Below are 55,345 nucleotides of genomic sequence, written 5' to 3' on the forward strand. Positions count from 1 at the left end.
GCCGGTGAACACAGCCCGGACGGCTGGGAGGCGAACCACGCGGTACTGGCCCACCTGGCCGAACACCGGGTGGAGTGGCGCCCATGACCGCACCCCGGCCCATCCGGCCGAACACCGGGGTGGAGTGGCGCCCCTGAGGATCGTTCCCGAGGGCCTCTTGCGGGGGCGCGGGACAATGGACGGTGGGCCGCGCGAAGGCGGTGCCCAGCGAACCGACCGTACGGAGGAGACGAGACATGGCGGAGCCCACGCCGCGCAGGAACGAACCGCGGCTACGCCCCGCGCCCCTGCTCTTCGAGCCCGCGGAAGCGGCCACCGATCCCGAGCACTTCTTCGACCTGGAGTCGATCGAGGACCCGCAGGAACTGCTGGCGCGGGCGACGGAGCTGACCCAGGCGTTCCGTGCGGCGGCCGACCGGGCCGTGGAGTTCCAGGCCGTCGCGGCGGCCCAGCTCGCCGATCCGCGCCGGTTCGACCGGCTCACGCCGGCGGACATCGCCGGACGCGCGGAGTGGACCGAGGACTACGCCAAGAAGATGGTCGAGTTCGGCCGGGACCTGATGCGCGGCGCTGACGCCGAGGGCCGGTCGCCCGTCGACCCGATCTGACCAATCCCGTCCGGCATATGCCAGGCGGGCAAGATACTCTCCTTCACCCACTCCCGTCCCGGATTTCCGCAACTCAGGAGAACCGCGCACTCACGGCGGGTAAATCTTGTTGGCATGAGCAGCACGCCGAACGTCACTTGTGCCACGGCCGACGGAGCCTCCTGGCTCGCCTCGGCGGGAACGTACCCGCGCAGCACGCTCGCCCTCTGGCGTGAGCGGCCGGACGCCCCACTGGTGCTGCCCTGCGGCACCGTGTTCGACGTGGTGAGCGCCCCGGCGATCTTCGGGCGCCGGATGCTGGACCGGCTGTGGGACGAGGGGCCGGGTTCCGGACCGGTGGCGGTGTTCCGGGGCCGCATGCTGCTCTTCACCGCACCCGGTTCGGCCCAGCGGCTGCCCTCACTGCTGACCTGGGAGGAGTGGGGATCCAACCGCACCGCGGCGGTGCCGCCGCTGCTCTGTCACGGCACCGGGGACGCGGTGACCGTCCCGGCCCTGACCGGCGGCGACCCGGCCTCCGGCGGCTCCCGTTGGCTGGTGGCGCCGGACACCCGTGCCCCCTGGCTGCCGGGCCCCGAGGTGGTCCTCTGGGCGGCGGTACGAGCGGCCCGCGCGGCGGTGCGGATATCGATTTTTCCTCCCGCCAACCATGATGCTAATGTCTACGACGTCAGCAGGCGCCGCTAGCTCAGTTGGTTAGAGCAGCTGACTCTTAATCAGCGGGTCCGGGGTTCGAGTCCCTGGCGGCGCACTATGACGATGGCGAGGAGTGTTCGCGTGAAGCGCGAACCCCCTCGCCATCTCTGTTTGCGCGGAGCAGTCAGCCGACCAGCCCCGGTGTGATCCTCACCGTCCAGGCCCCCGACGCGGTCCGCTCCTGCACCTCGACCTTCACCCCCTCGCCCGGCACCGTGAAGCTCTCGCCCAGGGCGACGGGGGCGTCGGCCAGGGGCGGGTAGACCGAGTTCTCCCAGCAGGCCTCGGTGCCGGGATGGGCGTCCACCACCTCGACCGGCCCGCCGCCGGACGCCTCACCGCTGCGCACGCGGTACACCAGAACCCCCTGCCGGCAGGCCGCGCGGTCGTTCCCGGCCGGGCCGCGCGCCTCGAACGCGAGCACGCTGTCCGGGCCGGTGCGCACCACCGCCAGCTTGGTGCCGTGGCCGAGACCGAACGCCGGGGCGCCCGCGGTGCCCGTGTCGCCAGTGGTACCCGTGGCACGCGTAGCGCCCGTGGCGTCGGTGACGTCGGTGACCTCCGTGACGTCCTCGGCGTCCTCGGCGTCCGGCGCGCCGGCCCCGGACTCACTCCCCCCGGACCCACTCGTCCCGGGCCCGGCGGCCAGCGGCTCCAGGGTCAGCCGGGTCGGGCCCGTGCCCCGTACGCACGCCACCTGGCGCGGGTCCAGCCAGCCCAGCTTCCACTTGTGCCAGGCGAACAGATCCGGGGCGAGACCGAACTGGCTGCCCATAAGGTCCCAGTCGCCGACATAGGTGTCCCAGTCGCCCTTGCCGTCGACCGGGCGGTGGTAGAGGTCGGGCAGGTCGAAGGCGTGCCCGGTCTCATGGGCCAGTACCAGGCGGTCCGGCGGATGCTTCTCGAACACGGTGACGACCCGGCGGACATCGGTGCCGTCGAGCCGCATCGGGGTCTGGAGGTTGACCACCTTCGTCGCGTCCGAGTCGACACCGGGCGCGTCCGGATCGGCGACGAGATAGATCACGTCGTAACGGGAGAAGTCCACCTCCCCGTCGGCCGCGGCGAAGGCGTCGCGCAGGTAGGCGGCCCGGTCGGCGGCACTCCAGTCACGCCTTATGGCGTACGCGGTCGACGGCCGCGGCATGCGCAGCCAGTGCTTCAGCGGGTGCGGGCGCAGGGTGAACCTGCCGTAGGAGGCCTGTTCGTAGAAGCGGCTGGTGGCGGGGAAGTGGTCGGCGGCCAGTTCCTCGGGCGTGGTGTCCGGGTGGGCGTCCGGGAAGGACAGGAAGATCATGACGGCGTCGAGCGTCCCGGCCGGCCGGGGGTAGGCGCTGTTCCAGGTGTCCAGGCCCTCCGAGTGGTGGGCCTCGGTCCGGTGCAGTGCGCAGGGGGCCGTCGAGAAGGGCTCGGCGACCGACGGGCCGGTGAGGATCGAGGTGGCGGCGAGCGCCGACATCGTGGTGGCCACGGCGGCGGTGCTGCGCAGCTTGGGCACGGAAATGACCTCCGGAGGCGGTTCGCGGGACACCGCATCCAGAGTGTGGGAGTTTCTGGCGATTCGTCCTGTTTGCCTGAACCAGAAGGGTGAGTGCGCCCGTTTGCGCGGCGCGCGCACCGGCGGCCGACACCCCGAAACACTCACGGAACGTCACAACTGGTCGGGGACCCAAAGAACCCGTCCAGGTGCGGGCAGAAACGATCTGTCGGAACCTGTGGTCTGTCCGGGACACTGACAAGTGGCTGGAAGCCCCAGGGGTCAGCCTCTATGATCGGCACACTTTCCGGCACGGACCGAGATCGAGTGCACTGCGGGAGCGAGCGGTGAGCGGAACGTCCGAAGGGCCGACGCCCGCGGCAGACCTCGACCGGTCAGCCGTCACAGACAGTGATCACACCATCTACCACCGTGTCTTCGCGGCCGCCCCGCTGTCCATGGCCGTCGTCGACCCCGAGGGCCTGGTCGTCGGCGCCAACGCCGCCTTCGGCGAACTCCTCGGCGCCGACCCGGGGACGCTGACCGGGCGGGCCGCCGCCGATCTGGTGGACCTGGCCTCGGACACCCGCACCTGGCACGCCTACCGCGAGGTTTTGCGCGGCCGGCAGGCGAAGCTGCGCTGCACCCGCCGGATCAAGCACCCCGAGGGGCACTCGGTGTGGGTGCAGGTCACCGTTACCCCGCTGGCGGACGGCGGACCGGGGGTACTGGTCTCGGCCACCGACATCAGCGCCCGCCGTGAACTCCAGTCCCGGCTGCGGCACTTGCAGATGCACGACCCGGTGACCCGGCTGCCCAACCGCACCCTGTTCTTCGAGCGCCTGACGGCCGCGCTGGAGGCGGAGGCCTACGAGCACAGCGGCACCGGCCGGATCGGCCTGTGCTACCTGGACATCGACGGCTTCAAGGCCGTCAACGACACCCTCGGCCACCGGGTCGGCGACCGGCTGCTCGCGGCGGTCGCCGAACGCCTGACCCGGGTCGCCGACGAGGCCGGCTACGCCCGCGCCGGCACCCCGCTGGTGGCGCGGCTCGGCGGGGACGAATTCGCCCTGCTGGTCGAGGACTCCACCGGCACCGAGCAGGTCGCCGACCTCGCCGAGTCCGCGCTGAAGGCCCTGGAGGAGCCGTTCGACCTGGCCGGACAGCGGCTGTCGCTGACCGCCTCCATCGGCGTCGTCGAGCGGCACGCGGCCGGCACGACCGCGACCGGTCTGATGCAGGCGGCCGACACGACGCTGTACTGGGCGAAGGCGGACGGCAAGGGCCGCTGGACCCTGTTCGACCCCGAGCGCAACGCACACCGCATGACCCGCCAGGCCCTCTCCTCCACCCTGCGCCCGGCCATCGAGCGCGGTGAATTCGCCCTGGAGTACCAGCCGTTGGTGGGCATGGAGGACGGACGGCTCAGCGGCGTCGAGGCGTTGGTCCGCTGGCACCACCCCCAGTTCGGCACGCTGACGCCGAATCGGTTCATCGCACTGGCCGAGGAGGACGGTTCGATCGTGCAGCTCGGCCGCTGGGCGCTGGCCACCGCCTGCCGGCAGGCCCGCCGCTGGCAGCTCGACCACCCCGACGAGCCGCCGATCTTCGTCAGCGTGAACGTGGCCGTGCGCCAGGTGTGGGACTCCGACCTGGTGGCGGACGTGGCACAGACCCTCGCCGAGACCGGGCTCGACCCGCATCTGCTCCAGCTCGAGCTGACCGAGTCGGCCGTGATGGGCTCGGCCGGCCGGCCGCTGCAGGCCCTGCAGGCGCTCAGCGACATGGGCGTACGCATCGCCATCGACGACTTCGGCACCGGCTACTCGAACCTGGCGTATCTGAGCCGGCTGCCGGTGAAGGTGCTGAAGCTGGACGGCTCCTTCGTGCGCGGCTTCCAGTACGAGGAGGCGGCGAAGGGGGGGTCGCAGGTGCCGCCCAACCCGGCCGACGAGGTGATCGTGGAGGCGATGATCCAGCTCGCCCACCGGCTCGGCCTGACCGTCACCGCCGAGTGCGTGGAGACCTCGGCGCAGGCCACCCGGCTGCGCCGGATCGGCTGCGACACCGGGCAGGGCTGGCTGTACTCCCGGCCGGTGCCGCCGGACCGTATCTCCGAGCTGCTGGGGACGCAGGACTACGCGGTGGGCAAACCGTAGGCGTCGGCGATCAGTTCGTAGGAGCGCAGCCGCAGTTCGCCGCGGTGGGCGTGGCTGGTGAGCATCAGTTCGTCGGCGCCGGTGCGCTTGTGCAGGTCGTCGAGGCCGGTGCGGACCTCGTCGGCCGTGCCGTGCACGATGTTGCCGCCCCAGGAAGCCACGAAGTCCTCCTCCATCGGGCTGAACTCGTACTTCTCGGCCTCGTCGGGGTCGGGGAAGAGACCGGGCCGGCCGGTGCGCAGCCGGATCATGTTCAGCGCGGTCGCGCGTACCTGCCGGCGGGCCTCCCGCTCGTCGTCGGCGGCCAGCGCGGAGACGCCGATGAGGGCGTACGGCCGGTCGAGGAGCTCCGAGGGCCGGAAGGTCTGCCGGTAGAGGTCGAGCGCCGGGATGGTGTTCTGCGCGGAGAAGTGGTGCGCGAAGGCGAAGGGCAGTCCGAGCATCCCGGCGAGGCGGGCGCTGAAGCCGGAGGAGCCGAGCAGCCAGACGGGCGGGCGGTGCGCGGACTGCACGCCGCCGGGGGTGCTGCCCTGGACGGGGCCGGGGATCGCGTGGATGCGCCGGTAGGGGTGCCCGTCGGGGAAGTCGTCGTCCAGGAAGCGGATGAGCTCGGCGAGCTGCTGCGGGAAGTCGTCGGCGCCCTCGTTCAGGCCGTCGGTGCGGCGCAGCGCGGCGGCGGTGGCGCCGTCCGTGCCGGGGGCGCGGCCGAGGCCCAGGTCGATCCGCCCGGGGGCCATCGCCTCCAGCGTGCCGAACTGCTCGGCGATCACCAGGGGCGCGTGGTTGGGCAGCATGACGCCGCCCGAGCCGAGCCGGATGCGGTCGGTGTGGGCGGCGAGGTGGGCGAGGATCACCGCGGGCGAGGAGGAGGCGACGCCGGGCATGGAGTGGTGCTCCGCCACCCAGTACCGGTGGAAGCCACGGGACTCCGCGAACCGGGACAGCTCCACGCTGGTGCGCAGCGCCTCGGTGGCGGTGCTGCCGGCGCCCACGGTCACCAGGTCCAGTACGGAGAGGGGGACGGGGGCGGTGCCGTGCGTCGTGCCCCGGATCTCGTCTGCCGACACGGTGTGTGCCTCCTGTTTCTGGCCGTGAGCTGTCCAGCGTGGGACAACAGGAGGCTGTCCCCGTTTATTCCGGATCCCGTTCCCCGCCCCCGTCCCTCCCCGCCCTCCCCGTCCCCGGTCAGGCCTGGACGATCGGCTCGCGAGTGAACAGGGAGCCCAGCTCGGGGGCGTTCACCCGCCGGTCGGCGAGCCGCAGCGCCTCCCACACGGTCACCTGGTTGGCGGTGAGCACCGGCTTCGACAGGGCCTTCTCCAGCAGGCCGAGGTGGGCGACCGTGCGCAGCGCGGTGTCCGGCAGCAGCACGGCCTGGGCGTCGGCGACGTCCGCGGCCCGGGCCAGCGTCAGCACCTCCTCCTCGCCCCAGGTGCCGACCTCGGCGGCCGTGATGATCCCGGACGACCTGGACGCGACCACCTCCAGTCCGCCGGCCCCCAGGAAGTCCGTGAACAGCGCGGCCACCTCCTCCGGGTAGGTGGCGCCCACGGCCACCCTCCGCACGCCGATCTCGCGGGCCGCGTGCACGAAGGCGAAGGATGTCGAGGAGGCGGGCATTCCGGCCATCAGCGCCAGCGACCGCACCTGGTCCTGGGCACCGTCCCAGCCGTGCACGAAGCTGCCGCTGGTGCACGCCCACACCACCGTCTCGACGCCGGTCAGCCGGAGCCGCTCCATGCCGTCGGCGAGCCGCTCGGGCGAACCCATCTCACGCAGCGCGTCGACGCGGTGGGCGTCCTCCCCGATGTCCGTGTGCACCAGGTCCACCCGGATGTCGCTGCCCAGGAGCTGCTCGGTGCGCGGGTAGTCGTCCTCCCCGGAGTGGCCCGGGTAGAGGAATCCGAGTGCTGTCATGTCAGCCCTTCTCCGTGTTCCTGTGTCTCTTCCGGCAGTGCGGGCCAGTCACGCGCCGCCTCGTCGAGCAGCGCCTGATAGGGCCCCACGGCTCGGGTACCCAATCGGCGCAGCGCCGCCCACATCGTGACCTGGTTGGCCGAGAGCACGGGGATGCGGAGTTCGGCCTCCAGCTGGGGGATGACGTCGTACGTCGGGAGGTTGGTGCAGGAGATGAACAGCGCGTCGGCCGAGCCGGGGCGGACCGCGCGTCGGGCCATCGCGACCACGTCCCGGTACGGCACCCGCCAGATGTGCCGGGTCAGCCCCATGAAGGCGCAGCCGGTGACCCGCACGCCGGCCTCGGCGACGAACGTCTCCAGGGCCCGGGTGACGGACACCGTGTACGGGGTGACCAGCGCGACCCGCCGTATCCCCAGCTCGCCGAGCGCCTCCAGGAGCGCCCCGGAGGTCGTCACCGAGGGCAGCTCGCCGGACCGGCTCATCGCCGCGCACATCGCCCGCTCCCCCGACCTGCCGCCGACGAAGCTGCCCGAGGTGCAGGCGTAGGCCACGACCTCGGGGGCGACGGCGTTCAGCGCGCGGACCGCCTCGCCGAGGGTCTGGTGCTCGCTGACCAGCCGGGCGAGGTCCAGGCTCACCTCGACCGGCACGAACGGGGTCCGGGTCAGGTGCAGCGACACCTCGTCCGGCACCCAGCGCCACAGCTCGCGGTCCAGCGCGAAGTCGAAGGGGGCCACTACCCCGACCCCGCGCTGTGGGCGGGGACCGCCGAGAAAGGAGACGTCCATGGCACATCTGCCTCACGCTGGGAGACGAGGGCAACCGTCGGTGCGTACGCCCGTGTTGACGAAGGTAGATTCGGGTGCGAGCGTGGTCAATCCGTGCATGTCAGACGCTCGGAGCCGCCCCGTATGACGTCGACTCTCCCCACCCTCCTCGTGCTGGACGCCGACCCGCCGCCCCGGCTCGGCCGGCTGACCGGCCGCGCCCGGATCGAGCACACGGACGCCGCCGGCCTGGCCGGCCGGCTGCCGGGCGCGGACGTGCTGCTGGTGTGGGACTTCACCTCGCACGCGGTGCGCGAGGCCTGGCCGGGCGAGGGGCCGCGGCCGGCTTGGGTGCACACGGCGAGCGCCGGGGTGGACCATCTGATGTGCCCGGAGCTGGCCGCGTCCGGCACCGTGGTGACCAACGCGCGCGGGATCTTCGACCAGCCCATCGCCGAGTACGTGGCCGCGCTGGTGCTGGCGGTCGCCAAGGACCTGCCGCGCACCCTGGAGCTGCAGCGGGAGCGGACCTGGCGGCACCGGGAGACCCGCCGGGTGGCGGGTACGCGCGCGTGCGTGGTCGGTTCGGGGCCGATCGGCCGGGCGATCGCGCGCACCCTGAAGGCTCTGGACGTGACCACGGCCCTGGTCGGCCGGGTGCCGCGCACCGGCGTCCACGGCCCCGGCGACCTCGACCGGCTGATCGCCCGCGCCGACTGGGTGATCGCCGCCGCACCGCTGACCGAGCAGACGTACGGCATGTTCGACGCGCGCCGGTTCGGCGTGATGCAGCCCTCGGCGGTCTTCGTGAACGTCGGCCGCGGGCAGCTCGTCGACGAGGACGCCCTCGCGGAGGCGCTGCGCAGGCGCTGGATCGCGGGCGCCGCGCTGGACGTGTTCTCCGCCGAGCCGCTGCCCGGGGACAGCCCGCTGTGGGGGCTTCCGGGGCTGGTCGTCTCCCCGCACATGAGCGGCGACACGGTCGGCTGGCGGGACGAACTGGGCTCTCAGTTCGTGGAGTTGTACGAGCGGTGGGCGGCGGGCAGGTCACTGCCGAACGTGGTCGACAAGAAGCGCGGATACGTGCCCGGTCACTGACCCACCAGGAGGGTCCATGCAGCTCACCGACCTGACCGCCGTACAGCTCCTCGACGGATACCGCAAGGGCGAGTTCGGGCCCGTGGAGGCGACCGGGCAGGCGCTGGAGCGGGCGCGGCGGATCCAGCCGGAGGTGAACGCGTTCGTCCGGCTCCTGGAGGAGGAGGCGTACGCGCGGGCCCGGGAGTCGGAGGAGCGCTGGCGGCGCGGTGAGCCGGCCGGGCTGCTGGACGGGGTGCCGGTGACGGTGAAGGACATCCTGCTGCTGCGCGGCCATCCGACCCTGCGCGGCTCGAAGGCCGTGTCCGAGCGGGGGCGCTGGGACGAGGACGCGCCCTCGGTGGCCCGGCTGCGCGAGCACGGGGCGGTGTTCATCGGCAAGACGACGACCCCCGAGTACGGCTGGAAGGGCGTCACGGACTCCCCGCTGTCCGGCGTGACCCGTAATCCGCACGCCCCCTCGCGCACCGCGGGCGGTTCCAGCGGCGGCAGCGCGGCGGCCGTCGCGCTGGGCGCGGGCCCGCTGTCGCTGGGCACCGACGGCGGCGGGAGCATCCGCATCCCGGCCGCGTTCTGCGGGATCTTCGGGCTGAAGCCGACGTACGGAAGGGTGCCGCTGTATCCGGCGAGCGCGTTCGGCACGCTCGCGCACGTCGGCCCGATGACCCGGGACGCGGCGGACGCGGCGCTGATGCTGGACGTCATCGGTGTGCCCGACCCGCGCGACTGGTCGGCGCTGCCCGCGCCGGCGTGTTCGTTCCGGGCGGCGCTGGACGGCGGGGTGCACGGGCTGCGGATGGCGTACTCGCCCACCCTCGGCGGGCAGGTGGCCGTCCAGCCGGCGGTCGCCGCGGCGGTACGGCAGGCGGTGGCCGGGCTCGCGGACCTCGGCGCGTACGTCGAGGAGGCCGACCCGGACTTCAGCGACCCGGTGGAGGCGTTCCACACCCTGTGGTTCGCCGGCGCGGCCCGGGTCACCGGGCACCTGGCGCCGCACCTGCGGGAGCTGCTCGATCCCGGCCTGCGGGAGATCTGTGTCCCGGGCGCGCGGGCGAGCGCGCAGGACTACCTGGCGGCGGTGGACGTCCGCATGGACCTTGGCCGGCGGATGGGCCTGTTCCACGAGCGGTACGACCTGCTGCTCACCCCGGCCATGCCGCTGACGGCGTTCGAGGCGGGCCGGGAGGTGCCGCCGGGCTCGGGGCTGCGGCGCTGGACCGGCTGGACGCCGTTCACCTACCCGTTCAACCTCACCCAGCAGCCCGCCGCCACCGTGCCGGTCGGCACGGACGACGACGGGCTGCCGGTGGGCCTGCAGATCGTGGCCGCGCGGCACCGCGACGATCTGGTGCTGCGCGCGGCCCACGCGCTGTACGGGGCGGGGCTCACGCTCGGCTGAAGCTGAGCGTCTCCCCCGCCGCCCCGGTCCGCCACAGGTCGTTGCAGGCCTCGGCCATCCGGTCGAGGCCGTCCACCACCTGGCCCCAGACGATCCCGGGCACCCAGCCCACGTCGCCGTTGAGCAGCAGGTTGTTGCGTTCGTAGAACAGGGCCAGGTCGACCAGGGTGGTGCCGGGGCGGACCTCGCGGTCGTAGCCGTAGGCCTGGGTGCCCAGTTCGGCACCGGCGAAGGAGAAGTAGCACAGGTCACCGGGGATCGGGGTGACCGTGGGGTTCTCCAGTGGGGGTTCGGTGGAGGCGAAGGGCGGGAAAAGGGCGTAGATCTCGTTGCGCGCGTACTTGGCGTGGTAGACGTCACCCGCCAACGGCAGTGCCTCCCACACCGCCGTGCAGGTCAGGGGCGCGCGGTCGTCCAGCAGGCGTGCGGTGCAGTGCACGTCCCGTCGTTCCAGTGAGACTCTGACGAATCGTTCGGCCATGAACCAAGGGTGCATAGGACGGATGCGTCTGGGTAGCTGCGCCGCCATGGCTCCACCACTTGGGAAAGACGCGCACATATTCCGGTCAAAGCACAGACACAGCAGGCGCTCGCTGCTCGCGGGCGTCGCGGCGATCGGCGCGGTGGGCGCGTTGGGCGCCACGGGCTGCACGCGAGTGGCCTCGGCGTCGGACGAGAAGGGCGGCGAACTGCTCGACCGGCTGCGGGCGCAGGGTGTCGTACGGCTCGGGATCGCCGGTGAGATCCCCTTCGGGTACATCGACCGGGACGGTCATCTCACCGGTGAGGCGCCCGAGTTGGCGAAGGCGGTCTTCAAGCGGCTCGGTGTGGACCGGGTGCAGCCGGTGCCGACGGAGTTCGGCTCGCTGATCCCCGGTCTCAACTCCCAGCAGTTCGACGTCGTCGCCGCCGGCATGTACGTCAATCCCGAGCGCTGCGAGCAGGTGATCTTCGCCGACCCCGACTACCAGATGCTGGATTCGTTCATCGTCCGTAAGGGGAACCCGAAGGGGTTGCACTCCTATCGGGACGTGGTGGAGAAGAAGGCCAGGTTCGCCACCGGCACCGGGTACGCCGAGATCGCGTACGCGGTGGAGGCGGGCTACAAGGAGAGCGACATCCTGATCGTCCCGGACCAGGTGGCCGGGCTGAACGCCGTGGAGGCCGGGCGGGTCGACGTCTTCGCCGGTACGGCGCTCACCGCCCGTGAGGTCGTGAAGAAGTCGAGCAAGGCGGAGGCGACCAAGCCGTTCGCCCCGCTGGTCAAGGGCAAGCCGCATGTCGACGGGGGCGCGTTCGCGTTCCGGCCGACCGAGACGAGACTGCGCGACGCCTTCAACGTCGAGCTGCGCAAGCTGAAGCGGAGCGGGGAGCTGTTCCGCATCCTGCGGCCCTTCGGCTTCACCGAGGCCGAGATGACGGACCTCACCGCGAAGGAGCTGTGCGGCGGATGACCTCGGGGCTCTGGGATCTGGTACTGAAAGGCATATGGACCACCGTCCAGCTACTGGTGTTCAGCGCGCTGCTGGCCACGGCGGTGTCCTTCGTCGTCGGCGTCGCGCGCACCCACCGGCTGTGGATCGTGCGCTTCCTCGCCGGCTTCTACACCGAGGTGTTCCGCGGTACGTCGGCCCTCGTGATGATCTTCTGGGTGTTCTTCGTGCTGCCTGTCGCCTTCGGCTGGCAGCTCGTACCCATGTGGGCGGGCACGCTGGCGCTCGGGCTGACGTACGGCGCGTACGGCTCGGAGATCGTGCGCGGCGCGCTGAACGCGGTCGACCCGGCGCAGAAGGAGGGCGGCATCGCGCTCAGCTTCACGCCCTGGCAGCGGCTGCGCCTGATCACCCTGCCGCAGGCGGTGCCGGAGATGATCCCGTCGTTCTGCAACCTGCTGATCGAGCTGCTCAAGGGCACCGCGCTGGTGTCGGTCATGGGCATGGGCGATCTGACGTTCAGCGCCAACCTGGTGCGGCTCGCGTTGCAGCAGAGCGCGGAGATCTACACGTACGTGCTGCTGATCTACTTCGCGATCGCCTTCGTGCTCACCCGGCTGATGCGCGGACTGGAGAAGCGGCTGAAGGCCGGGGTCGGCAAGGACCCGGGGACGGAGTCGTCGGCGCGTGAGCTGAAGCGGGCGCAGACGACCGGTGTCGGCGGGGGTGTCGCATGAAGTGGGACTGGAATGCCGTCGGCGACTTCATGCCGGACTTCTGGCACGGGCTGCTGGTCACCCTGCAGGCCCTGGCTCTCGGCTCGCTGCTGTCCTTCACCCTGGGCCTGGTGTGGACGCTACTGATGCGCTCGCCGTCCCGGTGGGTGCGCTGGCCGGTCGGGGTGGTCACGGAGTTCGTGCGCAACACCCCGCTGCTGGTCCAGCTGTTCTTCCTGTTCTACGTGCTGCCCGAGTGGGGCCTGACCTTCTCGGCGCTGGCCACCGGCGTCTTCGCGATCGGCCTGCACTACTCGACGTACACGATGCAGGTCTACCGGGCCGGTATCGAGGCGGTACCCGTCGGCCAGTGGGAGGCGGCGACGGCGCTGAACCTGCCGCGGCGGCGCACCTGGACCGCGGTGATCCTGCCGCAGGCGATCCGCCGGGTGGTCCCCGCGCTCGGCAACTACGCGATCTCCATGCTGAAGGACACGCCGATGCTCATGGTGATCACCGTGCTGGAGATGCTCGGCCGGGCCCGGCTCTTCTCCCAGCAGCACTTCCAGTTCACCGAGCCGCTCACCGTGATCGGTGTGGCCTTCATCCTCATTTCCTACCTGGCCTCCCTTCTTCTGCGAGCCCTGGAGCGACGTCTTGTCCGCTGACACTCCCCTGATGAAAGAACCCGACGCGAACGCCGGCCCTCTCACGGCCGGGGGTGAGCTGATCCGGCTGGAGGAGGTCACCAAGCGGTTCGGGACGAACACCGTGCTCGACCGGCTGAACTTCTCCGTCGACGCCGGCAAGCACGTGACGCTGATCGGCCCCTCCGGGTCCGGCAAGACCACGATCCTGCGGCTGCTGATGACCCTCACCAAGCCGGACGAGGGCACCATCACCGTGGACGGGGAGCGTCTGTTCCCGGCCCCGGAGAAGCAGGTCCGGGAGGCCCGCAAGAAGATCGGGATGGTGTTCCAGCAGTTCAACCTGTTCCCGAACATGACCGTGCTGCGCAACCTCACCGAGGCGCCGGTACAGGTGCTCGGCATGTCCAAGGACGAGGCCGAGGCACGCGCCCGGGACCTGCTGGAGCTGGTGGGGCTCGCCGACAAGTGCGACGCGCGGCCGACCATGCTCTCGGGCGGGCAGCAGCAGCGGGTGGCGATCGCCCGGGCGCTGGCGATGCGGCCGCGGGTGCTGCTGCTGGACGAGGTGACCTCCGCCCTCGACCCGGAGCTGGTCGCGGGCGTGCTCGACCTGCTCAGGGACATCGCCCGCAGCACCGACATCACGATGCTCTGTGTGACCCACGAGATGAACTTCGCCCGGGACATCTCCGACCAGGTGCTCATGTTCGACGCCGGCCGGGTGATCGAGGCGGGGCCGCCGGAGCAGATCTTCGGCGATCCGGAGCAGGAGCGCACGCGGGAATTCCTCAGCGCGGTGCTGTGACCACCCACCGTGAAAACGGCAACAGCCGAGGTCCTGGCGCTGGGCGATGACCCTGGCATATGCCAGAGGGCCTGAGCCCCAGTTGGGAGGGGCGTGCGGGCGGCACAATCTCGCCAACACCCCCTCCTGGACGGGCCATTGCCCGTTATCGTGGTATCGATCCGACCGACCGGAATCACGGCCACAGAGCGAGCCAGGGGGACACCGTGGCGCTGATGAACGAGCCGACCGCTCCGTACCACTCCGCCCACGACGCGCTGCGCGTACTGGAGACCGTGGCCCGTCACCCCGCCGGCGTCACCGAGGCCGAGCTGTCCCACCACACCGCCCTGGACCCGGAGCGGCTGACCGCCCTGCTGCGCATGCTGCGCCGCGAGGGCTACGTGGAGCAGGTCACGGACGGGGCGTACGTCACCGGCGAGACCCTGCGCCGCCTCACCTCGGCGCACGAGCGCGAGGGCGCCCTGCGCGACAAGCTCCAGCGCACCCTGGACCGGCTGCGGGACTCCGTGGGCGCGGCCGTCTACATCAGCCGGTACGTGGACGGCGAGGTCACGGTCACCCAGTACGCCGCCGGCCCCGGCACCCCCGCGGTCAACGAGTGGGTGGACTTCCGCTTCTCCGCCCACGCCACCGCCGTCGGCAAGAGCCTGCTGACCCAGCTGGACCACAACGCACGCCGCGACCATCTGTCCCGGCACAAGATGGCCCGGCTCACCTCGCGCACCATCACCAGCGACAGGCTGCTGCTCTCCCGTCTGGAGTCGCAGCCGCCGACGGTGCCGGTCCTGGACCTCCAGGAGTACGCGATCGGCACGGTCTGCGCCGCGGTCCCGATCACCGCGGGTTCGACGGTCGGCTGTCTGGCGCTCTCGCTCCCGGTGGAGCACTCGCACCGCCTGAAGCAGGCCGCGGACGCCCTCAACCGGAACGCGGCACCGGTGCTGCTGTCCCTCGCGATCTAGGGCCTGTCCGGGTGGTCACGAGCACCCTCGGGGACCAGGTAGTATTTTCTTCGTCGCCGGCCGCGGGAAGCGGAAGGCGAGAGTCATGCGCCGCTAGCTCAGTTGGTTAGAGCAGCTGACTCTTAATCAGCGGGTCCGGGGTTCGAGTCCCTGGCGGCGCACAGATGAAGGGCCCCTCGCCTCGGCGAGGGGCCCTTCGGCGTGCCCCGGTCCGGCGTGCGGTCCACCGCCGGACCGCACGGATCACGGCATCAGGCCGCCCGCCTCGGTGAACATCATGTGGGCCACGACGACGAAGACCGAGCAGAAGGCGATGCACACCCCGAGGAAGGTCAGCCCGAAGCCGGTGCCGACGGCGAGCCTGGCGCGGGCGGGCGGGAGCGCGGTGGCCCGGTGGGGCTGCTCCGCGAGGTACCGCACGGTGACGAAGTCGCCCTCGAGGACGGTCGCGGGCCCGTCCTCCTCCTCGAAGCGCTGGGTGCGGCCGTCGCGGGTGGTGAACTCGTAGACGTGGTGGACGGTCGTCCGCACGGACGTGTCCCCGCCGCCCCCGCTGGTCGTCGTGTACATCCGCAGACAGCGCGCCTCAGCGGTCAGTCCGTGCTTCCACGTCCTGCTGATCCGCCGGGCCCGGCGGATCAGCAGGTACGCGGCGAACCCGAAGCCCGCGATCATGAGACAGGGCACGACGTAGAAGAGCAGTTCCATCATGAGGTTCCCCCGAGGTCGGTACGCCGCCGCCGGTAGAACGGCGTGGCGGGAACCTACCCGGCGGTAGGACCGGCCGGCCTCAAGGGAACCTCAGTTTCCGTGCCGTACCGGAACGGTGCTCAGAACGTGACGTCGGAGCAGGCGTAGAACGCGTTGCCCGTGTCGGCGATGGTCCACACCGCGAGGATGACGTGGTGACCGCTCAGGCCGGACGGCAGGGTGCCGCTGTGACTGAGGGTGGCCGGCGGGCGCTGGCCGTTGTAGGGCACCGTCAGGAACGGGGTGAGGTTGAGGTCCGAGCGGGACAGGGCGTGGTTCTGGTTCCAGCCCGGCTTGGTGACGTAGTACTTGAAGTCCGTCGTGGCGTGCATGGCGGTGAACTGCCAGCGGAACGTGTACGACTGACCGCCGGTCACCCGGGTCGTGGGCCAGGCCGCGCCGGACGGTGTCTTCGGTGCGCTGAGCTGGGCGAACTGCCCGAGGCCGCCGTTGCAGAGCTGGCCGTCGGCGGGTCCGCCGGCCGGGAAGCCCTTGGGGCCCTCGACGCTCTGCGGCTCCCACTGGATCGAGCCGCAGTTCGTCACGGTGCCGTTCTGGCAGAGCTTCTGCCTGCTGACGGGGAGGTCGGTGTAGCCGTGCCCGCTGGCGCCGCCGGTGGAGAGCGCGAAGGCTCCGGCGGTCGCCACGCCCAGCACGACTGCGGTCAACTTGGTCTTGGTGCGCATGCTGCCGCTCCTGGAGAACGTGGGGGATGTTCACTGAGCTGAGCCGTGCAGTAGGTCTAGACCAAGTCACAGATTATTGCCGTACCTTGAACATGTCCAGACCAATCCCCAGGCCCGTCACACGCGCTCCCCGCGCCCCGAGCAGAACGCCACCGTCAGGTCCCGGACGAGCACCTTGCGCTCGTAGTCGTCGAGTTCGACCAGGCCGCGCATGGTCAGCCGGGTCACCGTGTCCTCCACCGAGTCCACGACCGAGTTGAGCATCCCGGCCCGCTCCCGGGCGTCCAGGGCCGCGATCCGGCGCCGGTCCATCGCGGCGGCCACCTCCGGGGCGTACTCCACCCGGACCGGCTGCGCCGAGAACACCTCAAGGCCGATCGGCGCCGCGTCCGCCACCACCAGCCGGGTCAGCGCCTCCCCGGCCGCCGCCGCACCGCCGCCCGCCCCGGCGGGCATCTCCACCGGCACCCGGGCCAGCGCCGCCTCCACGCACTCCCGCAGATAGGTCTCGTGGTCGTCGATGCCGAGCACGGCCCGCGCGGTGTCCCGCACCCGCCACACCACCAGCACCACCACCCGCAACGCCACCCCGTTGGCGTCCGCCGCCGGCATCACCTCGCTGCGCCAGTGCCGCAGCCGCACATCCACCCGGCGGCGGCGCAGCAGCGGGTTCACCCAGAGCAGGCCGGTGCGCCGGACCGTCCCCCGGTAGCAGCCGAACAGCCCGAGCAGCCGTGCCTGTCCGGTGCGGCCCCGGGCCAGCCCGCCGAAGCCGAGCGCACCGAGCGCCCCGGACCCGGCGAACGCCGCCCACTGCGCCGGACCGAGCCCGGCGCCGGTGTACGGCGGCAGGCGCAGCGCCCCCGCGGCGAGCGGCGGCAGGACGCCCGCCCACCACGAGGTGACCAGTCCGCCCACGAGCCCGCCCGCGCCGGCCAGCACCCCGGCCAGACCGGGCAGCACCCGCGCCGGACGCTCCGCCAGTTCCGGATCCAGGCGCGGCGCCGTCCGGCTGCGGGCCGGGATGGGGCGCCGGAACCGCGGCTGCTCGCCGGTGCCCTGCCGGCGGCCCACCACCGCGGGCCGCACCGGCACCGACACCGCCTCCGGTTCGTCGCGGAACAGCAGATGGACGGGGATCTCGGTGGTCGCCTCGTTCTGGATCAGCCGGGCCGGGCGGGTGGCCGTGCCACCTGCCGGGCGCCCCGCGCTCTCCGGCTGCTCCTCGGACTCCGACGTGTGTGACGTGGTCGTACTCATGCGTGCTCCAGCCTCCGCGCCAGATGCGTCATGACAGTGAGAAAGGGTGGGACGGGGAACGGTCGGGACGGACCGCGGGAACCGGACGGCCGGGACAGCGGGACTACGGGGTCTACGAGAACAGGCGGCGCCAGGTCTCCGGGCCCGGGTAGCCGTCCACGGCCCCGCCGCGCCAGCCCTGGCCGCGCTGGAAGGCCTCCACGGCCCGCCGGTCCGCGTCGCCCCAGCGCGGACCCGGACCGGTGGGGTAGAAGCGGCCGAACCCCTTCTTCACCAGCCGCTCCCCCAGTTCGGTCACGTACGCGTTGACCTCGCCCGGACGGAACCGGGCCCGGCCGGGGTAGCCGGGCACCCCGTGCGAGGCGGGCCGGGGCGGGCCCGTCCGTCCGGTGACCGGCCGCGGCGCCTTGCCGTCGCTCGCCGCCTGCGCACCCGCGGTGTCCGCGACGACGCCCTTGTAGCGGTAGGGAACGTACTTGGAGGCGTTGCTCCAGTAGGGGTACGGCGTGGCCTGGCTGCGGGCGTTCGGGGGTGTCTGCTCGTAGACCGTGTAGTAGGTGTGCGTGTAGTCCGTCCAGCCGCCGAAGAGCACGACGTGGGAGCCGCGCTCGGGGTCGTCCGGATTGTGGAAGAGCAGCATGTCGCCGGGCAGCAGCTCCTCCTTGGTGATCTTGACGCCGTACTGGTCGAGGCTGCCGGTCCACTCGTTGGAGCCCAGCCCCCACGCCATGGACACATAGCCCGAGCAGTCCTGCCGGTAACCGTCGCTCCAGTAGTCCTCCATGCTGTACGGCACCTTTGCGGCCACCCAGACCTTCGCCCGGTTGATGATCTGGGTCCGGGTGGCGGGGGGCGGCGTGGCCGGAGGCGTGGTGGCCGGATCGGGCAGGGGCCCGGCCGGCCCGTGCAGCGGTGACTTGGCACCCTGCGGGGTGGCGGGCTCGCCGTCCCCGGGGTCACCGGGGCGGTGCGGGGACTGGGGCGCGGTGAGAGCGGCGGCCGGGGTGAGCGCGCCGAGGGCGGCGGACGCGGCGGCGGCCACGATCACCACCCCCCGGGCCGCCAGGTGGCCGCCGAAACGTCCGTACAGCGGGCGGGAGCCGGCCCGCCGTACATGGACGCAGGCCGGGCAGTCGCAGTCGCGCCCGGGGTCGACCTCTTCGAACGCCGGAGCAGTCATGCGATCTGCCTCACATTCGGGGTGGAAATGTCCGCCACTGTGCACGTTGATCAGTTTCACAACTGTCGTCACGGTGCGCATGTTGACGGTCCGAACGATGTACATCCCGTATGACCGGCTCCCCCGTGCGCAGCACATGGTCGGGAGCACTCGGGCCGGTCGGGTAGAGTTCTCTCGTCAGCAGGCGCCGCTAGCTCAGTTGGTTAGAGCAGCTGACTCTTAATCAGCGGGTCCGGGGTTCGAGTCCCTGGCGGCGCACTATGACGATGGCGAGGAGTGTTCGCGTGAAGCGCGAACCACCTCGCCATCTCTGTTTCCGCGCGGCTTCGCCACGCGCCGCGGGGGCTCTCCCCCCAGCCGCGGTGACCGGCATCCCGAGCCGGAACCCGGCCGTCCCCCCGATTGGCCGGATACCCTCTCGCCATGGCAGCCCGGGACCTGCAGGAGCGGATCAAGAAGCTCATCGTCGACCGACGGCTGCCCCCGGGCGCCCCGCTGCCGACCGAGCCCGAGCTGATGGAGTTCCTCGGGGCGAGCCGGAACTCGGTGCGCGAGGCACTGAAGGCGCTGCAGGCGATGGGCATCGTGGAGATCAGGCACGGCTTCGGCACCTACGTGGGCCCCATGTCGCTCGCCCCCATGATCGAAGGGCTCGCCTTCCGCACGGTGGCCGGGCACTGCCGGGGCGAGGACTCCCTGCTGCAGCTGCTGGAGCTGCGCGAGGCCGTCGAGACCGGACTGGTGTCGCGGCTGGCCGGACGGCTGCCGGAGTCCGACCTCGTTGAACTGGACGCCCTCGTCACCCGTATGGAACAGGAGGCCGCCGAAGGGGCGGGCCTCGCCGAGACCGACCGCGCCTTTCACGCCACCCTCTACCGGGGGCTGGACAACGTACTGCTGAGCGAGGTGCTGGAGGCGTTCTGGGACGCCTTCCACCGCGTCCGGCGGGATCTGCTGGAGGTGCCGCAGGACCCGCGGGTCACCTGCCGGCAGCACCGGGAGATCCTGGACGCGGTCAGGTCCGGCGATTCCGTGCGCGCGGAGGAGGCCATAAGAGACCACTTCGGCCATATCCGCGCCCGGCTCTCCCCCATCGGCGCACCCGAGCCCCCCGAACACCACCCGCGCCACAATCAACGGGTTTGACCGGTAAACTCCATGTTTCCCGTCTTGCGATCACGCTGGACGCCGTAGAACCCTGGTTGTCACCAAGTCGCGTCTTCGCGGCAGTTGGGGGGAAGCAACCGGTTGCCTGCCGGCGGGGAGGGGGCCCCGCTCAGTGAGCTGATGCCGAGGGGGGCATCATGCAACCGGAAGGTCGTGATCCCGTGTCTATAAGGTGTGCAGGACATGGTGACTGCGACCCACCACTATGTCCGCCTGTGACGGCCGAGGGGACCCCGACCGGGCGGTAAGAACCGACGAAACACGCGGTGACTCGCGTGCAGGGGGATGACTCATGACGTCCACGCCGACGGGCGCCGGGCAGAGCCAGGAACAACACAACGACCCGTCACAGACCACACAGCTTCGTGCGGTGACGCATCGGACCGGCCAGTTCCGCCGAATAAAGAAGAGCCTGCCCAGATACGACTACGAGCACTACAGCCGCCTCTCGGGTCCCCTCACCCAGCCCGACCCGGCGAAGCCCTACCAGGTGCAGTACCGTTCGCTGCTCTCCCAGGAACCGCACCGCGTACGGGCCGCGCTCATGCTCGGCGCGGCCCCGGTGCTCTCGCTGGTGCTGCTGTTCTGGCTGCTCCAGCCGGAGCACTGGACCGAACGCGACTATCCCGCCTACGACTTCCTGCCCGCGCTGGACATCGTGATGCTGGTCGCGATCGGCCTGATCGAGTTCTTCCGCTGCATGAACGTGCTGTCCAACGCGCACGCCACCCTGGTCGCCCGCGACCCGGTCCCGGTGGTGCCGGAGACCGGCACGCGCGTCGCGTTCCTCACCTCCTTCGTGCCCGGCAAGGAGCCGCTGGAGATGGTGACCAAGACGCTCGAGGCGGCCGTGAAACTCCGTCACCGGGGCCTGATGCACGTCTGGCTGCTGGACGAGGGCGACGACCCGGCCGTCAAGGAGGTCTGCGCCAGGCTCGGCGTCCGCCACTTCTCCCGCAAGGGCGTCGCCCGGTGGAACCAGGCCAAGGGCCCGCACCGCGCCAAGACCAAGCACGGCAACTACAACGCCTGGCTGGAGGCGCACGGCGGCGACTACGACTTCTTCGCCTCCGTCGACACCGACCACGTGCCGCTGCCCAACTACCTGGAGCGGATGCTCGGTTACTTCCGTGACCCGGATGTCGGCTTCGTCATCGGCCCGCAGGTCTACGGCAACTACGACACGTTCGTCACCAAGGCGGCCGAGTCGCAGCAGTTCCTCTTCCACGCGCTCATCCAGCGGGCCGGCAACCGGTACGGCGCCCCGATGTTCGTGGGCACCTCGAACGCCGTGCGCATCAAGGCGATCAAGCAGATCGGCGGTCTGTACGACTCGATCACCGAGGACATGGCCACCGGGTTCGAGATGCACCGCGCCACGAACCCGGCCACGGGCCGCAAGTGGAAGTCCGTGTACACCCCGGACGTGCTCGCGGTCGGTGAGGGCCCCAACGCCTGGACGGACTTCTTCACCCAGCAGATGCGCTGGTCGCGGGGTACGTACGAGACGATCCTCAAGCAGTACTGGAAGGGCTTCTTCACCCTGCCGCCCGGCAAGCTCTTCAACTACACGATGATGATCATCTTCTACCCGATGTCCGCCCTCAACTGGATTTTGGCGGCGCTGAGTTGCGCCCTGTTCCTGGGAATGGGCGCCTCGGGTGTGAACATCGACCCGACCGTGTGGCTGATGCTCTACGGCAACGCCTCCGCGCTCCAGATCGGCCTGTACATCTGGAACCGCCGGCACAACGTCTCCCCGCACGAGCCGGAGGGCTCCGGCGGTGTGGCCGGCATGGTGATGTCGGCGCTGTCCGCGCCGCTGTACGCCAAGGCGCTGATCGACTCGGTGCTGCGCCGCAAGAGCAAGTTCGTGGTCACGCCCAAGGGCGACTCGGCGAGCCCGGACACCTGGTTCGGCACCTTTCGGTACCACTGGTACTTCATCGCGATCTTCGGCGCCTCGATCGTCGCCGGACTCGCCCTCGGGCACTCCCACCCGGCGATGATCACCTGGGCCTCGTTCGCCCTGCTCATCACCGCGGCACCGGTCTTCGTCTGGCGCCATGAGCTGCGGCAGCAGAAGAACGGGCCCCGGCACGCCGCCGGTGCGCCGGCGCCCGCCCCGGCGGCCGAGCCGCAGGACGCGGTGCCTCCGCGGTACGCGGCCCAGGTGCCGCCGGTCCCGCAGCAGCGGACCGGCCACTCGGGCCCGGCCGCGGGCAACGACCAGACCATGCAGATCGCCCTTGGTGGACTTGGGGGACGTAAGGAATGAAGGACCAGGCCGGCCGCCGCCGTGCTCGTCGACTCGCGATAGGCACGGCGGTGGTAGTCGCGCTGGCCGGGATGAACGGGCCGTGGCTCTACCGCTTCGGAACCGAGCAGTACCACCAGTACAAGATCAACAAGCCGGAGTACAAGGCCTCCAACGGCAAGTGGGACATCGTCGAGTTCCCACCGGAGTACCGGCAGGACACCATCCACGCGGCACTGCTGCACACCGGCAAGGTGCTGCTGGTCGCGGGTTCGGGCAACAACCAGGACAACTTCGACAAGAAGCAGTTCGACACCCGGATCTGGGACCCGGTCAAGGGCACGATCAAGAAGATTCCCACGCCCACCGACCTGTTCTGCACCGGGCACACCCAGCTCGCCAACGGCAACCTGCTGATCGCGGGCGGCACCAGGCGGTACGAGAAGCTCAAGGGCGACGTCACCAAGGCCGGCGGCCTGATGATCGTCCACAACGAGAACCCGGACAAGCCGATCACGCTGCCCGCGGGCACCCGGTTCAGCGGCAAGACCAACGGCAAGACCTTCGTCTCCAAGGACCCGGTGCTGGTACCCCGCGCGAAGAAGGTGTTCGACCCGCAGACCGGTGTCTTCCTGCGCAACGACCCGGGCCTGGGCCGCATCTACGTCGAGGCGCAGCGCAGCGGCACCAAGTACGAGACCGGCACCCAGGACAACTACCGGATCCAGGGCCTGAGCGGAGCCGACGCGCGCAACACGTACGGCATCGCGCAGAAGCTCGCCCTCGACAAGAAGGACTTCCAGGGCATCCGCGACGCCTACGAGTTCGACCCGGTCGCCGAGCGGTACATCAAGGTCGACCCGATGAACGAGGCCCGCTGGTATCCGACGCTCACCACCCTGTCCGACGGCAAGGTCCTCAGTGTCTCGGGACTGGACGACATCGGCCAGCTGGTGCCGGGCAAGAACGAGGTCTTCGACCCGAAGACCAAGAAGTGGTCGTACACCTCGAAGCTCCGGCAGTTCCCGACGTACCCGGCGCTGTTCCTGATGCAGAACGGGAAGGTCTTCTACTCGGGCTCCAACGCGGGCTACGGACCGGACAACGTGGGCCGCAAGCCCGGTGTCTGGGACGTGGACACCAACAAGTTCACCAAGCTGCCGGGGCTCGGCGACGCCGACCTGATGGAGACGTCCGGGACGGTGCTGCTGCCTCCGGCCCAGGACGAGAAGTTCATGGTGGTCGGCGGTGGCGGGGTCGGCGAGTCGAAGCGGTCCAGCAGGAAGACCCGGCTGATCGACCTCAAGGCGAAGAACCCCGAGTTCGTGGACGGGCCGGAACTGGCGAAGGGCACCCGGTATCCGCAGACCTCGATCCTGCCCGACGACACCGTGCTGGTGTCCGGCGGTTCGGAGGACTACCGGGGGCGCGGCGACTCCGACATCCTGCAGGCCCGGATGTACCACCCGGACAGCAACAGCTTCACCGAGGTCGCCGATCCGCTGGTGGGCCGCAACTACCACTCCGGGTCGATCCTGCTGCCGGACGGACGGGTGATGTTCTTCGGGTCCGACTCGCTGTACGCGGACGCGGCCAACACCAAGCCCGGCAAGTTCGAGCAGCGGATCGAGATCTACACCCCGCCGTACCTGTACCGGGGTTCGCGGCCGTCGCTCAGTGGCGGGCCGCAGACCATCGCGCGGGGCGCCTCGGGGACGTTCACCTCGGCGCACACCTCCAGCATCAAGAAGGTGCGGCTGATCCGGCCGAGCGCCTCGACCCATGTGACGGACGTGGACCAGCGGTCCGTCGCGCTGGACTTCACCACGTCGGGCGACAAGATCACCGTGACGGTGCCGAAGAACCGGAACCTGGTGCAGTCCGGCTGGTACATGCTGTTCGTGGACGACGACCAGGGGACGCCCAGCAAGGCCCAGTGGGTCAAGGTTCCCTGACCGGGGTTCCGCGGGCCCGAAGGTACGCAGCCGCGTTCCTCGGCTTCGAAGGGGCGCCCTCCGCACGGGAGGGCGCCCCTTCCGCTCGCTACCGCTTGCCCGCCTCGGCCAGCCCGAGGGCGTAACCGGCCCACCACTGGCCCGCCTTCGGGCCGCCCTTGCAGGTGCCGTCCGACTCCCCCGGGCGCTTGACCCACAGATAGGCGTCGATCAGCGGGTCGTCCGTCCTGGTCGTCGGGGTCCGGCCCAGCCCCCGGCCGGGCGGGTTGCACCACCGCTGGGCCGGATCGCCGCCCGTGTAGGGGCCGTTGCCGTTGCGGCTGGTGTCGACGACGAAGTGCTTGCCGCCCACCTTCGCCGAGAGCTGCTTGCCGTAGGCGATGGAGTCCTCGGTGGAGTAGAAGTTGGAGACGTTGACGGCGAACCCGTCGGCCTGGTCGACGCCGGCCCGGCGCAGGGGCTCGAAGATCTGGTCGGGGTGGCCCCAGCCGGCGTTGCCCGCGTCCAGGTAGACCTTGGTGTTCTTCAGCGACTTCAGCTTGGCGACGGCGCCCTTGAGCAGGTCGTAGCGCTCCTCGTGGACCTCGTCCGGGGTGCAGCCGTCGACGAGGTGCAGGACGGCGTCGGGTTCGAGGACGACGGTGGCGGTGCGGTCGCCGATGCCCCGGGCCACGCCGTCGATCCAGGCGCGGTAGCCGTCGCCGTCGGTGGCGCCGCCCTGGGAGTACTGGCCGCAGTCGCGGTGCGGGATGTTGTAGAGGACGAGCAGGGCCGTACGGTCGGCCTTCTCGGCGGCCTCGGTGAAGCCGCGGGCCTCCTGCTCGGGGTTCTCGGGGCCGATCCACTCCCCGGTCGGCTGCTCGGCGATCCGCCGGATCCGCTCGGCCTCGGTCTTCTTGCCGGCCTTCTCGTAGGCGGCGAGCTGGCGGGCCGCGTTGCCGTCCGGGTTCACCCAGAACGGGTCGGCGGACTTGGGCTGCTGGCCGATGTCCGCCTTCGCGTCGTCCGCGCCGTCCCCGCCGGACGAGCAGCCGGCGAGCAGCAGTGCCGCCCCCAGCACCGCCGCGGACGCCCGTACCCGAGCTCGTGCCGCGATGCGGGCCCCCCTGCTGTCGTGCATGCGATTCCCCCCTGGGCGCATCGTTCCGAGTGCCAATCGTGGCACACCGCCGCGGCCGGTCACGAGGTCGCTCTGGGGCTGTGGGGCGGGGGGTTCAGGGGAGCCCTCGGGTGGGGGATCCGGCGGTCAAGGGCCGGTGCCGGTCAGGTACGCGGACACGATCACGTTGGCCGTGTAGCTGCGGCTCGCCCGGTCGAAGGTGCCGCCGCAGGTGATCAGCCGGAGTTCGGCGCGGCCCTGCTTCCGGGGCCCGTAGGCCGTCCTGGCGTCGAAGTCGTCGCGGGGCAGGACACGTACGTCGTCGATGGTGAAGCGGGCGACCCGGCCGTCCGCGCGGACCACCCGGACCGTCTCACCCGGCTTGAGCGTGCTGATCTTGTAGAAGACGGCGGGCCGGGTCTCCGTGTCGACGTGTCCGACCAGCAGCGCGGTCCCCACCGCGCCGGGCTTGGTCCCGGAGCCGTACCAGCCGACCACTCCCGGCTGGTCGAACGGAGGCGGCTCGATGGCGCCCCGCGCGTCCAGCCCCCGGGCCACGACCGGTGCGGTGACGGCCAGTTGGGGGATGTCGAGGCGCTGCGGAACCGCGGCCGTGAGCGGCGTGGCCGCGGGCGGCAACCGGACCGCCTCGGCGCGGCCGATCCCGGCCACGTCGCCCGTGGCGGGCCCCTCCGGGCTCCGCGGTACGCCGGTGACGCCCCGCCCCCACAGCCACAGCCCGCACAGCAGCAGCGTCCAGGCCAGGACGGTGACCAGGCGTCCGGTGGCGGAGCTGCGCCCGTACTCGTCGGACATGGCCGCTGCCCGCGCTCAGTCCGTGCCCGGGCTCCGGCGGCCCCTGCGCAGCCCGACCGCGGCCGCGGCGACCCCGGCGAGGGCCAGGCCGGTCACCGTCTGCCCGGCACCCGGGCCGGACCCGTCGGTGGCCACCGTGGCGAAGTGCGCGGTGCCGCCACCGCCCGCGGCGACCGGCGCGACGGGCGAGGCGGCCGTGGTGAGCGCCCCGGACGGGCCGGTGGGCTGCCCGGTGTCGCCAGTGGCGTCCCCCTGCTGCTGCGCCAGGCCCGCGCCCGTGCGCCCGACGGTGATCCTGCTGTTGAGCGCCACGTCGGCGCAGGTGACCCGCACGTCGTAGACGCCCGGCGCGACCGAGGCCCGCACGCGGGTGTCGCCGTTCAGGATGCCCATGTTCGACGTCAGCCGTGCGTCGGCGACGAAGGCCTTCGAGGTGGCGACGGCCCGCGCCGCACTGCAGCCGCGCACTCGCAGCGACACATCGGTGCCGGGGGCCGGGGAGACCGGGGTCACGGAGACTTCCTTGCCGCCGTCGGCCGTCAGGGAGTTCCCCTGGCCGCCGACGGCGGCGCAGGCGGCCGTGGTGAAGGCGGTGACGGCGAGCAGTCCGGCGCAGAGAGTCCCGGTACCGAGAGTGAGGCGTTGTGAGCCCATCGTGAACCTCCAGATACTGGGAGGCTCCCCCGTACCGGGTGCCTCCGCATCCTCGGGAGGCACGCGATTACTCCGAACAGGTGATCGGGCGGGGCCTCAGACGAGGTCGACCACGTCCGCGATGGAGTCGACGACCTCCGAGGGCCGGAAGGGGTAGCGGTCCACGTCCTTCGGCTGGGTGACGCCGGTCAGCACCAGGAAGGTGCGCATCCCGGCCTCCAGGCCCGCCAGGACGTCGGTGTCCATGCGGTCGCCGATCATCGCGGAGGTCTCCGAGTGCGCGCCGATCGCGTTGAGCCCGGCGCGCATCATCAGCGGGTTGGGCTTGCCGACGAAGTACGGCTTCTTGCCGGTGGCGGCGGTGATCAGGGCGGCGACCGAGCCGGTGGCCGGCAGGTCGCCGTCGGTCGAGGGGCCGACGTTGTCGGGGTTGGTGGCGATGAACCGGGCACCGTTGTTGATCAGCCGCACGGCCTTGGTCAGGGCCTCGAAGGAGTACGTGCGGGTCTCGCCGAGTATCACGAAGTCGGGCTCGTGGTCGGTGAGGATGTAGCCGATGTCGTGCAGCGCGGTGGTCAGACCGGCCTCGCCGATGACGTAGGCGCTGCCGCCGGGCCGCTGGTCGTCCAGGAACTGGGCGGTGGCCAGGGCGGAGGTCCAGATGTTCTCCACCGGCACGTCGAGGCCCATCCGCCGGAGCCGGGCGTGCAGGTCGCGCGCGGTGTAGATGGAGTTGTTGGTGAGCACCAGGAAGGGCCGCTCCGAGTCGCGCAGCTTCTTCAGGAAGGCGTCGGCACCGGGGATCGGAACCCCCTCGTGGATCAGGACGCCGTCCATGTCGGTGAGCCACGACTCGATGGGCTTGCGGTCTGCCATGCGTTTGCGTCTCCTGACGTGCGTACGGTCAAGAAAGGGGGGCGCCGGAACCACGGCGTACCGACGCCCCCAGCCTAATCAGACGGCCGGGATCTTGACCCGGGCAGGTCGCAGGTCAGTTGAACGGGGGAGGCGGAACCGCCCTCAGCGGCGCCGGCGGGCCAGTAGGAAGGCTCCGCCGCCGACGACGAGGAGCACGGTGACGGCCGCGAGCAGCCCGTGGGCGAGCCCGATCCCGGTCCGCGAGAGCTCCCGGGCCCGCTCGCCGGCCTGCTGCGCGGCCTCGGTGAAGGGCAGCGCGCTGGTACCCGGATCGGCACCGCCGGCCGTCGGCCGGGGCTCGGTGCCGGTGCCGGTGCCCGTCGAGCTGACGGGGGTCGCCGCCGCCCCGGGACTGGCACTGTCGTCGGGACTCGCCGTACCGCCCGGACTCGCGCCACTGTCCGGACCGGTGGTCGCGTCACCGTCTCCGGGGGTCCGCGTCCCGTCCCCTTCCTGTTCCGGTTCCCGCTCCTCGTCCGGCTGTCGCCCGTTCCCCCCGCCGTCGACGGTGAAGCGGTAGTCGTTGGACTCACCGACCCAGTCGCCGTCCGCGCCCCGGCGCTGGACGACGGCGGCGTTCGCGGTGATCCGGTCGGGCACGGTGTCGGAGGTGAGGGAGAGCCTGAGCTTGACGGTGACGGTCTTGCCGGGAGGCACGGTGAACCCGTCGAATCCCTCCGCGTCCAGCACGCCGACCAGCTCCTGGGCGTCGGTGCTCTCGAAGCCGACGGGCAGGGTGCGGGTGCCGTCGTAGAACTCCAGCTTGGGCTGGGACGGCTTCAGGGCGCGCTTGTCGTCGACGAGCACGACGACCGGGTGGAGGTCGGTGCAGGTCCGGCTGGTCGAGTTGGTGAGATCGAGGAACCAGGTGCCGAATCCACCGCCCGCCTCGTAGGCGCCGGGCCCGCCGTGGATGCGGGTGGCCAGCGGAAAGGCACGGTCGCCGGACACCGCACACGTGGCGTCCGCCTGGGCAGCGGCCGACGGCATGGGCACGGACACGGCGCCTGCGGCAAGACCCAGGGACAGGGACAGGCACGCACACAGTCGCATAAACACCTGACTATCCCGGAAAACCCCTTCGACCCCGGCCCGCCACTCCGCGACCCCGCCCGAATGCCCGCGGCTTTCACCCGGCTGCGGGCATTCGGAGCTGCGGGCACCGAGCCGCTTAGCTGCGGGCATGCGTGCCTCCCCCAGTGCCTCAAGGGCCTGGGGGGACCCCCAGGGCGGCACGGGTGGCGATGGGGGTCCCCCCGCTCGAGCGAAGCCGAGAGTGGGGGAGGCACCTTGCGAGCGCGGGCAAGCGAAACGCGTCCCGGCCCGCACCAGCACCGGGCACCTACAAGCGCGGGCAGGGGCAACACCCCGGGTCGGCACCAACACCGCGCACTGCCAAGCACCGCCAAGCGGGGCACCCCTTACCCCACCACCCGCCCAAACACCGGCGCCAGCAACAACTGCGCAGCCCCCTCAGCCACAACCCGCTCCCCACCGACAACCCGCACCGGCACACACCCCCCGGCCACCCCCTCCCGCCGAGCCCGAGCAGCCAGCACCTCCGCGACCCCCTCCACGAACACCTCCGGCGCCGCCGCCACGGTCCGCCCCCCGAGCAGCACCAGATCGATGTCGAGCAGCCCGGCCAGGTTCCCCGCCCCCACCCCCAGCACCCGCGCCGCCTCCCGCACCTCACCGCGCGCCACGGCCCCCAGGCAGAGCACCTCCACACACCCCCGGTTCCCGCACTCGCACGCGGGCCCGTCGAGCTGAACGACCTGGTGTCCGAACTCCCCCGCCCCGGTCCGCACGCCCCGGTGCACGTTCCCGCCGATCACCAGCCCCGCCCCCAGCCCCGTACCGAGATGCAGATACGCGAACGAGCCGCCGCCTTCGCTCCCCTCGCGACCACCGCCCGCACCACCGCACACGCCCACCGACAGGCCCAGAGCCGCCGCGTTCGTGTCCTTGTCCACCACCACCGGCACCCCCAGCCACTCCACCAGCGCGTCCCGCAGCGGAAACCCGTCCCACTCCGGGAACCCGGTGACCCGGTGCAACACCCCCCGCGCATGGTCGAGCGGCCCGGGCAGGGCCACGCCGACCCCGAGCAGCGAGCCGACACCGGCGAGCCCCCCAGGAAGGCCCCCGGAAGCTCCGTGACCTCCCAGCACCTCCGCCACCAGCCCCGACACCTCCGCCGAGACCACCCCCAGCACGGCCCGCGCCCCGCCCCCCAGGTCCAGCGCGGCGCGCCGCTCGCCCACCACGGCCCCGTCGAGATCCACCAGCACCGCCCGCAGCTCGTCCCGGTCCAGGTGCACGCCCACCGCGTGCCCCGCCTCCGGCACCAGCCGCAGCACGGTGCGCGGCTTGCCCCCGGTGGACGCCCGGCGCCCGGCCTCCGCCGCGAATCCCGCTTCCCGCAGCCGCGCGGTGATCTTGCTGACGGCCTGCGGGGTCAGCCCGGTCCGCTCGGCCAGCTCCAGCCTGCTTATCCCCGCCGTCCCGGCGCCGCGCAGCAGGTCCAGTACCAGCGCGGTGTTGTGGGACCGCACCGCGAACAGGTTCGCTCCGACCGGTCCGCTCTTCGTCCTGCTCACGCCACCCATCCCCCCATTGTCCTCGCCGCTTGCACTTTGGCAACAGCGTTGCCAAAGTAGAGGGCATGACTGGTACCCCCCTCCGCGTCGGCCTGATCGGCTACGGCCTCGCAGGCTCCGTCTTCCACGCCCCGCTGATCGCGGCCACCGAGGGCCTCACCCTGGACACGGTGGTCACCTCGAACCCGGAGCGGCAGGAGCAGGCCCGCGCCGAGTTCCCGGACGTCCGTGTCGCCGGCACCCCAGAGGAGCTGTTCGGCCGCGCCGGCGAGCTGGACCTGATCGTCATCGCCTCCCCGAACAAGACCCACGTCCCGCTGGCCACCGCCGCCCTGGAGGCGGGCCTGCCGGTGGTCGTGGACAAGCCGGTCGCGGGCACGGCGGCCGAGGCGCGGGGGCTGGCCGCTCTCGCCGAGGAGCGCGGCCTGCTGCTGTCGGTCTTCCAGAACCGCCGCTGGGACAACGACTTCCTGACCCTGCAGGCCCTGCTGGAGAAGGGGGAGCTGGGTGACGTCTGGCGCTTCGAGTCCCGCTTCGAGCGCTGGCGCCCGCGCCCGAAGGGCGGCTGGCGCGAGTCCGGCGACCCGGCGGAGATCGGCGGTCTGCTCTACGACCTCGGCAGCCATGTCGTCGACCAGGCCCTGGTCCTCTTCGGCCCGGTCACCGAGGTGTACGCCGAGACGGACATCCGCCGCCCGGGCGCGGAGACCGACGACGACACCTTCATCGCGCTCACCCACGCGAACGGCGTCCGCTCCCACCTCTACGTCTCCGCGACCACGGCCCAACTCGGCCCGCGCTTCCGGGTGCTGGGCTCGCAGGCCGGCTTCGTCAAGTACGACCTGGACCCGCAGGAGGCGGCCCTGCGCGCGAACGAGCGCCCCGGCACCACCGCCGACTGGGGCACGGAGCCCGAGTCCCTGTGGGGCCGGCTCGGTGCCGGTGAGTCCCCGATGACCGGCGGCGGCCGCCCCGTACCGACCCTCTCCGGCGACTACCCCGCCTATTACGCGGCCGTGGCGGCGGCCCTGACCGGCGCGGGCCCCAACCCGGTGCCCGCCCTCGAAGCGGCCGCCGCTCTCGACGTACTGGAGGCGGCCCGCCGGTCCGCCCGCGACAAGGTGACGGTGACCCTCTGATGCACCAGCCCAAGATCACCCCGAAGTTCGCCCCCGAGATCACCCCCAGCGTGGAGGAGTTGGAGGCCCAGGAACGCCGCCTGGTCTTTCGGCAGTTCACCTACGACGACGCGTGGGCGCTCGGCTCGCTGCTGGTCGAGCTGGCCCGGGACCGCCAGGCCCCGGTCGCCATCGACATCCACCGCGCCGGCCAGCAGCTATTCCACGCGGCCCTGCCCGGCTCCACGCCCGACAACGACGCCTGGATCCTCCGCAAGCGCCGGGTGGTGGAGCGCTACGGCGCCTCCTCGTACCTGGTCGGCGCCCGCTTCCGGGCCAAGGGCACGACGTTCGAGGAGTCCTCCCGCCTGGACGCCGACGCCTACGCGGCGCACGGCGGCTCCTTCCCGGTCAGCGTCGAGAACGTGGGCGTCATCGGCACGGTGACGGTCTCCGGTCTGCCCCAGCTCCAGGACCACCGGTTCGTCGTGGAGGCGCTGGAGCAGTTCCTCGGCCAGTAGCCCGCCGGCGGGATTACCGCGCGGCTCCCTCCGGTTGGGACCGACGTGCACGATGATCACAGCACGCCACCCATCCGGAGGGAAGTGACCCGATGAGCGAGTCGACGAACGACGCGAGCACCGCCAAGGAGACCGTCGGCAGGTACGGCGTCTGGAGCGTGGGCCTGCGCTCGGAGGACCCGGCCCTGCGCGGCGAGATCGCCGAGGCCGCCGCGGAACTGGAGCAACTCGGGTACGGAGCGGCCTGGCTGGGCGGCAGCAGCGCACCCCGGCACGCCCTCCCGCTCCTGGAGGCGACGTCCCGGCTGGCCGTCGGCACGAGCATCCAGAGCATCTGGCAGTACGAGGCCGAGGAGAGCGCTGCCGCCTTCGCCGAGGTGGAGTCGGTCCGTCCCGGCCGCTTCCTGCTCGGCCTCGGCGTGAGCCACGCCAAGCTCGCGGAGCAGTACCGGCGGCCGTACTCCGCGCTCGTCTCCTACCTGGACGCGCTGGACAAGGCCGGTGTCCCGGCCGGGCGCCGGGTCCTGGCGGCCCTCGGCCCGAAGACGCTGGAGCTCTCCCGCGACCGGGCGGCGGGCTCGATCCCCTACCTCGTCACCCCCGAGCACACTGCCCGGGCCCGCGAGATCCTGGGCGAAGTGCCGCTACTGGCACCGGAGTTCAAGGTCGTCCTGGAGACGGACCCGGCCAAGGCCCGCACCCTGGCCCGAGAGCATCTGGCGATGTACCTGGCGCTGCCCAACTACACCAACAACTTCCAGCGCCTGGGCTTCACCGAGGCCGATCTGACCGCGGGCGGCAGCGACCGCCTGATCGACGCCCTCTACGCCTGGGGCCCCGAAGACCGCATCCGCAGCCAGATCACCGCCTTCCACGAGGCAGGCGCCGACCACGTAGCCCTCCAGATCGTCGACACCGGCGACCGAAACACCCTCCCCCGCGAGGCCTGGCGCCGCCTGTCCGACCTCCTGCGATAACCACAGCGGCGCGCCCCGAAAGGGGCGCGGGGAACTGCGCGACCAACCACAACCCACCCGCACCCGACCCACAACCTGAGTGGCTCCGTAAGGGGCGCGGGGAACTGCGCGACCAGCCACGGACCCACCCGCAGCCGCAAACCAACCGCAGTCCCCCACCCCCCAGCGGAGCGCCTACGCGTCCTTCAGTTCCTGCCGCTGCCGCCCCAGCCCCTCGACCTCCAGCTCCACCACGTCCCCGGCCCGCAGAAACGGCTTCGGGTCGGGCTGCCCCAGGGCGACCCCGGCCGGGGTACCGGTGTTGATGACGTCACCGGGGTACAGCGTCATGAACTGGCTGACGTAGCGCACCACTTCCCCCACCGGGAAGATCTGCTCGGCCGTGGTCCCGTCCTGCTTCAGCTCCCCGTTGACCCACAGCCTCAGCCGGAGCGCCTGCGGATCCGGGACCTCGTCCGCCGTCACCAGCCAGGGGCCCAGCGGGTTGAACGTCTCGCAGTTCTTCCCCTTGTCCCAGGTGCCGCCCCGCTCGATCTGGAACTCCCGCTCGGACACGTCGTGCGCCACCGCGTACCCGGCGACATGCGCGAGCCCCTCCTCGGCCGACTCCAGATAGCGGGCCGTGCGCCCGACGACGACGGCCAGCTCCACCTCCCAGTCGGTCTTGCCGGACCCGCGCGGCACCAGCACGGTGTCGTCCGGCCCGACGACCGTGTCCGGGGCCTTGAAGAAGATCACGGGCTCGGTGGGCGGCTCCGCGCCGGTCTCCCGGGCGTGGTCGTGGTAGTTGAGTCCGATGCACACGATCTTGCCGATCCGGCCGAGGGGAGGCCCGATCCGCAGCCCCGCCGCGTCCAGCGCGGGCAGCTCACCGGCATCGGCCGCCGCCCGGACACGGCCGAGCGCGCCGTCGTCGGCGAGCAGCGCGCCGTCGATGTCGTCCACGATTCCCGACAGGTCGCGCAGGGTCCCTTGGGCGTCGAGCAGCGCCGGGCGCTCCGCTCCGGCCGTACCGACTCGCAGCAGCTTCATGGTCACCATCTCCCTCGATCGCGGGCGCCCGGCGGATGGGTGCAGCCATCGCAGGGCTGGTCGATCCTCCAAGTCCGCTGTCCAGTCCACAAGACCCTGTTCAGGTACTGGACCGTAGCCCCGGCCCGCGCCGGGCCCCGCTCACCGGTACAGCGCGGCCCGTTCCAGCGCGCTCCAGGTCGCGCTGGTGACGACGTACAGCGCGGCCGCGAGCGGTACGACCGCCACGGTGACGAGCGTGAAGAAGGACATGAACGGCATCACCTTGCCGACCGCCGCGAGTCCCGGCACCTGCCCGCCGTCCCCGGCGGCCACCGTGACCGGGTTCTTCGCCGCCATCTGCTTGGTGCGCCGGTAGTTGAAGACGGCGACGGCCGCCACGAGGACGAAGAGAGCGAGATAGATGAGTCCGGCCGGCCCGAACACCCCGCCGCCGGCGAGGGCGTCGGTCCAGCGGCCGCCGAGCGGCGCGGCGAGCAGCGAGTGCGTGAGCAGCTCGTTGCTCTCGCCGCCGATCGAGGTGTTCGAGAACAGGTGGTAGAGGAGGAAGAAGGCGGGCAGCTGGAGCAGGCTGGGCAGGCAGCCGGAGAGCGGCGAGATCTTCTCCTCGGCGTGCAGCTCCAGTACCGCCTTCTGCAGCCTCTGCGGGTCCTTGGCGTGCTTCTCGCGCAGCTCGGCGATCCGCGGCTGGAGTTCGGCGCGGGCACGCTGGCCACGGGCGGTGGCCCGGGACAGGGGATGCACGAGCAGTCGTACCAGAGCGGTGAACAGGACGATCGCGGCGGCCGCGGCGGAGGCGTGGAAGAGCGGCTGGAGCAGGTCGGCGAGCTGCTCGACGAGGCGGGCGAAGACGGACATGGGTGGACCCTTCGGGACGGGATGCGTCGGTGCCGGTGTGACCGGAGTGGGCAGGGCGGCATGACGACCCGCGCGAGGGCACCGGTGGGGACCGGCGGTCTCGTCGGTGAAGGTGAAGAGGGTGCCCTACACGCGGATCGTCGCGAGGGCGTTTCCGGGGGCCCGGGGCCGGCGGCGCCCGGGGGCGTCGGGGTCGCGCTGGGGCAGGAAGGCCGTACGTCGGGCCCGGTCGCGTATCGCGGTACGGACCCGGTGGCGCGGGACGGCGGGCGCGCAGCGGCCGGCGAGCATCGCGCAGGCGGTGAGCGCGGACCCGGCGGCGGCCGTCGCGGCGAGGGCGACGGCGGCGGACAGGCTGCCGGTGTCGAGGAGCGCGGCCTGGAGCAGGAACAGATGCACCAGGACCAGCAGGAGGGCGACGCGAGCGGGCGGACGCGCGACGAGGCTGCGGCTGCGGCTGCGGCTGATCACGGCACCCCCTGTCTCCCCTGCCGGACCGTTTCCCGGCCCCCTCATCGTCACAACGCCCGCACCGCCCACATTGGTTCCGCACTCGCGGAACTGGGCGGAACGGGCCTCGGGGGGCGGCAGCGGACCTGCGGGGCGGGCGGCCTCGGGAATAGCCTGGGAGAAGAGCGGCACGGGGACCGAAAGGGCCCAGGCCCCCCGACGCATTTCACCGGGGGACACGGAACCGGGGGGACGTGACGAGGGAGGCGAAAGCCATGCCCTGGAATCTGAACGGCACGTATCTGGAGAGCTGCAACTGCGACGTGGTGTGCCCCTGCACCACCTCGGGCCTCACCGCACCGGCCGACCACGAGCGCTGCCAGGTGACCTTCGCGTTCCACGTGGACAGCGGGAACGTGGACGGGGTGGACGTCGCCGGCCGCAACGCCGCCGTGTTCATCGACGCGCCCCGGGTCATGGCCGACGGCGGCTGGCAGGTGGCGCTGTATCTCGACGCCTCGGCCGACGACGGCCAGGCGGAGGCGCTGGGCAAGGTCTTCTCCGGTCAGGCCGGCGGGCCGATGGCGGCGCTCACCCCACTCATCGGCGAGGTCCTCGGAGTGGAGCGCGTCCCCATCGACTACCGCGACGACGGCCGCCGCCATGCCGCGCGGGTGGGCGACGCCATCGACATCGAGATCGAGGACCAGGTCGCACCGCAGTTCGGCGAGGACGGCCCCGTGATGGGCCTCACCGGCATGTTCCACCCGGTGAACAGCACGCTGACCATTGCCCGGTCCAGCCGCGCGACGGGCAACGGCGTCTACGGCCGGTCCTGGGACTTCTCCGGCGGCAACGGCCACTCGGCGCCCTTCACGTGGTCCGCGTGACCGGTCGGCCGGTCACCGTCCGCCGCAGCGCGGGGCCCGCGGGACTGCTGCTGGTCGCGGCGGCCGCCGCCTGGGTCTGGATGGTGACACGCTGGGGCGGCACGCAGGCGATGCCCGGAACCATGGGTGTGGGCCTGCCCGGCTTTCTCGCCGTGTGGACGCTGATGATGGCGGCCATGATGCTGCCCGCCACGGCACCCGTCGCCGGGCTGTACGCGCGCACCATCACCGTTCACCGGGCGCCGCGCATGGTCGTCTTCACCGTCGCCTACCTGCTTGTCTGGGCCGCGGCCGGGCTGCCGGCCTACGGTCTGGCCGCCGCCCTGGGCCGGGTGACGAGCCTCCCCGCCACGGCGGGGACCGTTGTGGCCGCAGCGGTCTTCGTGGTGAACGGTGTCTACCAGCTCACGCCTCTCAAGGACCGCTGCTTGGCGAGGTGCCGCTCACCGATCGGGATGATGCTGCGCTACGCCTCGTACCCGGCACCCTCGCGCGACCTGCGGGCCGGACTCCACCACGGAGCCTTCTGCCTGGGGTGCTGCTGGTCGCTGATGGTGGTGCTGGCGGCCTTCGGTGTGATGAACCTGTGGGCCATGGTGGTCCTGGCCGCCGTGATCTCCATCGAGAAACTGGCCCCCGCCGGCCACCTGGTGGCCCGCGCCGTGGGCGTCGCCTCGCTGGCGCTGGCCGTCGCCGTCTTCTGGGTTCCGGCGCTGGCCCCGGCCCTCACAGGTGGCGGCATGACCGGAATGTGAGGAGGGCCGCGCCCGCCGGGAAACCGCGTACTCCACCTGTGTCACCGGTCGGCAGTACGGTGTCACCCATGCGCCCCGACACGCCTGCCGAGAACGTCGACCACACCGCCGAAGCGGCACGCCTGGAGCGGACCGCCGGCCTGTACCCCGAGGATGCCGAGGCCCTGCTCCTGCGCGCCGCGGCCCATCTGGAACTGTCCGGCGACCGCCCCGCCGCGACGACGCTCTACGACCGTCTGCTGTCCTCCTCCGACGCCCTGGAGAACCCCCACCTCGTCCGCGCCCTGAAGGCCTCGAACCTGTGGGAGTACGACCACGAGGCGGAGGCCAGGGCGATCATCGACGGCATCCGCGCGTCGGCGCCCCGCGACCCCGCCCCCTGGGTGATCGTCGCCGAGTCCCTGGAGTCGCACGACGAGCTGGAGGCGGCGGAACAGACCTTCACACAGGCGGCGACCCTCCTCCTGCCGGACGGCACGGAACCCCCGTACGGCACGCACCCCCTCCTCTACGGCCGCCACCGCGTCCGCCGCATGCTGGGCCTGCCCCACGACGACTGGGACGCCCTCGCGGACAGCCTCCACGCCTCCCCGGTCTCCCTGGACGAACTCCACGACCCGAAGCGGGTCTGGTCCCTGGGCTCGGACAACCCGGCGGAACTGGCCGCCGAGATCTCCCGCCTCAACGCCGAACTGGGCGCCTACCGGGAGGCCCTCTCCCGCCCGTTCCCGGTGGCCGTCCTGCACTGGCCGGCCCCCGAACTGACGGAACTGCTGGCGGCCTACGCCGGCCTGGCGGCGGAGTACCCCTCCCACGACGCCCACCTGGCGACCATAGAGGCCTCCCTGCGCGAACTGGCGTCCTCGGGCACGCCCAACCTGGGCATCGTCACCGGCACGGTCCCGTCGTACGAGGCCTTCGCCGCCTCGGAGGGCTCGAGCCCGTCCGACGCGACCCTCCTGCCCCAGTACGCCACGACCCTCGCCGCCCGCGGCCGCGCCGTGGCCTGGCCGCCGCAGCGCACAGCACACTGCTGGTGCGGCTCGGGGCGAGCGTACGGGGACTGCCACGGAACGCCGGACCTCGTGGCAGCCGTCTAACGGACTGAACCCAACGGAACGAGGGGAGGGGGCGGCCGGCCATGCCCCAACCCTGGCCCACCGTCTCCCTCCTCTTCGCCGCCTTCTGGACGTTCATCGGCGCCCACGGCACACACGCCGCCCTGCGCGCCCACCGGTCCCTGGGCCGGCTCGGCGTGCGGGGCGTCCAGACGCGGGGCGAGGTGGCCAACTCCCCCCGCCGCGTCGGCACGTCCTACCACCCGCCCCAGATCCGCTACCAGGCCCCACCCCCGGGCAACCCCACAGCCCCACCCACCCAGACCTACCGCCAGGTTCCCCTGAACCCCGACTCCCCCAACGCCCTGTACCGCGGCACCCCGGTCATCCTCCGCTACGACCCGGAGGACCCGCGGCGCGCGGTGGTGGTCCGCACGGCCAAGGCGTACTCGCCTACTGCGAACTTGGCGTGGTGTGCGCTTTCCGTGATGTTTGGGATTGGTTTGGGAGTTTTCTCCCTGCTGTGAACCGCCGGTCCCTGCCACCGGCCCACCGGACGAACCCACCAGGACTTGCCCTCGACACTGGGCACGCCGGCAAAATGGCAGCGTGTCCGGTGCCATCCCTTCCTCCGCCGCAGTCTCCGCCCGCATGAGCCGGCAGGGCTCCCGTGACACGACTCCGGAGATCGCGGTTCGCCGCCTCCTGCACGCCTCGGGCCTGCGCTACCGCGTGAACGTGCCGGTCCCGGGGATGCCCCGAAGGACGATCGACATCGCCTTCTCTCGCGCCAAGGTCGCCATCTTCCTCGACGGTTGCTTCTGGCACGGCTGCCCCGAACACGCCACGCAGCCGAAGGCGAACGCCGAGTGGTGGCGCGCCAAGCTCGACAAGAACATGACCCGCGACGTACAGACAACGGAACACCTGACCGCAGCGGGTTGGACGGTGCTTCGCTTTTGGGAGCACGAGTCCGCCGAGGACGTAGCCCGTCGCATCGCCTCCTCGGTGGCAACCGGACGGTCGAACCCCGAAGGACGCGCGAAGTCAACGGACAGGCAACAACCCTGACACAGTCCTTGGTAGTGACAACCACTTGTCTGGATAATGTGTAGGCCTTGTAAAGGTGGCCCTGGGTCACCTCACTGCCGGGGACTCCAATTACGGATGTGATCCGGCGGAACAGTGGCGTGCCAGTCCAGACACTTGTTGAGTGGGAGCGGGGGCGGTCGGGTCCTATGACCGACGAGTTCGACGGTATGTACGAAACGTTCAAGGCGCTCCTGGACGCCTTCCCCCCGTCCGAAGCGGTCAAGCGCTTGGAGATGTTGGGCGTCAGCCCCGAGATCGTCCACGAGATCCGGGAACGACACGAGCAGCACATGATACGTGTCAAGGAGTTGGAAGAGCCTCACGCGGTCGTCCTCGGCAACCGCGACACTTGGTACACGGGGCCGCAGGACAAGGACAAGTGCTGGCCGGCGATCGTCAACTTGCTCCGAGCCGACGGCTGGCCCGACAGCCCCGCGATCCGGCATCTGGACGACTCCTCAACACGCGTGGTCTCCCTTCTGAACCACCCCAAGGAGAAGTCATTCTCCACGCGCGGTCTCGTCGTGGGGTACGTGCAGTCGGGCAAGACCACCAACTTCACGTCCGTCATGGCCAAGGCTGCCGACCGCGGATACAAGCTCTTCATCGTCCTGGCCGGCATCCACAACGGGCTCAGGCGTCAGACCCAGGCCCGCCTGGTCCAGCAACTTGTCGAACCCAACCCTTCCCTGTGGTCACAACTGACCGGTCTGGACAAAGACTTCACACCTCATGAGAACCCAGCCGCCTACTTCGGCAAGAGCAACAAGACACACGTGCTTTGCGTGGTCAAGAAGAACGCGACGGTCTTGCGGAAGCTGGCTCGCTGGCTGGAGAAGGCAGCGGACTACCTGCACGACTGCCCCGCGCTGATCATCGACGACGAGGCCGACCAGGCAACGGTCGCGACGAAGTCCATCAACCCGTTGATTCTCAGCATCATGCAGAGCCTGCCTCGGTCCGCCTACGTTGGTTACACCGCCTCTCCTTTCGCCAACCTGCTCATCGATCCGAGCGCGGAGGATCTCTATCCCCGTGACTTCGTGGTGAATCTTCCGAAGCCCGAGGGGCACTTCGGCACCGAAGTCCTGTTCGGCCGGTACGCGCTGGACGGCGAGGACCCCGAGCAAGTGGACGACGGATACGACATGATCCGTACGGTCCCCGAGGATGACGTAGCCTGCGTTCGCCCGAAGACCAAGGCCGACATCGAGGGTTTCGAGCCCCAGATCACCGATACTCTCAGCCGCGCCGTCCAGTACTTCTGGCTGGCCACCGCTGCCCGTCGTGTCCGCCGGAGGGGCAATCCGCACAGCACGATGCTGATACACACCAGCGTCAACACAGCTGTGCACAACAGCTTCAAGCGACCGTTGCTGCACATGCTGGAGCGTGCCACGAGGTCCTTGACCGACTCGGCCTTCCTCATGCGCCTGCGCGACCTCTGGGACGAGGAAACAGCCCGCGTTCCAGCCGAAGAGTTCGGCGAAAGCAAGGTCACCTTCGATGACTTGGCACCCGAACTACCTGGTGTCCTGCAGAGCTGCCGCGTCATCATGGACAACTCCAGCAGCGAGGACCGTCTCGACTACGAGAACGGCCCAGTTGTTGCAATCGCGGTCGGCGGCAACACCCTCTCCCGAGGGCTCACCCTCGAGGGCTTGTCGGTCAGCTACTTCGTCCGATCCGTCTCCGCTTACGACACGCTCTTGCAGATGGGGCGCTGGTTCGGTTTCAGAAACGGCTATGCGGACCTACCCCGAATCTGGATGACCGACGAACTGGCCGAGTGGTTCCGACACCTCGCCACGGTCGAGACGGAGATGCGTCGAGACATCGACATCTACATGACCGAGGCGGAGACGCCTCTGACCTTCGCCGTCCGTCTGCGCACACACCCGGCACTGCGCGTCACAGCGGCTGCCAAGATGCGGGATGCCGTCACCGCCGCATCTTCGTACGGCGGAAAACGAGTCCAAACACATTACTTCCGCACTGAGGCGAACTGGCTTCGGCAAAATATTTCGGCAGCCACCAGCCTGGTCACCTCTTCCGTGAAATATGCGGCCCGAATCGAGGAGCGACCGAAGGAAGGGCGCTATATCTTCCGCAACGTTCCCCACGACGTCGTGACGTCCTTCTTGGCCGCCTACAGTTTCCACGACAAGTCGCCAGAAAACGATGCCGATCTCATCATCGACTACATCCGGAAGCGCATCAAAACGGCAGATTCTCTTCGCCAATGGAACGTGGCCATCGTGGGAAACCCCACCGGCGATCCGTTCACTTTTGCCTCGAATGTAAGCGTCGGCCTCAATACGCGAGCTCGCCTTGTCGGCGGCACCTCAGACCCACATTTTGCCGACATCAAAACTTTGATGAGCCGCCGTGATGCCGCTGTCGACATGGACGGCGACACTTCAAAGCTGACCGAAAAGGGCATCATGGATCGGCGTCGCGAGCTTCTCCCGGATACCGGCCTGCTGGTCTTGTATCCGATCGACAAAATCTCCGCACCCAGCCCGACCAAGAAGCTGCGTGCCCCTTTGAACGCGGAAGAGCACGTAGTAGGCGTTGGTCTGGTCTTTCCTGAGCCGAGGCATGGAGACAGTACCGTCGAGAAGTACATCTCCGCCGACCTCTCCGGCCTAAGCATGGAGGACGAGGACTACACCCTGCTCGACGATGGTGAGGACGGGTGAACGACGACATTCACCGACAGGTCGTCGAAGAACATTGGGCTGCACTCGAAGCCGAGAAAACAATCGGTGAACGCCGCTTGCGTGTGTCCCAACTCCCGGTGAGCACCCCACAAGGGCCTCTGACAGCAGGAGTCGATCACGAGGGCTTCCGGCACATCCTGCTGCCCATACACACGCATCTGAAGATACGTACGAGCCTCGACGGCCCCGTACTTCGACTGCGCAAGCGCCCACTGGAAGATGACGAGACCTACCAGATGTACGCAGATCTCGCATGCTTGCGTACAGATCTCAACGACCTTTTCACCGACCTGTGCGTCGATGTTTTGGATGCGGTCGCGGCCCTTCCCGCGAACCCGGTCAAGGCGCTGTACGGAGTCCTTGACCGGTGGAAGGCGCTCTTTCAGTCGGAAGGAGCGCCACTCGGGCCCGAACAGGTCGCGGGTCTGTTCGGCGAGCTGCTTGTTCTCAGGCGACTCCTCGAACGCGACCCCAGCGCTCATCGCCTATGGCGAGGACCCGGAGGACACCCTCATGACTTCGTGGCGATGAAGTCCGCCGTCGAAGTAAAGACCACCACCGCGGTCAGGGGGCGCAGGGCTCGGATTCATGGGCTCGACCAGCTCGACGCTCCCGAGGACGGGGCTCTGTACCTGGTCTGGTTCCGCCTCCAGGCGCCTGACGCCGACGGATCGGGTATTGGCTTCTTGGAGTTGCTGAACCAGGTACTTGATTCCTGCGACGACGAGAGCACCCTACTCGAACTACTCGCCGCAGTCGGCTATCGCTCTGCCGATACGGGAAAATACCAAGACTGTCGCTTCGCGGTCCGGCAGGAGGCGTGGTACCGCGTTGCTCCCGGATTTCCCCGGCTCACGACACGAAACCTACTCGAGGCAGGTGTACCAATATCCGTCCTGGACGTTGAGTACACGATCGATCTGCCCATAGATCACCCGACTGTCATGACCGACGACGAGGTAGTCCAAATGCTCGACCTTCTGATCCGGGACTCCGCATGACAGAGCCCCAGTGGTTCTCCCAGCCCTACCCGCCGGAAGGCGCGAGCGCGGCGGAGGGTATCCGCAACCAATTGGGGCGGCCGGAACTGGACCTACTCACGATCTTGGTGCGCGAGTCGGCTCAGAACAGTTGGGATGCCCGCCTTGCTCCGGCAGAAGTCCCGGTCGACTACCGCATTGACATGTGGACCGTCGGTCCCGCCCACACCGGCGCCTGGAGGGAACTGTTGCTCGCCGGCGCCCCCGGCACGGATGATTTCCCGCTCAGGGACACGCTCAGGCGTGGCCCGATTCGAGTACTTGCCGTATCCGACCGCGGCACCCGTGGTCTCGGAGGACCAACTCGTGCGGACGATGCAATCGGCCCTGACCGCGACTTCGTCTCCTTCATCCGCAATATCGGTGAGCCTCGCGACACTGCCCTGGGTGGCGGCACCTATGGCTTCGGCAAGGGCATCTTCTACCTGCTGTCCAAGCCGGGCACAGTGCTTGTCCACTCGCGATGCCGCACTGCGCAGGGAACATACGAGACCCGTCTCATCGGCTGCACGTTGTGGAAGAGCTATGTGGCTCGCGAGGACCAAGGACAACGCCGGTACACGGGCAGGCACTGGTGGGGGGACACCTCGGGAAGCGTCGTCGAGCCCCTTGTCGGTCCGAAGGCCGAGACCGTCGCCCAGCGCCTCGGCCTGAAGCCTTTCGGATCGCAGGAGACCGGTACGACCGTCGTCGTAGTCGATCCCAACCTTGACGATCTCGAGGCACCGCAAGCAGCCGACTACCTGGGCCACACGATCGCCTGGCATCTGTGGCCCAAGATGATCTCGACCTCCGGCAGGCCGCCCGCCATGCACTTCTCCGTCACATGTGACGGTGTCCAACATGCGGTGCCCGATCCACGCGTCATCCGCCCGCTCAACATGTTCGTGGCGGCGTATGAGCAGATGGAAGGCCCCAACGGCAGCCGCCTCGAGTGCCTCAAGCCACGACGCTTCTTGGGGAGGTTGGGGCTGGTGAAGCGCATCATGCCGCCGTTCGACCCCTCACGGGCATCTCGCATACTGAACATAGAGGATCTTGTCCACCATGTCTGCCTGATGCGTCCCGCTGAATTGGTCGTCACCTACCACGCGGGGCCGAAACCTCCGAGCGTGAATCAGGGCTATGCCGGCGTTTTCAGAGCCGATGAAGAAATGGACGACGTCTACGCCAAGGCCGAACCGCCTACACACGATGCCTGGAACGCGCACTCCCTCGACAGGCCCGAAAGCACTTTCGTGCAAACAACTTATCGGCGCATCAACGAAGCCCTGAACGATCTGTTGTCCCTGAACGGCGTGACGCGTCCTGGTGCGAGCAACATTGCACTCGGCGCGGCCAGTGCCATGTTCTCCGGTCTTGTGGGCGGCGCCTGGGGCATCGGCGGAGCCACCGCGTACTCCAGATCCGGCGGCACGGCGACGCGGGGGCAGTCACGCCCCGACGACACTGGAGGACGGGCATCACACCGCCGGGTGACCACACCGAAGGAGCCCGACTCGAACTACGAGCAGTCGCCTGTCAGTACGTCAGTACCCGTCGGTGGCACCACCGTTCCACGTCGTCCGCGGGTGCAGTACATCGGCGATCCCTATTACGACGATCGCGGAGACAACTCCGTACTTGTCCAGGAGTTCCGACTCCCCGTTCCGGGCCCCCAACGCGTGCGCATCGACCTTGCGGTCACCCTCCCCGGGGCTGGTGGACGCGAAACGGATCCACCCATCGGAGCCAGCATGCCCGAGCTGGTGGCGTGGGAGGACGACACGGGCCACGCCTACAACGAGGATGCCCAGGTCCTGGAAGGCGGCGAGTCGATCTGGCGCGCTGTGGTGCGACCGGCGCCGGACACTGTGACTGAGATCGGCATCAAGGTCGAGGCGGTGAACAACCAGTGACTCGACACGTCCTTCCCTATCGTGTTCCCCCGGACGACGTTGTCGTCCCCGACCCGTGGCGACTCGTGGTCGAGGACGGCGAAGTGGCCCTGCCCGAGGCATTGCCGGACTGGGACTATCAAATGAATCTGCGCATGCGCAGAACCGTCCGCGTAGATGTGGACCGGGCACGCAGCCAGTCGGGGCTTCCAGCAGATGCGGCCCTGCTGATCTCCGCAGTATGGACCTCCACCGGCTCGAACCTGAGTGGGCCGGCCCAACACGTGCGCCTGACTGAAACGGGTACTGTCACCGCAGAGTTCGATGTGCTGCTGTCCGGTGCCGATCTGGGCGGCCTGCTGCTTCTCGACACAGCTCTCGTATTGGCCGTGCGCAGAAACGACGCCCGTGCTTCAGCACCGCGGCGAGCAGGCTCCGTGCTCTGGAGCGACCGAGCGGAATTGCGCCTCCAAGGCGACGCCCCGCAATTCCCGATGGCGGTCATCGACTTCTCCCGGACATCGTTCCCGGACGACGCAGCATGGCACCTGCAGATCAGTGGTGGCATGGAGCATGCCACGATGGGTTCGCTGCTCCTTCTGGTCAACGAGCGGAACACCGTCACAGCGACGGCTTTTCAGAATGCGGCCAGACCTCGCCCCATCGACCGCGTGGTGCTCTCGGCTGTCTATGCGGACGCCGCCCGCGTCTTGGTCGAACACGCTGTTAGACACGATGAATTCACAGAGGAAGCCGACTTTCCCGACGGTTCGCTGGGTGCGACCTTGCTGAGCCTGTTCGACCAACTCTTCCCAGGACAGTCGATCGCTGACGTTCGACTGCGCCAACGGCAGTCGCCCGCCTTGTTCGCCTCGGACCTGCAGGCCGCCGTAAGACTCTTCGAGGTGACGTGATGGGCTTTCTGTATCCTCGGCTCCTGACCGAACAGGCGAAGCCGCTGTTCGACGAGTTCAGGGGCCTCCCTGTCGGGGAGCTGTCCCAGCGTGTGGCCGTCGCACACGACTCGGCTGTCTACGTCGCAACGGGCGGAGACCGCATCTCTCCGACTCGACTTCAGGAGCTGAGGGCGGGGGTACTCGACCTGGCGAAGCAGGCCGGGTTCCCCGACGAATCCGACCGATCACGCAACGCCGAGTTCGATCTGCAGTTGGCTGCTCTCCTGCACGCCGAGATGGGCATGGTTCCCGCAGAGGCAGCGTCCCGCGATGTCTGGGCCTTCTTGGCCTTGATCCTCCTCCCGGACGTCGCCTTCTGGCGCTATCCCCAGCCGCCCAAGGATCGCGTACTGGGAACCGACCTCACCCGACACGTCTTCGGCCGACTGTGGTGGCGTGCCCAGCTCGTACGCTCGTCCGACCAAGCGTATCCGTATGCAGCACTTGAGATCCTGGGCGAGGCCGCGTTCGACCAGATCTACGCCCGCCGCGCCGCGCTCGGTGGAAGTCCTCATCTTGTCCGAGCCATCCTGCATGTCTGGAAGGACCTGGATCTGACGGGGCTGAACGAGCGCGAAACGCTTCGTGATTTCCTCAAACGATTGCTCCGACTCGCTCCGTTCGTACTTTTCGACGGTATCGAGGAGTCCGCGCTGGCCGACGAACTTCGTGCGGTCGCTCAAGAATCGATCGATGCCCAGCGCCCTGCCCGCCGCACGGCCGCAGAAGCTGCCGGCATGGACTCACAGCAACACGGAGTGGCAAGCGAGGCCGTGAAGGAGACCTCGGTTCCGCTGATCCCGGCCCAGGCCAGGCCCAAGGCCCGACCCGAGGTCCGACGGTTCAGCTCCCTGGAGATCTGCGCCGGTACAGGCGCCCAGGCGCTGGGCCTCGAACGGGCCGGCTTCGATCCAGTCGTGCTCATAGACAGCAAGGCCGACGCCTGCTTCACCATCGACCTCAACCGCCCTGAATGGGACGTCGTCTGCATGGACGTACTCCAATTTCACCCGAGCATGCGTCCCGACGTCAGGGTGGTCGATCTCATCAGTGGTGGATTGCCACGCGTAAAATCATCGGCAACAGTGGGCCGAGCAGGGGACGGCGAAGAACGCCGAGTGTTGCGCGCGGCAATCTCCTTGGTCTGTGACATCCAACCGAAGGCAGTTCTCTTCGAGAATGTTCCCGACCTCATCGAGAGCCTCGAATTCGCTGCCGATCGCGAGTGGATCGAGGAGGAACTGAGCCAAGCCGGGTACCGAACGCGCTGGAAGGTGCTCAACGCCGCCGACTTCGGCGTCCCTCAGAACCGCAGGAGCGGATTCCTGGTCGCATTGAAGGACCCCTACTTCGATCGTTTTCACTGGCCCGAGCCAACTGGGAAGCCGGCGCCCACGGTAGGTCAAGTCCTCGGCCCGTCCATGGCCGTCAACGGATGGCCGGGGGCGAGACGCTGGATTCAGATCGCCGATCGCATTGCCCCCGCCCTTGTCGGTGGCTCCGATCGTCGAGGCGGCGCCGACCTGGGCCCCACCGGCAGCAAGAAGGCCTGGGCCGCACTCGGGGTGAACGGCAACAGCCTCGGTGACGAGCCGCCTGGATCGGACTTCCCCGTCGATGGTGAGCCCAAGCTCACAGTCGAACAGGCTGCGATGATCCAGTCGTTCCCCCATGAGTGGAAACTCTTCGGCGGCAAGACGTCCAGGTACCGTCAGGTCGGGCATGCGATGCCCCCTCCGCTTGCCACCGCAGCCGGTCTCGCCATCGCTGCGGCTCTGCGAGGCTAAGATCCCATCCATGGTTACGCCCCGCCCTGCTCTTGATCCGATCACCGTTGTCGACCTGTTCAGCGGCTGCGGCGGCTTCACCCAGGGGTTTCATGAGTTTCGCCCCGTCGGCAGGAACGAAACCGGTCCCGTCTTCCACAGCATCGCGGCGGTCGAGCACAATGTGGCCGCAGCAGCCACGTACTCGGTGAACTTCGGGACCCTCCGACCCGACCGGCGGGTGCCTGCTACTCGTATCCACGTGGGTGACATCGAAGCCTGGATACCGACTGCGGAAGATCTGCACGCGGACGTCGTCATCGGCGGTCCGCCGTGCCAGGGATTCTCGGCATTGAACCGCAACAAAAAGGGCAGTGAGCGCAATCGCCTGTGGGAGGAGTACGTCAGGATCGTCGCTGCGATCCGCCCCAAGGTGTTCGTGATCGAGAACGTCGATCGCTTCCTCAAGTCGGACGAGTTCTACGATCTGCTCGACGAGGTCAAGGAAGGCGGCAAGCTCTCCGAGTACCGCTTGGTGGATCCGTCCGGTTGCGAGCCCTCCGACATCGCCCCGGAGAGAGTCAAGAGCTACCTGCTCAACGCCGCCGACTATGGTGCGGCGCAAGCGCGCCGCAGAGCCATCGTCATCGGCGTCAGGCGTGACATCGAAAACGGTCGAAAGCTGTCGTACCCCGTGAAAACGCATGTGCGGCGCCCGAGAGGGATCAATGCCGGCACTTCCGAACCGCTCGACGGACTGAACGCGAAGGTCTCCTATTGGGAGGCAGTGGACAGCGTTTTCGCCGAAACGGCCGAGCGAGAGCCCGGGGGAACGGAGCTTCCAGACGGTAAAAAATTCATCCCCGAGTTGAACTCGATGCAGCCTGGAATCTTCACCACCCGCGACCTGCACTTCGGCCGAAACCCCGAGGCCCTGTCCCGCGCGCGCTACAAGGCCATCCCGCCCGGCGGGAACAGGAAAGACCTTCGCAACAAGTGGTATACAGTTGATGAGTTCGACGAGATCCACATCTTCACTTCACCGAACCCGCCTGGCGTAAGAACTCCCGTCGAACCCCTTTCGACAGCAAGTTGGGACAAGCACAACACGGGCACCGGGGACGTAATGGGTCGGCTCCGCTACGGTGAGCCGTCAGTCACCATCCGGACAGAGTTCTTCAAGCCCGAGAAGGGGCGCTATCTACATCCGGACAAGGGTCGCCCCATCACACACTATGAGGCGGCACGCATCCAGGGCTTTCCGCTCACCTTCCGTTGGTGCGGCAGCAAGACCGAGATCGCCACTCAGATCGGCAACGCGGTGCCAATTCCTCTCGGAAAAGCAATTGCAGCGTCGATATATTCGTTCCTGCGAAGCTGAGGACTGGAGCGCACACGACGTAACAGAGCGTTGGGTGCGCCCAGTGCTCAAGTTCGCGACGCCACGGCGAATCCGCCGACGCCCGGCCCAGCTCTGCTGCTCACCAGTTGGTGCACTGCGCCGTCTCCGCCTCGAACCGTACCTGGGCCCTGTCCAACGCCTCATCGGCATCGTGGCCATGCACGCGAAGCCAATGAAGAAGGTCGGCGATCGCCTCGACCGCGGCAGTCTCGGCAATGGTGGCGCTCAGCCGGTTCAGGACTTGCGGACCTTCCGCCTGCCGCACGTCGTAGAAGCCGAGCACTCTCTCGGCTCTTGAGACGTGCACGCTCCGGCTGTGGCCGTTCGGGGTGCTCAAACCGGTCGCGAACTCAGCCCATGTGACCTTGCGATCGGGCAGCAGTTGGACACCCCAGCGGTCGGAAGTCGCAGCGACGAGAGTCATGCCGCGCCCCGTCTCCGCGTCGTCGGTGGGCGCGGCCAGCGTCGGTAAGGCTCGCGTGTCGGGGTCATGCACTTCGATGCGCAGGTGGGTGCCGCGCATCGAGACGGCGAGGGTGGTGGGCGTGCCGGCGCCCACGTGGGTGATCACGTTGGCGACGAGTTCAGTGACGCACAGTTGGGCGGCTTCGGTCAGTTCCTGCAGGCCCCACAGGGCCAGGTGAATTCGCAGCAGGCGGCGTAGCGCCGCCACCTCCTCCGGCACGGCGAGGAACGGCAGTTCCCAAGGCCTTCTTGGTGTACATGCGCTGCAGTCCATGTCTCGACTCCTTTTTATGCTCATCGACTTGTGCTGTTCGGCAAGCAGTGGCCTGTCACCCTGGCGCAGGCCCACCTCTCCCAGGGCAGGAGTGAGTGGGCGGGCGTGCGCGATGCACTTCCGCTCGCCGTGTGGGCGGCGCGGTGTTCAAGCTAGGAGACGGTGAGGTAAATTTGCCACCCGCCTCGGCAAATTAGCTCGATCGTGGCTTTCGGGTGGGGAGACACGGCAGACTTCCGTCTGAGCCAAGACGGAAGGAAGGGCATGCCCTCGAAGGCGGTCCCAACTCAGCGGCAGAAGCGCCTCGGTCACGAGCTGCGCAGGATGCGGGTAGCCGCGGGCATGTCCGCGGAGCAGGCGGCGACCCTCCTCGGCGTCGACCGGGGAAAGATTTCCTACATGGAGTCCGGTGTCCGCACCATCAGTGAGGAACGGCTCCGCCTCCTGGCTCGGCACTGCCAGTGCGACGACGAGAAGTATGTGGCCGCGTTGGTGACGATGGCCTCGGCCGGCCAGGGCTGGTGGGAGCAGTACCGAGGGGCCCTGCCTCAAGGCATGCTCGACGTCGCGGAGCTGGAGGCACGCGCCACTCGCATGCGTACGACCTGCACGGTGCACATTCCCGGCCTGCTCCAGACGACCGACTACGCCCTCGCCGTGTTCCGGGCCGTGCTTCCGGCGCTGCCGGAGCACGAGGTCGCGATGAGGGCGGCGCATCGCAGACGTCGTCAGGAGGTACTGACCTCCGCTGCCGCTCCCCCGTTCGTCTGCCTCGTGCACGAGGCGGCGATCCGGATGCAGTTCGGCGGACCTCGGGTCGCTCGGGATCAACTGCAACATCTCGTCGATCAGTCCGAGACGGACGGCGTGATCGTGCGGGTCGTCCCCTTCGCCCACGGCGCGTTCCCCGGTGCCGGCCAGACGGTCCTCTACGCAGAGGGGCCGACCGGGCAGCTGGACACCGTGCAGATCGACAGCTCTCACGGGCCGGACTTCCTGTACGGCACCGAGGAGTTGACCAAGTACCGTGCCCACTTGGACCGGATCGAGGACCTGGCACTCTCCCCCGACGACTCCAGGGGCTTCATCCGCGCCATCGCTCGCGAGCTCTAGGAGGCGTCCATGTCCGAGATCCAGTGGGAAGAGCCCTTCTGCGGAGAGGGCAACTCGTGCTTCCGGATAGGTGTCGATGAGGCCGGCAATGCGTACATAGCCGTGCGCGGGCAGGAGGACCGTTTCATCGTGGACAGTCGAGACGCCCTGCGCACCATGATCCTCGACATCAAGGCGGGCAAGGCGGACCATCTGCTTCAGTGACAGCGACTCGCGCGGTGTCGCCCACGGTCATGACCACGAGGAGCCCCCGTTGCCCTCATCCTCGATCACGGAGTGGCCCAAGTCGTCCTCAGCGGCGAGGGCAGCCGGAGCCGGCAGCATCCTGCCGGCCCCGGCTCGGCACCGGCGTGACCGTCAGCGCTCCATGAGGGCGAAGACGCCCCAGCCGAGGTACTCACGCTCGTACCTGGCATAGCGGACCGGATCGCGGGAGAGGTCCGCTCTCAGCTCGGGGGCCAGCTCGTCGTCTGGGTTGCGGTCGAGCCAGCGTCGGGTGTTGAGCCATTGCGCGGCCCGGTACCGGTCCCAGCTGTTCTGGTCGGCGAGCACCATTTCGACGAGGTCGTAGCCCAGTTCGCCGAACCGCTCGATGAGTTCCGGCAGCAGGCGGAAGTCCTCTTTGGCGCCGGCGTGGCACGCTTCGACGGTCTGCTGGTCCGGGGGTTCGTGACGCCAGTACGGCTCGCCGATCAGCAGCAGGCCGCCGGGGCGGAGGCTGCGGTGCAGTAGGTCGATCGTGCCGGCCACTCCGTCGCCGATCCAGGTCGCGCCGATGCACGCGGCGAGGTCGACGGGTTCGTCCGCGACATGGCCGGATGCGTCGCCGTGGACGAAGGCCACCTGATCGGTGACGCCGAGCTCGGCAGCGCGGGCACGGGCCCTGGCCGTGAACTCGGTGCTGATGTCGACGCCGGTCCCGACGATGCGGTGGGCGTGCGCCCAGGTGCACAGCATCTCGCCCGAGCCGCTGGCGAGGTCGAGCACGCGCGTCCCGGGGGTCAGGTGCAGCGCCTGCCCCAGGGCAGCCAGCTGCTCGCCGGTGAACGGGTTGTGGATGCGGTGGCTGCTCTCGCGGATGGTGAATTCACGTGGAAGATCCACTGTTGGGGTTCCCTGTGTCCGATGAGGTCGTGGCATGTGCGGGGGACGGCCTGTTGACGCTGGCCGCCGTTGCCTGGACCGTCATCAAACGCACCTCATCAGGACGTACGGATCTTCGGAACGTCGGTGACGCTAGGACGCGCGAGGGGTCGGTGTCCACCGGGTTTCGCGCATGCCGCGGTCACCGCCCCGCATGGCGAGGCCCGGCCGCGGAAGGGTGCCTCACTCCTCGTCGTCCGGCGCCGCGTGCTGTGAGGGCTTGCTGCTCTGGCCGGGGGGCCTCGGGGTGGCGTGGGATGGGGTGGGGCGGGTCGGGGTCGCGTGGGTCGGGGGGGCCGTGTTGGTGGGGTGGTCCGGGGAAGGGCTGCGGGAGTCGGTGGTGTTGTTGCCGGAGGGTGTGTGGCCCGTCCGGGTCGGCCGGTCGGAGGAAGGCAGGTACCGGGAGACGGGTTCGGCGTGGGAGACGGGTTCGGCGTGGGAGCCGGCCGGGGTCGCTGCCGGGGTGGGCGAGCCGGAGGTCCTCGTGTCGGGCTGGGCGCCGGCCGGAGGGGCGGTGCTGGGCTTGCCGCCGGGTATCGCCTTGCTTGACGGCGACTGGTCGGGGGTCGTGGCGGTGGATTTCGCGTCGGCGCGGTCGTCGCTGGTTCCGCTGGTGCCCGGGGCGAAGGCCAGGGTCGTACCCAGGGCCACGGAGAGGGCGGCCAGGGCGGTGCCCACTGCCAGGCGTCGGCCGTGCCGGGGGCCGTCGGCCCGGGCGGGTACCGGCACCGCCGCCGCTACTGCGGCTCCCTCCAGGCCCGCTGTACGGGCGGGGCGGATGGCCGCCGATACGTGTGTCCTCGGCGCCTCGGTCGCAGGGGTGTGGGGAGCCGGGGGGCGGGGCACGACGGGCGTCGCCGGCGGCGGTCGGTGGGGGTCGCCGGGCGTGTTCAGGGCCGCGAGGGTCTTCGCGCACTGTTCGGCGCCGGGGCGTGCCTCGGGGTCCTTGGCGGTCATGGTCCTGAGCAGGGCCGCCAGGTCCGGGGAGAACCAGTCGGGGATCTCGGGTGCGCGCAGCAGGCGGGCGACCGCGGCCTCCAGTGGGGTGCCCGGGTACTCCAGTTCCCCTTTCAGGCACTCCAGCAGGACCAGGCCGAGTGCGTAGACGTCGGCGGGCGGTCCGACGTACCCGCCCTCGACCTGTTCGGGCGCCAGATACGCGGCGGTGCCGGTCAGTACGTCGGGTGCCGTCTGTCGGGTGGCGTCCGCGAGGCGTGCGATGCCGAAGTCGGCCAGGTGGGGGTCACCGGCCGGGTCGAGCAGCACGTTCGACGGTTTGACGTCGCGGTGCACGATGTCGGCCCGGTGGACGTGGGCCAGTGCCCGGGCGAGGGCGGTGCCCAGGGCCGTCACGCGCCGCTCGGGCAGGGGGCCGCCTTGCAGGAGGCTGTGCAGCGTGGGGCCTTCGACCAGTTGCATGACCAGGTAGGTGCGGCCGTCCTCGCGTCCGGAGTCGTAGACGGTGACCAGTCCGGGGTGCTGGAGGCCGGCGAGGAGGACGGCCTCGGCGGTGAGACGGTCCTCGGTCTGCGGGCCCGGGCCCGGCCGGAACACCTTGACCGCGACGGGCCGTCCGAGACGGGTGTCGACGGCCTCGTAGACGTCGGCCATGCCTCCCGATCCGATTCTCGCGCCCAACCGGTAGCGTCCGGCGAGGACGTGAGCGGACCGCGGTTCCGCTGTGACCGGCGCGGGGGCCGGCGGGGCTGCTGATCGGCTGGCCTTCATCTGGGTCTCCGTTGCTGTCACCTCATGCCGGACTCGGCCGTGGGCCGTGCTCAGGTGCGGGTACCCGAGCCCGTGTCAGGTATCCGGACTAACTCGGTGACTGCGGGGTGCGCCGTCGCGGTGGCTCGGGACACGTCGCCCGGCCGGCGGTGCGAAGTGCGCCCCAGGACGGGGCGGTCAGGGCTGCCGCTAGGCTCTCGGCGGATCTCGCGACGAAGAGCCGATACGGGGGGCCTGCGATGAGCGCGACTGTCACTGCCGTCAGCAGCAACGGCGAGTACTCCTTCACCAAGCCCAACCGGGAGCGGATCACCCTGCTCGCCGGCCTAGGGGTCGAGGGGGACGTGCATGCCGGGGTGACCGTCAAGCACCGGTCGCGCGTCGCTCAGGACCCGACCCGGCCGAACCTGCGGCAGGTGCACCTCATCCACGAGGAACTGTTCGAGGAGGTCGGGGAGGCCGGGTTCCGGGTGGCGGCCGGTGAACTGGGCGAGAACATCACCACCCGGGGGATCGACTTGCTGGGGCTGCCCACCGGAGCGGTGCTGCGGATCGGGGACGAGGCCGTCGTGGAGGTGACCGGGCTGCGCAATCCGTGCCTCCAGATCGACAACTTCCAGCGGGGGCTGCTGAAGCAGGTCGTGGGGCGCGATGCGGACGGGCATGTCCGGTACCGGGCCGGGGTCATGGGTGTGGTGAGGGCGGGTGGCGTCGTACGCGCCGGTGACGCGATTCGCGTGGAGCTGCCCGACGGGCCTCACCGCCCGCTCGAACGAGTCTGACCGTTACGGTTGGCCGTACCGCCGTACCGCCGTACCGCCGTACCGCCGTACCGCCGTTCGGCCGTTCGCCTTCTGATTTCCGAGCCGCCGGTTTCCGGGCCGCCGGTTTCCGGGCCGTCGGTTTCCGGGCCGTCGGTTTCCGGGCCCTCCGGCCGGGTGCCGGGCGCCGCCGGCCGCGGTCACCGAATGGACGGCGGCGGGATTCGTGCGGCGCCCGGAGAGTCGGGGTGGAGGCCGGGGCGTGGGCGGAGGTCTATGCCGTCGCCGCCAGGTCCGCGCGGCCGAACAGCAGGGCGTAGCCCGGGGGGAGCTGGGCCAGGACACGGGTCGTCAGGGACTCGCCGACGGTGTCCGCCACGACGCCCAGGACCGAGCTGACGTCCCAGCGGGCCGTGGCCGGTGTGGCGTCCTCGAGGTGACTCGCCACGGACTCGACGAACTCACGGGCGGACAGCGGGGTGTTCGCGGGGATCTGCGAAGCGACCAGGGTGCCCGCCTGCCTGGGCAGGGCCTGGGCCAGGGACACGCGTTCCTCGCCGGTCACATGGCCGCCCAGGGCGGTGAGAACGGTACGGGTGACGCGTTCGGCCTCGGCCGCCGTCGAGTACCGGCCGGCCTCGCGCACCGCCTCGGTGAGCGCCTCCCAGCGTGCGGTGTCCGCGCCGGTCTCGGGGGCGAGCGGGCGCGGCGAGGGGGCCGCGGTGGTGGCAGGGGCGGGGATGGTCGTTCTCGGCTGCGGGGTCGTCACGGTCATCGTGGTGGATCCTCCTCCGGGACGCTTCAGGGCACCGAGAGCCCGATACCCCGTAATGCGGCCCGCATGAGCGAGAGTTCGGCCAAAGTGCGGCATGTGGTGGCATGTGACTCATGCGGCCCATGGCGCCCATGTGGCACCTGCGGCCACTGGTGCGGACCTGGGGCTGATGCGGCCGCGCGAATCCCCGCCGCCGTCCGGGGAGCGTGCCGCGACTCGACGTTTTCGGCCACCAGGGGGCGCGGACGTGGACGGACACCCGCCCGAGAGGGCCCGGCCGGACGCGCGTTAGCCTCGGACCAGGCATTACAGGCAGACGAAGCAGACCGCGACGTATCGACGTATCGACGTATCGATACAGATATAGATGGAGGCAGCTCATGGCCAGGGTTCCCAGTGCGGTGGTCGCCGCGACCGGGCTCGTCGGCGGGTACGGCGTCGCCCGTTGGACCAGGAAGCGGCAGCTCGGCGGGGTCGTCCTGGCCGCCGCGGGGGCCGCGGCGGCGCAGCAGTGGCGCAGGCAGGCGGGC

Annotated in this window: 53 protein-coding genes and 3 tRNA genes (1 of these 56 only partly in view); 34 read left to right on the plus strand and 22 right to left on the minus strand. The window is 70.0% G+C overall.

Annotated features, from left to right (window positions below; translation table 11 throughout):
* Positions 1-236: 236 nt before the first annotated feature.
* From AB0924_RS05915 to AB0924_RS05925, 3 genes are all read left to right on the plus strand, one after another.
* On the plus strand, positions 237-608 hold the full coding sequence (locus tag AB0924_RS05915) for a hypothetical protein (RefSeq protein ID WP_358930574.1): 372 nt from the start codon (positions 237-239) through the stop codon (positions 606-608).
* 114 nt (positions 609-722) lie between these two features.
* Complete coding sequence (locus tag AB0924_RS05920) at positions 723-1,295, plus strand: bifunctional DNA primase/polymerase (protein WP_358930571.1); 573 nt, start codon at positions 723-725, stop codon at positions 1,293-1,295.
* Positions 1,286-1,359, plus strand: a tRNA-Lys gene (locus tag AB0924_RS05925). The genes AB0924_RS05920 and AB0924_RS05925 overlap by 10 nt, the downstream gene beginning before the upstream one ends.
* Before the next feature lie 69 nt (positions 1,360-1,428).
* Here AB0924_RS05925 and AB0924_RS05930 read toward each other — a convergent pair.
* Complete coding sequence (locus tag AB0924_RS05930; RefSeq protein ID WP_358930591.1) at positions 1,429-2,808, minus strand: M6 family metalloprotease domain-containing protein; 1,380 nt, start codon at positions 2,806-2,808, stop codon at positions 1,429-1,431.
* Between the two features lie 320 nt (positions 2,809-3,128).
* Between AB0924_RS05930 and AB0924_RS05935 the strand changes: the two genes are divergently transcribed.
* Positions 3,129-4,943 (plus strand): bifunctional diguanylate cyclase/phosphodiesterase, encoded by a 1,815-nt coding sequence (locus tag AB0924_RS05935; RefSeq protein ID WP_366910750.1) that lies wholly within the window; start codon positions 3,129-3,131, stop codon positions 4,941-4,943.
* Here AB0924_RS05935 and AB0924_RS05940 read toward each other — a convergent pair.
* The 3 genes from AB0924_RS05940 to AB0924_RS05950 all read right to left on the minus strand — a co-directional run bounded on the left by AB0924_RS05940 (position 4,922) and on the right by AB0924_RS05950 (position 7,651).
* Positions 4,922-6,010: an LLM class flavin-dependent oxidoreductase gene (locus tag AB0924_RS05940; protein WP_358930567.1), complete on the minus strand. Its 1,089-nt coding sequence runs from the start codon at positions 6,008-6,010 to the stop codon at positions 4,922-4,924. The two genes, AB0924_RS05935 and AB0924_RS05940, sit on opposite strands and share 22 nt — an antisense overlap.
* A gap of 118 nt (positions 6,011-6,128) precedes the next feature.
* Positions 6,129-6,860 carry a decarboxylase gene (locus AB0924_RS05945; RefSeq protein ID WP_358930565.1) on the minus strand — a complete coding sequence of 244 codons (732 nt, stop codon included), beginning with the start codon at positions 6,858-6,860 and terminating at the stop codon, positions 6,129-6,131.
* The gene (locus AB0924_RS05950) at positions 6,857-7,651 is read right to left on the minus strand and encodes a decarboxylase (protein ID WP_358930563.1); all 795 of its coding nucleotides are present in this window, start codon (positions 7,649-7,651) and stop codon (positions 6,857-6,859) included. The genes AB0924_RS05945 and AB0924_RS05950 overlap by 4 nt, the downstream gene beginning before the upstream one ends.
* 123 nt (positions 7,652-7,774) lie before the next feature.
* Between AB0924_RS05950 and AB0924_RS05955 the strand changes: the two genes are divergently transcribed.
* On the plus strand, positions 7,775-8,728 hold the full coding sequence (locus AB0924_RS05955; RefSeq protein ID WP_358930561.1) for a D-2-hydroxyacid dehydrogenase: 954 nt from the start codon (positions 7,775-7,777) through the stop codon (positions 8,726-8,728).
* 16 nt (positions 8,729-8,744) lie between these two features.
* The gene (locus tag AB0924_RS05960; protein WP_358930559.1) at positions 8,745-10,127 is read left to right on the plus strand and encodes an amidase; all 1,383 of its coding nucleotides are present in this window, start codon (positions 8,745-8,747) and stop codon (positions 10,125-10,127) included.
* Here the strand turns inward: AB0924_RS05960 and AB0924_RS05965 are convergent.
* Positions 10,114-10,608 carry a DUF3830 family protein gene (locus AB0924_RS05965; RefSeq protein ID WP_358930557.1) on the minus strand — a complete coding sequence of 165 codons (495 nt, stop codon included), beginning with the start codon at positions 10,606-10,608 and terminating at the stop codon, positions 10,114-10,116. The two genes, AB0924_RS05960 and AB0924_RS05965, sit on opposite strands and share 14 nt — an antisense overlap.
* 46 nt (positions 10,609-10,654) lie before the next feature.
* Between AB0924_RS05965 and ehuB the strand changes: the two genes are divergently transcribed.
* The 6 genes from ehuB to AB0924_RS05995 all read left to right on the plus strand — a co-directional run bounded on the left by ehuB (position 10,655) and on the right by AB0924_RS05995 (position 14,857).
* Positions 10,655-11,581: an ectoine/hydroxyectoine ABC transporter substrate-binding protein EhuB gene (gene ehuB / locus AB0924_RS05970; RefSeq protein WP_366910751.1), complete on the plus strand. Its 927-nt coding sequence runs from the start codon at positions 10,655-10,657 to the stop codon at positions 11,579-11,581.
* On the plus strand, positions 11,578-12,297 hold the full coding sequence (gene ehuC, locus AB0924_RS05975) for an ectoine/hydroxyectoine ABC transporter permease subunit EhuC (protein ID WP_358930552.1): 720 nt from the start codon (positions 11,578-11,580) through the stop codon (positions 12,295-12,297). The genes ehuB and ehuC overlap by 4 nt, the downstream gene beginning before the upstream one ends.
* A complete protein-coding gene (gene ehuD, locus AB0924_RS05980; RefSeq protein WP_366910752.1) occupies positions 12,294-12,944 on the plus strand; it encodes an ectoine/hydroxyectoine ABC transporter permease subunit EhuD in 651 nt (216 codons plus the stop codon). The genes ehuC and ehuD overlap by 4 nt, the downstream gene beginning before the upstream one ends.
* Positions 12,945-12,954: 10 nt before the next feature.
* On the plus strand, positions 12,955-13,731 hold the full coding sequence (ehuA, locus tag AB0924_RS05985; RefSeq protein WP_358930548.1) for an ectoine/hydroxyectoine ABC transporter ATP-binding protein EhuA: 777 nt from the start codon (positions 12,955-12,957) through the stop codon (positions 13,729-13,731).
* 206 nt (positions 13,732-13,937) lie between these two features.
* A complete protein-coding gene (locus AB0924_RS05990) occupies positions 13,938-14,696 on the plus strand; it encodes an IclR family transcriptional regulator C-terminal domain-containing protein (RefSeq protein ID WP_366910753.1) in 759 nt (252 codons plus the stop codon).
* Between the two features lie 87 nt (positions 14,697-14,783).
* Positions 14,784-14,857: transfer RNA gene (locus AB0924_RS05995), tRNA-Lys, on the plus strand.
* A gap of 82 nt (positions 14,858-14,939) precedes the next feature.
* Here AB0924_RS05995 and AB0924_RS06000 read toward each other — a convergent pair.
* The 4 genes from AB0924_RS06000 to AB0924_RS06015 form a co-directional block, all read right to left on the minus strand.
* Positions 14,940-15,404, minus strand: a complete 465-nt coding sequence (locus tag AB0924_RS06000; RefSeq protein WP_358930589.1) for a DUF3592 domain-containing protein — start codon at positions 15,402-15,404, stop codon at positions 14,940-14,942.
* A 122-nt stretch (positions 15,405-15,526) separates the two neighbouring features.
* Positions 15,527-16,132 (minus strand): lytic polysaccharide monooxygenase, encoded by a 606-nt coding sequence (locus tag AB0924_RS06005; protein WP_358930544.1) that lies wholly within the window; start codon positions 16,130-16,132, stop codon positions 15,527-15,529.
* Between the two features lie 117 nt (positions 16,133-16,249).
* Entirely contained in the window at positions 16,250-17,392 is a 1,143-nt protein-coding gene (locus tag AB0924_RS06010) for an SPFH domain-containing protein (RefSeq protein ID WP_366910754.1), read from the minus strand.
* 112 nt (positions 17,393-17,504) lie between these two features.
* Positions 17,505-18,572 carry a peptidoglycan-binding protein gene (locus tag AB0924_RS06015; protein ID WP_366910755.1) on the minus strand — a complete coding sequence of 356 codons (1,068 nt, stop codon included), beginning with the start codon at positions 18,570-18,572 and terminating at the stop codon, positions 17,505-17,507.
* A 184-nt stretch (positions 18,573-18,756) separates the two neighbouring features.
* On the opposite strand from AB0924_RS06015, the gene AB0924_RS06020 reads away from it, so the two are divergent.
* From AB0924_RS06020 to AB0924_RS06035, 4 genes are all read left to right on the plus strand, one after another.
* Positions 18,757-18,830, plus strand: a tRNA-Lys gene (locus AB0924_RS06020).
* A 165-nt stretch (positions 18,831-18,995) separates the two neighbouring features.
* Positions 18,996-19,718: a FadR/GntR family transcriptional regulator gene (locus AB0924_RS06025; RefSeq protein WP_358930538.1), complete on the plus strand. Its 723-nt coding sequence runs from the start codon at positions 18,996-18,998 to the stop codon at positions 19,716-19,718.
* A 313-nt stretch (positions 19,719-20,031) separates the two neighbouring features.
* Complete coding sequence (locus AB0924_RS06030) at positions 20,032-22,017, plus strand: glycosyltransferase family 2 protein (RefSeq protein WP_366910756.1); 1,986 nt, start codon at positions 20,032-20,034, stop codon at positions 22,015-22,017.
* A complete protein-coding gene (locus tag AB0924_RS06035; RefSeq protein ID WP_366910757.1) occupies positions 22,014-23,951 on the plus strand; it encodes a kelch motif-containing protein in 1,938 nt (645 codons plus the stop codon). Before AB0924_RS06030 ends, AB0924_RS06035 begins: the two co-directional genes overlap by 4 nt.
* Before the next feature lie 88 nt (positions 23,952-24,039).
* On the opposite strand, the gene AB0924_RS06040 is transcribed toward AB0924_RS06035, so the two are convergent.
* From AB0924_RS06040 to AB0924_RS06065, 6 genes are all read right to left on the minus strand, one after another.
* Entirely contained in the window at positions 24,040-25,071 is a 1,032-nt protein-coding gene (locus tag AB0924_RS06040; RefSeq protein ID WP_366910758.1) for a glycoside hydrolase family 6 protein, read from the minus strand.
* A 126-nt stretch (positions 25,072-25,197) separates the two neighbouring features.
* A complete protein-coding gene (locus AB0924_RS06045; RefSeq protein ID WP_366910759.1) occupies positions 25,198-25,866 on the minus strand; it encodes a class F sortase in 669 nt (222 codons plus the stop codon).
* 15 nt (positions 25,867-25,881) lie between these two features.
* The gene (locus AB0924_RS06050; protein ID WP_366910760.1) at positions 25,882-26,520 is read right to left on the minus strand and encodes a hypothetical protein; all 639 of its coding nucleotides are present in this window, start codon (positions 26,518-26,520) and stop codon (positions 25,882-25,884) included.
* 96 nt (positions 26,521-26,616) lie between these two features.
* Positions 26,617-27,396, minus strand: a complete 780-nt coding sequence (locus AB0924_RS06055) for an HAD-IIA family hydrolase (RefSeq protein ID WP_358930526.1) — start codon at positions 27,394-27,396, stop codon at positions 26,617-26,619.
* Between the two features lie 144 nt (positions 27,397-27,540).
* On the minus strand, positions 27,541-28,428 hold the full coding sequence (locus AB0924_RS06060) for a hypothetical protein (protein WP_366910835.1): 888 nt from the start codon (positions 28,426-28,428) through the stop codon (positions 27,541-27,543).
* Between the two features lie 431 nt (positions 28,429-28,859).
* On the minus strand, positions 28,860-30,050 hold the full coding sequence (locus AB0924_RS06065) for an ROK family transcriptional regulator (protein ID WP_366910761.1): 1,191 nt from the start codon (positions 30,048-30,050) through the stop codon (positions 28,860-28,862).
* Positions 30,051-30,106: 56 nt separating this feature from the next.
* Here AB0924_RS06065 and AB0924_RS06070 point away from each other — a divergent pair, with 56 nt between their 5' ends.
* The 3 genes from AB0924_RS06070 (at position 30,107) to AB0924_RS06080 (ending at position 32,657) form a co-directional block, all read left to right on the plus strand.
* Complete coding sequence (locus tag AB0924_RS06070; RefSeq protein ID WP_366910762.1) at positions 30,107-31,180, plus strand: Gfo/Idh/MocA family oxidoreductase; 1,074 nt, start codon at positions 30,107-30,109, stop codon at positions 31,178-31,180.
* Complete coding sequence (locus AB0924_RS06075; RefSeq protein WP_366910763.1) at positions 31,180-31,680, plus strand: heme-degrading domain-containing protein; 501 nt, start codon at positions 31,180-31,182, stop codon at positions 31,678-31,680. Before AB0924_RS06070 ends, AB0924_RS06075 begins: the two co-directional genes overlap by 1 nt.
* Before the next feature lie 92 nt (positions 31,681-31,772).
* Positions 31,773-32,657, plus strand: a complete 885-nt coding sequence (locus tag AB0924_RS06080; protein ID WP_366910764.1) for an LLM class F420-dependent oxidoreductase — start codon at positions 31,773-31,775, stop codon at positions 32,655-32,657.
* Positions 32,658-32,831: 174 nt separating this feature from the next.
* On the opposite strand, the gene AB0924_RS06085 is transcribed toward AB0924_RS06080, so the two are convergent.
* The 3 genes from AB0924_RS06085 to AB0924_RS06095 all read right to left on the minus strand — a co-directional run bounded on the left by AB0924_RS06085 (position 32,832) and on the right by AB0924_RS06095 (position 35,018).
* Positions 32,832-33,689 carry a fumarylacetoacetate hydrolase family protein gene (locus AB0924_RS06085; protein ID WP_366910765.1) on the minus strand — a complete coding sequence of 286 codons (858 nt, stop codon included), beginning with the start codon at positions 33,687-33,689 and terminating at the stop codon, positions 32,832-32,834.
* A gap of 141 nt (positions 33,690-33,830) precedes the next feature.
* Positions 33,831-34,547 carry a YidC/Oxa1 family membrane protein insertase gene (locus AB0924_RS06090; protein WP_366910766.1) on the minus strand — a complete coding sequence of 239 codons (717 nt, stop codon included), beginning with the start codon at positions 34,545-34,547 and terminating at the stop codon, positions 33,831-33,833.
* Between the two features lie 126 nt (positions 34,548-34,673).
* Positions 34,674-35,018: a DUF6412 domain-containing protein gene (locus AB0924_RS06095; protein ID WP_366910767.1), complete on the minus strand. Its 345-nt coding sequence runs from the start codon at positions 35,016-35,018 to the stop codon at positions 34,674-34,676.
* A gap of 254 nt (positions 35,019-35,272) precedes the next feature.
* Here AB0924_RS06095 and AB0924_RS06100 point away from each other — a divergent pair, with 254 nt between their 5' ends.
* The 11 genes from AB0924_RS06100 to AB0924_RS06150 all read left to right on the plus strand — a co-directional run bounded on the left by AB0924_RS06100 (position 35,273) and on the right by AB0924_RS06150 (position 48,535).
* Positions 35,273-35,887, plus strand: a complete 615-nt coding sequence (locus tag AB0924_RS06100; RefSeq protein WP_358930507.1) for a DUF1326 domain-containing protein — start codon at positions 35,273-35,275, stop codon at positions 35,885-35,887.
* Positions 35,884-36,642, plus strand: a complete 759-nt coding sequence (locus AB0924_RS06105; protein ID WP_366910768.1) for a DUF2182 domain-containing protein — start codon at positions 35,884-35,886, stop codon at positions 36,640-36,642. Before AB0924_RS06100 ends, AB0924_RS06105 begins: the two co-directional genes overlap by 4 nt.
* A gap of 68 nt (positions 36,643-36,710) precedes the next feature.
* Complete coding sequence (locus tag AB0924_RS06110; protein ID WP_366910769.1) at positions 36,711-37,742, plus strand: SEC-C domain-containing protein; 1,032 nt, start codon at positions 36,711-36,713, stop codon at positions 37,740-37,742.
* Between the two features lie 41 nt (positions 37,743-37,783).
* Positions 37,784-38,227 (plus strand): DUF3592 domain-containing protein, encoded by a 444-nt coding sequence (locus AB0924_RS06115; protein WP_358930500.1) that lies wholly within the window; start codon positions 37,784-37,786, stop codon positions 38,225-38,227.
* 124 nt (positions 38,228-38,351) lie between these two features.
* A complete protein-coding gene (locus tag AB0924_RS06120; RefSeq protein ID WP_366910836.1) occupies positions 38,352-38,771 on the plus strand; it encodes a very short patch repair endonuclease in 420 nt (139 codons plus the stop codon).
* Positions 38,772-38,938: 167 nt separating this feature from the next.
* Positions 38,939-41,494 carry a Z1 domain-containing protein gene (locus tag AB0924_RS06125; protein WP_366910770.1) on the plus strand — a complete coding sequence of 852 codons (2,556 nt, stop codon included), beginning with the start codon at positions 38,939-38,941 and terminating at the stop codon, positions 41,492-41,494.
* Positions 41,491-42,516: a PD-(D/E)XK motif protein gene (locus AB0924_RS06130; RefSeq protein ID WP_366910771.1), complete on the plus strand. Its 1,026-nt coding sequence runs from the start codon at positions 41,491-41,493 to the stop codon at positions 42,514-42,516. The genes AB0924_RS06125 and AB0924_RS06130 overlap by 4 nt, the downstream gene beginning before the upstream one ends.
* Entirely contained in the window at positions 42,513-44,453 is a 1,941-nt protein-coding gene (locus AB0924_RS06135) for a hypothetical protein (protein WP_366910772.1), read from the plus strand. The genes AB0924_RS06130 and AB0924_RS06135 overlap by 4 nt, the downstream gene beginning before the upstream one ends.
* 65 nt (positions 44,454-44,518) lie before the next feature.
* Positions 44,519-45,346, plus strand: a complete 828-nt coding sequence (locus AB0924_RS06140) for a hypothetical protein (protein ID WP_366910773.1) — start codon at positions 44,519-44,521, stop codon at positions 45,344-45,346.
* Positions 45,346-47,175: a DUF6339 family protein gene (locus AB0924_RS06145; protein WP_366910774.1), complete on the plus strand. Its 1,830-nt coding sequence runs from the start codon at positions 45,346-45,348 to the stop codon at positions 47,173-47,175. Before AB0924_RS06140 ends, AB0924_RS06145 begins: the two co-directional genes overlap by 1 nt.
* Before the next feature lie 10 nt (positions 47,176-47,185).
* Positions 47,186-48,535: a DNA cytosine methyltransferase gene (locus AB0924_RS06150; RefSeq protein ID WP_366910775.1), complete on the plus strand. Its 1,350-nt coding sequence runs from the start codon at positions 47,186-47,188 to the stop codon at positions 48,533-48,535.
* 100 nt (positions 48,536-48,635) lie between these two features.
* Here the strand turns inward: AB0924_RS06150 and AB0924_RS06155 are convergent, their stop codons facing one another.
* Positions 48,636-49,295, minus strand: a complete 660-nt coding sequence (locus AB0924_RS06155; RefSeq protein WP_366910776.1) for an ATP-binding protein — start codon at positions 49,293-49,295, stop codon at positions 48,636-48,638.
* 264 nt (positions 49,296-49,559) lie between these two features.
* On the opposite strand from AB0924_RS06155, the gene AB0924_RS06160 reads away from it, so the two are divergent.
* Together AB0924_RS06160 and AB0924_RS06165 are read left to right on the plus strand one after the other, a co-directional pair.
* Positions 49,560-50,408 carry a helix-turn-helix transcriptional regulator gene (locus tag AB0924_RS06160; protein WP_366910777.1) on the plus strand — a complete coding sequence of 283 codons (849 nt, stop codon included), beginning with the start codon at positions 49,560-49,562 and terminating at the stop codon, positions 50,406-50,408.
* 9 nt (positions 50,409-50,417) lie between these two features.
* Positions 50,418-50,612, plus strand: a complete 195-nt coding sequence (locus tag AB0924_RS06165) for a hypothetical protein (protein ID WP_366910778.1) — start codon at positions 50,418-50,420, stop codon at positions 50,610-50,612.
* 153 nt (positions 50,613-50,765) lie between these two features.
* Here the strand turns inward: AB0924_RS06165 and AB0924_RS06170 are convergent, their stop codons facing one another.
* Together AB0924_RS06170 and AB0924_RS06175 are read right to left on the minus strand one after the other, a co-directional pair.
* Positions 50,766-51,512, minus strand: a complete 747-nt coding sequence (locus AB0924_RS06170; protein ID WP_366910779.1) for a class I SAM-dependent methyltransferase — start codon at positions 51,510-51,512, stop codon at positions 50,766-50,768.
* Positions 51,513-51,734: 222 nt separating this feature from the next.
* Entirely contained in the window at positions 51,735-53,279 is a 1,545-nt protein-coding gene (locus tag AB0924_RS06175) for a protein kinase (RefSeq protein WP_366910780.1), read from the minus strand.
* Between the two features lie 239 nt (positions 53,280-53,518).
* Between AB0924_RS06175 and AB0924_RS06180 the strand changes: the two genes are divergently transcribed.
* Positions 53,519-54,061 (plus strand): MOSC domain-containing protein, encoded by a 543-nt coding sequence (locus AB0924_RS06180; protein WP_366910781.1) that lies wholly within the window; start codon positions 53,519-53,521, stop codon positions 54,059-54,061.
* 253 nt (positions 54,062-54,314) lie between these two features.
* On the opposite strand, the gene AB0924_RS06185 is transcribed toward AB0924_RS06180, so the two are convergent.
* Positions 54,315-54,815: a DUF2267 domain-containing protein gene (locus AB0924_RS06185; protein ID WP_366910782.1), complete on the minus strand. Its 501-nt coding sequence runs from the start codon at positions 54,813-54,815 to the stop codon at positions 54,315-54,317.
* 380 nt (positions 54,816-55,195) lie between these two features.
* Here AB0924_RS06185 and AB0924_RS06190 point away from each other — a divergent pair, with 380 nt between their 5' ends.
* Positions 55,196-55,345, plus strand: the beginning of a protein-coding gene (locus AB0924_RS06190) for a hypothetical protein (RefSeq protein WP_358930487.1). The gene runs 153 nt beyond the window's last position; only the first 150 of its 303 coding nucleotides appear in the window; the start codon lies at positions 55,196-55,198; the stop codon falls past the right edge of the window.

Source organism: Streptomyces sp. NPDC047869 (assembly GCF_040704065.1).
Taxonomy (GTDB): Bacteria; Actinomycetota; Actinomycetes; order Streptomycetales; family Streptomycetaceae; genus Streptomyces.

Coding starts and splice junctions, on each gene's coding strand:
- AB0924_RS06090 (WP_366910766.1), bottom strand. CDS start 34,547: ATGTCCGTCTTCGCCCGCCTCGTCGAGCAGCTCGCCGACCTGCTCCAG.
- AB0924_RS05960 (WP_358930559.1), top strand. CDS start 8,745: ATGCAGCTCACCGACCTGACCGCCGTACAGCTCCTCGACGGATACCGC.
- AB0924_RS06045 (WP_366910759.1), bottom strand. CDS start 25,866: ATGTCCGACGAGTACGGGCGCAGCTCCGCCACCGGACGCCTGGTCACC.
- AB0924_RS06035 (WP_366910757.1), top strand. CDS start 22,014: ATGAAGGACCAGGCCGGCCGCCGCCGTGCTCGTCGACTCGCGATAGGC.
- AB0924_RS06175 (WP_366910780.1), bottom strand. CDS start 53,279: ATGAAGGCCAGCCGATCAGCAGCCCCGCCGGCCCCCGCGCCGGTCACA.
- AB0924_RS06015 (WP_366910755.1), bottom strand. CDS start 18,572: ATGACTGCTCCGGCGTTCGAAGAGGTCGACCCCGGGCGCGACTGCGAC.
- AB0924_RS06075 (WP_366910763.1), top strand. CDS start 31,180: ATGCACCAGCCCAAGATCACCCCGAAGTTCGCCCCCGAGATCACCCCC.
- AB0924_RS05950 (WP_358930563.1), bottom strand. CDS start 7,651: ATGGACGTCTCCTTTCTCGGCGGTCCCCGCCCACAGCGCGGGGTCGGG.
- AB0924_RS06165 (WP_366910778.1), top strand. CDS start 50,418: ATGTCCGAGATCCAGTGGGAAGAGCCCTTCTGCGGAGAGGGCAACTCG.
- AB0924_RS06120 (WP_366910836.1), top strand. CDS start 38,352: ATGAGCCGGCAGGGCTCCCGTGACACGACTCCGGAGATCGCGGTTCGC.
- AB0924_RS06150 (WP_366910775.1), top strand. CDS start 47,186: ATGGTTACGCCCCGCCCTGCTCTTGATCCGATCACCGTTGTCGACCTG.
- AB0924_RS05945 (WP_358930565.1), bottom strand. CDS start 6,860: ATGACAGCACTCGGATTCCTCTACCCGGGCCACTCCGGGGAGGACGAC.
- AB0924_RS06155 (WP_366910776.1), bottom strand. CDS start 49,295: ATGGACTGCAGCGCATGTACACCAAGAAGGCCTTGGGAACTGCCGTTC.
- AB0924_RS06050 (WP_366910760.1), bottom strand. CDS start 26,520: ATGGGCTCACAACGCCTCACTCTCGGTACCGGGACTCTCTGCGCCGGA.
- AB0924_RS06160 (WP_366910777.1), top strand. CDS start 49,560: ATGCCCTCGAAGGCGGTCCCAACTCAGCGGCAGAAGCGCCTCGGTCAC.
- ehuA (WP_358930548.1), top strand. CDS start 12,955: ATGAAAGAACCCGACGCGAACGCCGGCCCTCTCACGGCCGGGGGTGAG.
- AB0924_RS06005 (WP_358930544.1), bottom strand. CDS start 16,132: ATGCGCACCAAGACCAAGTTGACCGCAGTCGTGCTGGGCGTGGCGACC.
- AB0924_RS06070 (WP_366910762.1), top strand. CDS start 30,107: ATGACTGGTACCCCCCTCCGCGTCGGCCTGATCGGCTACGGCCTCGCA.
- ehuD (WP_366910752.1), top strand. CDS start 12,294: ATGAAGTGGGACTGGAATGCCGTCGGCGACTTCATGCCGGACTTCTGG.
- AB0924_RS05915 (WP_358930574.1), top strand. CDS start 237: ATGGCGGAGCCCACGCCGCGCAGGAACGAACCGCGGCTACGCCCCGCG.
- AB0924_RS05965 (WP_358930557.1), bottom strand. CDS start 10,608: ATGGCCGAACGATTCGTCAGAGTCTCACTGGAACGACGGGACGTGCAC.
- AB0924_RS05920 (WP_358930571.1), top strand. CDS start 723: ATGAGCAGCACGCCGAACGTCACTTGTGCCACGGCCGACGGAGCCTCC.
- AB0924_RS06060 (WP_366910835.1), bottom strand. CDS start 28,428: ATGCCGTCGGCCGCTGCCCAGGCGGACGCCACGTGTGCGGTGTCCGGC.
- AB0924_RS06010 (WP_366910754.1), bottom strand. CDS start 17,392: ATGAGTACGACCACGTCACACACGTCGGAGTCCGAGGAGCAGCCGGAG.
- AB0924_RS06065 (WP_366910761.1), bottom strand. CDS start 30,050: ATGGGTGGCGTGAGCAGGACGAAGAGCGGACCGGTCGGAGCGAACCTG.
- AB0924_RS06115 (WP_358930500.1), top strand. CDS start 37,784: ATGCCCCAACCCTGGCCCACCGTCTCCCTCCTCTTCGCCGCCTTCTGG.
- AB0924_RS05955 (WP_358930561.1), top strand. CDS start 7,775: ATGACGTCGACTCTCCCCACCCTCCTCGTGCTGGACGCCGACCCGCCG.
- AB0924_RS06110 (WP_366910769.1), top strand. CDS start 36,711: ATGCGCCCCGACACGCCTGCCGAGAACGTCGACCACACCGCCGAAGCG.
- AB0924_RS06125 (WP_366910770.1), top strand. CDS start 38,939: ATGACCGACGAGTTCGACGGTATGTACGAAACGTTCAAGGCGCTCCTG.
- ehuC (WP_358930552.1), top strand. CDS start 11,578: ATGACCTCGGGGCTCTGGGATCTGGTACTGAAAGGCATATGGACCACC.
- AB0924_RS06135 (WP_366910772.1), top strand. CDS start 42,513: ATGACAGAGCCCCAGTGGTTCTCCCAGCCCTACCCGCCGGAAGGCGCG.
- AB0924_RS06000 (WP_358930589.1), bottom strand. CDS start 15,404: ATGGAACTGCTCTTCTACGTCGTGCCCTGTCTCATGATCGCGGGCTTC.
- AB0924_RS06085 (WP_366910765.1), bottom strand. CDS start 33,689: ATGAAGCTGCTGCGAGTCGGTACGGCCGGAGCGGAGCGCCCGGCGCTG.
- AB0924_RS06100 (WP_358930507.1), top strand. CDS start 35,273: ATGCCCTGGAATCTGAACGGCACGTATCTGGAGAGCTGCAACTGCGAC.
- AB0924_RS06145 (WP_366910774.1), top strand. CDS start 45,346: ATGGGCTTTCTGTATCCTCGGCTCCTGACCGAACAGGCGAAGCCGCTG.
- AB0924_RS06040 (WP_366910758.1), bottom strand. CDS start 25,071: ATGCACGACAGCAGGGGGGCCCGCATCGCGGCACGAGCTCGGGTACGG.
- AB0924_RS06025 (WP_358930538.1), top strand. CDS start 18,996: ATGGCAGCCCGGGACCTGCAGGAGCGGATCAAGAAGCTCATCGTCGAC.
- ehuB (WP_366910751.1), top strand. CDS start 10,655: ATGGCTCCACCACTTGGGAAAGACGCGCACATATTCCGGTCAAAGCAC.
- AB0924_RS06055 (WP_358930526.1), bottom strand. CDS start 27,396: ATGGCAGACCGCAAGCCCATCGAGTCGTGGCTCACCGACATGGACGGC.
- AB0924_RS06030 (WP_366910756.1), top strand. CDS start 20,032: ATGACGTCCACGCCGACGGGCGCCGGGCAGAGCCAGGAACAACACAAC.
- AB0924_RS06185 (WP_366910782.1), bottom strand. CDS start 54,815: ATGACCGTGACGACCCCGCAGCCGAGAACGACCATCCCCGCCCCTGCC.
- AB0924_RS06180 (WP_366910781.1), top strand. CDS start 53,519: ATGAGCGCGACTGTCACTGCCGTCAGCAGCAACGGCGAGTACTCCTTC.
- AB0924_RS06080 (WP_366910764.1), top strand. CDS start 31,773: ATGAGCGAGTCGACGAACGACGCGAGCACCGCCAAGGAGACCGTCGGC.